This is a genomic window from Aquirufa avitistagni, assembly GCF_042715545.1.
Lineage (GTDB): Bacteria > Bacteroidota > Bacteroidia > Cytophagales > Spirosomataceae > Aquirufa > Aquirufa avitistagni.
In genome coordinates this window covers 983,106-1,040,776 of sequence record NZ_JBBKXZ010000001.1, presented here as the reverse complement: position 1 = coordinate 1,040,776, position 57,671 = coordinate 983,106, and the positions used below count along the sequence as shown (strand labels likewise).

Here is a 57,671-nt window from a genome sequence, read left to right as displayed (position 1 = left end):
AGAAACGCTTAAATTTTGATTGTATTTTCATAGTGTTAATTCCCCAAATTTATAGAAGTTCGCATTATATGAAATTACATATTTCTGTCAAATTTCAGGTTCTGTATATATATATAGACGCTTGATGGGCCAGTTTTAGACGCGACACATCGCGACTTTCAACTCCGGACTGACGACTCCGGACTTATTTCTGACGTCTAACGTCTAACGTCTAGTGTCTATAGAAAAAGCTACATACTGATTCCCCTTCTTCGTCCCCAATTTAGTCCCGCCACAAGCAATGACGATATACTGTTTTCCGCCTGCTTGATAGGTGGCAGGTGTGGCGAAGCCGGCTGCGGGGAGTTTGGTTTTCCAGAGAAGTTGGCCGGTGTGGCGGTTGTAGATTCGGAACATGCCGTCTTTGGAAGCGGCGATAGCTAATAAACCATTTTCAGTTATTAGTGGACCTCCGTAATTTTCGGTACCTGTATTCAGTATGTTTTTCGCAGCTAAGATGGGTTCATCACCAAACGGTATTTTCCACAGGTACTTACCCGTATTCATGTCGATAGCCTGTAAAGTTCCCCAAGGTGGGCTGATGGCAGGTAGTCCCTGACTATCCAAAAACTTATTGTAGCCAGTCATGCGGTAAGGCAGTTCGGGTGTTTTTCCTTCCGTTGATACCACCTCTTTAGGCGTTTCTCCCGCTAAGAAATTGACCAATTCCTCTCGGGCCGCTTTGTCAATTTGAGGAAAACCAGGCATCATTCCCTTGCCTTGTGTGATGATTTGACTCAAAAACACCTTGTTTCTGCGTTTGAATACCTCCGTTAGATTAGGATAGCCACTGGCTGGATTGCCCTGTAATTTATCTCCATGGCAAGACGCACAATATTGGGTATATGTTTTTGAGGAGGTTTGGGTCGTCTGTTTGGTGGACACCATCGTCAGCACCCAGGGCATCTCATTGCTATTAATGTAGACAATGCCTCTTTTGGGATCTGCCCCTGCACCGCCCCATTCCGCACCACCATCAAAACCCGGTAAGATCAAATTACCTTGTAGGCTAGGAGCGGCATGCCATCCGGTTTCGATTTGGCCTAATTTCTGACGTAGTTCTGATTGGTTGGCAGCATACGGATTAATGTCTTTCGCCGTTATTTCATCCGACTGCCTGGCGTAGGGTTTTGGTAAGGTAGGCATCGGTTGTGTTTCCCATGCGTGTTCACCCACGAGGGTGGAACCTTTTACCGGTCTCTCTACGATTGGGAAAAGTGGTTTTCCGGTCACGCGATCGAAGCAAAAAACATAACCTTGTTTCGTAACTTGGACAACGGCATCCACCGGTTTTCCACGATGCATCACCGTAATCAAATTGGGTGGGGCGGGTAAATCACGATCCCACATATCATGATGTGTCGTTTGAAAATGCCAAAGTCTTTTACCTGTTCGCGCATCTAAGGCCAACAGGCAATTGGCAAATAAATTACTGCCTTTCCGATTTCCTCCATAGAAATCAAATCCAGCGGATCCTGTGGGAACATACAGAATTCCTCTCTTTTCATCCACAGCCATGCCGGCCCAATTATTTGCCGCACCCGTGTACTCATTTTTATAGGCATCTTTCGGGAAAGTCTCATAGCCGTATTCACCAGGATAAGGTATCGTATGAAAGGACCAAGCGACTTTTCCCGTGTAAATATCATAGGCACGAATATCACCTGGCGCTGCATCTGCTCCTTCGGATAAGCGGAGTGGCATGACAATTAAGTTCTCAAAAACGGTCCCTGGTGTATTGGAAATAATGAATTTGTTTTGTGCCATGGCAGGCAAACCCGTATGTAAATCTACTTTTCCATGATCACCAAAGGTGTCGATGGGCTTTCCAGTTTTGGCATCTAGTGCCCAGAGATTGGGGCCAACGGTATAGAGTATACGACCTTTGGCATAACTAACGCCGCGGGAAGTACTTGCCCAGTTTTTTAGGGGATCACCAAAACGCCAGATTTCTTTGCCAGTCGCTGCATCCAAGGCAAATGCCTGCACAGACGCGGAAACCCCATATAAAACACCATCCACGATGATGGGATTCGCCTGCATTTGGCCTGAATCAGGTAAGGAATAAGTCCATGCAACTTGCAAATCTTTTACATTTTCAGGTGTGATTTGATTCAATGTGGAGTAATGATTCCGATCCGGACCACCCAAATAGGACGCCCATTGCGTATAATCAGTATCTTTTTGCGTCCAGGCGATGAAGGCAAGGCTAATTTCTAATACGAGTAATAAACGTAGTTTCATAGGCTTACTGTCCTAGGGGTGCTAAGGACTGTTATTTTAATTTTAGAAATAGATTTGTAGCTTGCTTTCAAATCTAAACCTTTGAAATTTATGAAAATTCTACTGCAGAAATGTCTTGTTCTTGCCTTTTTTCTCTCGCCCCTTTGGCTATTCGCTCAGATTTCAGTTCAGTCGATTCAGATTGAAAACCAACAAGCCCCCCAGGGAGTAGGTGTTTTGCAACCACGATTTAGTTGGCAATTAAGCTCGCCCAATCGCAACGTCACGCAAAAATCATATTCAATTCATGTGTTAGCCGGTCGGAAAACGGTGTGGAAATCAGGTAAAATAGATTCCGATCAATCGCTTTTCATACCATACGCCGGCGATGAGCTGAAATCAAATCAGGCGTATCAAGTCGCGGTTCAGGTTTGGGATAATCAAGGAAAAGCAAGTAAGGTATTGTGGTCGGAATTTAGGACGTCGCTGTTGCGCACGGCCGACTGGAAAGCGAAGTGGATCAGTTCGGGTATTGCTTCAGATTCAGTGGATGGTCGCGTGCCTATCTTGGCAAAATCATTTTTCGCCAAAAAAGAAGTTAAATCAGCACGTTTATTCATCACCGCACGCGGATTGTATGATGCATCCATCAATGGGAAGCGCGTAGGCGATGCCTATTTAAGTCCAGGCTGGACCAGTTACAACAAACATTTACAGTTTCAGGTATACGATATTTCAGCCGAGGTGAAGAAGGGTTTAAACCAATTAGACGTTTTAATGGGGTCTGGATGGTTCCGTACCCGTATTGCTTGGGAGAATAATAAGAATTTTTATGGCGCTCAAACGGCGCTATTGAGTCAGTTGGAAATTACTTATGCCGATGGGTCCACTGAATCTGTCCTATCAGATAATTCATGGAAGGCGAGTTTAAGTCATATTCTGACTTCAGAAATTTACGATGGGGAGAAGCAGGATACGCGTATTCGCCCGACAACCTGGTCGGCAGTGGTCGAAACAACCGCATCAATGGGCGTGCTGCACGCCCAAATTAACGAACCGATGCGCAAGCAAGAACAGCTGAAAGTAGCTAAGGTCTTGCGGACTAAATCCGGGAAAACGATTCTTGATTTTGGTCAAAATGTCGTGGGTTGGGTTAAACTAACTGTCAAAGGAAAGGCTGGTCAAGCGGTTAAATTATACCATGTGGAAATGCTCGATAAAACGGGCGAACCCTATTTTGCTAATTTACGCTCAGCCAAAGCGCAAGCGGAATATATACTCAATGGGGAACAGCAAGTTTTGGAACCACACTTTACGTTCTTTGGCTTTCGCTATGTTCAGGTGGAGGGAATCGACGTGCAAGCATCAGATTATCAAGCGATTGCATTGAATTCAGATATGAAGCCTTCGGGTACTTTTGAGACAAGTAATCCTTTGTTGAATCAGTTGCAATCCAATATTCGTTGGGGTCAAAAGGGTAATTTCTTAGATGTTCCTACAGATTGTCCACAGCGCGATGAGCGTTTGGGATGGACGGGAGATGCGGAGGTTTTCTCCCGTACGGCTGCCTTTAACTTTAATGTCAATCAGTTTTTTGCGAAATGGCTTAAAGATGTTGCAGCTGATCAAGCGCCTAATGGGGCGGTTCCATTTGTGATTCCAGATGTGCTAACGCGTACGACGATTGGAAAAGATAATAACCAAGCAGGTGCTGCCGGTTGGTCCGATGCCAGCATCATTATTCCGTACAATATCTATACGACCTATGGTGATAAGCAAGTATTGGAAAATCAGTATTCCAGTATGAAAGCATATTTGAATTATGTGCGTGGTGCGGCGAAGAACGATTTATGGAATACGGGTTTCCAATTTGCGGATTGGTTATCGTACCGCGTGGATGATTCCAAAGGGATGATTGGACAGAAGTCGGCCGTCACCGACAACTACCTTGTTGCCCAATGTTTCTATGCTTACAATACGCAATTGATGATTAAAACAGCGCGTATTTTAGGTAAGATGGATGATTTCAAAGAATGGGAGCGTTTATTGGAGCGCATCAAGTTGCAATTCCAAAAGGAATTTATGACAGCAAATGGTCGCTTGATTTCAGAGACGCAGACAGCTTATATTTTGGCATTGCAATTTGACATGATTCCGGCTTCGTTACGTGAGGCGGCACTGGGCCGATTGGTGGCGAATATTGAGAGCTATAAGTATCATTTGACGACTGGATTTTTAGGTACGCCATTTTTGAATCCAGTCTTAACACGCTTTGGACGTAATGATGTAGCGTATAAATTATTATTACAAGATACCTATCCATCGTGGTTATATCCGATTAAGGCGCATGGCGCAACGACGATTTGGGAGCGCTGGGATTCGATGAAACCGGATTCGACTTTTCAAGATCCGGGCATGACTTCCTTTAATCACTATGCGTATGGAGCGATTGGCGATTGGATGTACCGGACTGTCGGAGGAATTGATACCGAGGAATTTGATGGGGCTGGCTACAAGCAAATTGTGATTAAGCCAGAATTAGGTGGTGGATTGAGCTTCGCAAAAACGAGTTTAGAAACACCTTATGGAAAAGTTTCTTCGGATTGGCGATTAGATTCTGGCGAATTTACGCTTACGGTAGAGGTACCAGTCAATACGTCGGCAACTGTTGAGTTGCCCCGTGTAGGTGCTGATCAAATGACACAAGATGGCGAAATGATTCCGGGTAATCGCATCCGAATCGGATCGGGTAAATATGTATTTACAGTTAAATAAGTAAGGTATGGGTTCTCTTTTAGGATTATTTTTTCATTCATTAGGTGGTTTCGCCTCGGGCTCTTTTTACATTCCTTACCGGAAGATTCATGTGTGGTCCTGGGAGAGTGCTTGGATTGTGGGCGGTGTGTTTTCTTGGTTGATTGTACCTTTACTCGCTGCCTATGTAACGATTCCGGATTTCATGACCATTATCCAACAGGTTGATTCGGATGTATTTTTCTGGACGTTTACGTTTGGGGTGTTGTGGGGAATTGGAGGTTTAACCTTTGGATTAGCTATGCGCTATTTGGGTATGTCTTTAGGTATGTCGATTGCCTTAAGTTTATGCAGTATTTTCGGCGCTTTAGTTCCTCCGATCTATCGCGAATTTGCAGGTGTGGAAGGAGATACGATTTCGCACATTATTGGAAGCACAGGTGGTCAGGTTGTTTTGTTGGGCATTTTAGTCTGCGTTTTCGGTATTTATCTATGCGGTAAAGCGGGGATGATGAAGGAAGGGGAGTTGTCGACCGAGCAAAAGCAGGAAACAATCAAGGAATTTAGTTTAACTAAAGGTTTGATCGTGGCTACGATTTCAGGCTTGTGCAGTGCTTGTTTTAATTTCGGTATTGAGGCGGGCAAGGATATGGCCGGAGCTGCGGTTGCCAAAGGCTGTGATCCTCTGTTTCAAAACAACGTCATTTTTATCGTGGTGCTTTGGGGTGGTTTCTTGACCAACTTCGTGTATTGCATGTATTTGAATTTCTCGAACAAGACGTTTGGTGATTACCTAGATACGCGCGCACCTTTACGGATGAATTATATGTTCGCGGCCGTGGCGGGTACCACCTGGTTTTTACAGTTCTTTTTTTACGGCATGGGCGAGAGTAAATTAGGCAATGGAGCTAGTTCATGGATTTTGCACATGGCTACGATCATTATGACCTCTAATTTCTGGGGATTGTATTTCAAGGAATGGAAAGGTGTTTCCTCGAAAACATTACGCACAGTGATTGCCGGGATTGTCGTTATTTTGATTTCGGTGATTATTGTGGGGGTTGGTAATTCGATTGCCGACTAACCATGCGTGATTTGATTTATATTGATGAATTTTCCTCCACGCCCAAATATCGGCAGTTGGCCAATTCCATCATCGAAGGCATTCAAGCTGGTAAAATCAAACAGGGCGATGTACTCCCTTCCATCAATGAGTTAAGCTTTGAGCATGATATTTCGCGGATTACGGTCGAGAAGGGATATAATTATTTGAAGTCGTTGGGGATTGTGGAATCGGTTCGCGGCAAGGGTTTTTTCGTGTGCGTCGGCGGCGTCCCCCCAGATTTTCGCATCTTCTTGTTGTTCAACAAGTTATCTGTCCACAAAAAAATGATTTATGATTCATTTGTTGCCTCCATGGGACCTACGGCGGGTATCGACTTTTATATTTACAATAATGATTTCAATCTCTTTAAGCGCATTATCACCAAACGTGAATTAGACTATTCGCATATTGTCATCATTCCGCATTTTATGGAAGGGGATTCTATTGCAGTAGATTTTATCAATACGTTACCGAAGGAGAAGTTGATTTTGTTGGACAAATTGCTTCCGGGTATTCAAGGTAATTTTGGGGCGGTTTATGAAAATTTCGAACGAGATATTTATGAAACGCTGGTGGAAGCGAAAGAGGCCTTAGCTAAATATGCGTCGGTCCAACTCGTTTTTCCACAATCGAGTTATTATCCCAAAGGAATTGTTCGTGGTTTTGAGTTGTTTTGTCGGGACTTTGCCTTTGACTTTTCAGTTGCCGAGCAGGTAGAGCCGCAGGAGGGAACAGCTTACATCACAGTTATGGAAGATGATTTAATCGTTTTACTCGATCAAATTAGAGCAAAAGGTTTGACTCTAGGGAAAGAAGTAGGCTTGATTTCGTATAATGAAACGCCGATCAAGCGTTTGTTATTTGAGGGGATTTCGACCATTTCTACTGATTTTGTAAAAATGGGTGAATTGGCTGCTGAAATTGTCAAAACGAATGCGCGAACAAAGTTGGCAAATCCATTCGCTTTTATACATCGCGCATCTTTGTGATACGTAGGATTAACCAAATTTTATTTGGTGAAATTCCAATTTGACACCTGCCTTTCTTTGCAAATTCGCAAAAATAATAGCATTTTTGCACCTTAGTTTAATTGAAAGCGCTTAAAAATTTAATATATAAAAATGAGTAACTCCCCTAAAACCTTATTTGATAAAGTATGGGATTCCCATGTGATTCGGAAGATTGAAGATGGCCCAGATGTTTTCTTTATCGACCGTCATTTTATTCATGAAGTAACGAGTCCAGTTGCTTTTTTAGGCCTTGAAACTCGGGGTATTGGTGTTATGTTTCCGGAGCGCACGTTTGCGACTGCAGATCATAATACGCCTACGATTAACCAACATTTACCTGTCGAAGATGCGTTGTCGGCCAATCAATTAAAGCAATTGGCGACTAATTCAGCTAAATATGGTATTTCACATTGGGGTTTGGGTGATCCTAAAAACGGAATTGTGCACGTTGTAGGGCCTGAAAACGGAATTACGTTACCTGGTTTTACGATTGTATGTGGAGATTCACATACGTCTACGCACGGTGCGTTTGGTGCGATTGCTTTCGGTATCGGTACATCAGAAGTTGAGATGGTGCTATCATCACAATGTATTATGCAGCCTAAGCCGAAGAAGATGCGTATCAATGTGAATGGTGTGTTAGGAAAAGGAGTAACGCCTAAAGACGTTGCTTTATATATTATCGCCAAATTGTCCACCTCAGGTGCAACAGGTTACTTCGTCGAATATGCGGGTGATGTATTTGAACAGATGACCATGGAAGGTCGTATGACGGTTTGTAACTTAAGTATTGAGATGGGTGCACGTGGTGGTATGATTGCACCAGACCAAATAACATTTGATTACATCGAGGGTCGTGAATTAGCACCTAAAGGGGCTGATTGGGATACGCAATTAGCGTATTGGAAGACTTTGAAAACAGATGCAGGTGCTTCATTTGATGAAGAAATCACGTTTAATGCAGCTGATATTGAGCCTATGATTACGTATGGTACTAATCCAGGAATGGGTATGGGTATCTCGAAACATATTCCAAAAGCAACGGATGTAGAAGGTGGTGTAGCCACGTATGCGAAGTCATTGGATTATATGGGATTCTCGGAGGATGATGCGATGATCGGTAAGCAAGTAGATTACGTGTTTATTGGGTCTTGTACCAACGGCCGTATTGAAGACTTTAGAGCATTTGCGTCGATTGTCAAAGGACGTAAAAAAGCGGATCATGTGACGGCTTGGGTTGTTCCGGGTTCACATATCGTGGAAGCGCAGATTAAAGAAGAAGGTATTTTGGATATTTTAACGGAGGCGGGATTTGTGTTGCGCCAGCCGGGTTGTTCTGCGTGTTTGGCAATGAATGACGATAAGATCCCTGCAGGAAAATATGCGGTAAGTACATCGAATCGTAATTTTGAAGGCCGTCAGGGTCCTGGATCTCGTACCTTATTGGCGAGTCCATTAGTAGCTGCTGCTGCGGCAGTGACTGGGGTTGTGACAGATCCAAGACAATTTTTATAAGAATTAATAAAGAGCAATATGGCTTACGATAGTTTTAGTGTTTTGACAAGTACGGCGGTTCCCATGCCCATTGAGAATGTGGATACTGACCAAATCATCCCAGCGCGTTTCTTAAAAGCAACGGAGCGCAAGGGCTTTGGTGATAATTTATTTAGAGATTGGCGTTACGATAAAAACGATCAGCCGAAGGCAGATTTCGTATTGAATAACCCAACGTATTCAGGCAAAATTCTCGTAGGAGGGAAGAACTTCGGTTCTGGATCTTCTCGTGAACATGCGGCTTGGGCGATTTACGATTACGGTTTTCGTTGCGTAGTTTCTTCTTTCTTTGCGGATATTTTCCGTGGGAATGCGATCAACGTAGGTATTTTACCTGTCCAAGTATCTCCTGAATTTTTGCATCAAATTTTTGAAGCCATTGAAAAAGATCCTAAATCTGAGTTAGTGGTGGATTTGCCAGCGCAAACGATAACGATTTCGTCCACAGGCGCTTCGGAATCTTTTGCGATCAATGGATACAAGAAGCATAATTTATTGAATGGTTTTGATGACATCGATTATTTACAAGCGATGAAATCTGAAATTGCTGCTTTCGCAGTTAATCGCTAAGCTGATGCGACATATTGAAATCATGGATACCACGCTTCGGGATGGAGAACAAACCAGCGGCGTATCCTTTTCTGCTACCGAAAAACTAACGATTGCTCAATTGCTATTGACTGAATTAAAGGTTGATCGCATTGAGATTGCGTCTGCGCGTGTATCAGAAGGAGAATTTCAAGCAGTTAAAAAAATCACCTCTTGGGCTACCACAGCCGGTTTCTTGGATCGTGTGGAAGTTCTCACATTTGTTGACGGGGGCACGTCCGTACAATGGATGCTCGATGCTGGTGCCATAGTAATGAATTTGTTGACCAAAGGGTCGTTGAATCATTTGGAGCACCAACTGAAGAAAACGCCTGAGCAACATTTTGCTGAGATCGAAGAGACGATTCGCTTAGCTATATCAAAAGGGTTGACGGTTAATGTGTACTTGGAGGATTGGAGTAATGGCATGCGTAATTCAAAAGAATATGTCATTCGTTATTTAGATTTTCTAACGCAATTACATATCAAACGGGTGTTATTGCCTGATACCTTAGGTGTGTTAACGCCTTGGGAGACAGCTGATTATGTAAAAGAGTTAGTGGATCGTTTTCCCAATACCCATTTTGATTTTCATGCGCATAATGATTATGATTTAGGTACAGCGAATGCCTTAGAAGCTGTCCGGAATGGTGTGCATGGTTTGCATTTGACGGTTAATGGCATGGGAGAGCGCGCAGGTAATGCGCCTTTAGCTTCTGTGATTGCGGTTTTAAATGATTACCAAAAAGACATCAAAACATCCGTTTGCGAAAAATCATTATACACCGTAAGTAAGTTGGTGGAATCTTTTTCTGGTTTCCGAATCCCCGTAAACAAGCCAGTGGTTGGTGAAAACGTATTTACCCAAACAGCTGGAATCCATGCGGATGGAGACAAAAAGAACAATCTCTATTTTAATGAATTGATGCCGGAGCGTTTTGGCCGTGCGCGTAAATATGCGTTGGGTAAAACATCTGGAAAAGCAAATATTGAGAATAACTTGTCGGCCTTAGGCATTCAGTTATCCGACCAAGATTTAAAGAAAGTTACTCAGCGAATCATTGAATTGGGTGACCGGAAAGAGGTTGTTACGCAAGATGATTTGCCGTATATCATTTCGGATGTATTGGATTCTAATACAATTGAAGAACGTGTTCAGGTATTGAATTATGTGTTAACACATTCCAAAGATTTACGTCCTTCCGTGACTTTAAAGATTTCCGTAGATGGAGAGATATTTGAGGAGCATGCGCAAGGGGATGGACAATATGATGCATTTATGCATGCATTGGCTATCATTTTTGAGAAAAAGGGACAGAAGTTAGCGCAATTAACAGACTATGCTGTTCGTATTCCTCCTGGAGGAGAATCAGACGCGTTGTGCGAGACGATAATTACGTGGTCATTTAATGGGCGCGAGTTAATCACACGTGGCTTAGATAGTGACCAAACCGTGTCTGCCATTAAGGCGACACAAAAAATGTTGAATTTGATTTAATTTATATCATGGCAAAAAAACATATCCTAATTGTTCCAGGTGATGGAATTGGACAAGAAGTTACTGAAGTAGGTAAAAAAGTATTAGAGAAAATTGCGGCCAAATTTGGTCATGATTTTACGTATGATGAGGCGTTAATTGGTCACGTGGCGATTGAGGCGACAGGAGATGCGTTACCAGCGGAGACCTTGGAAAAAATGAAAGCTTCGGATGCCGTATTGTTTGGTGCGGTAGGTCATCCAAAATATGATAATGATCCATCAGCGAAGGTTCGTCCGGAGCAAGGATTGTTGAAGATGCGTAAGGAATTAGGTTTGTACGCGAATCTACGTCCAATTAAATTGTTTGATGAGTTATTATCTGCTTCAAGCATTAAGCCTGAAATCTTAAAGGGAGCTGACATTTTGTTTTTCCGTGAATTGACGGGAGATATTTATTTCGGTGAAAAAGGACGTAAGAACAATGGCGATACGGCTTATGATGTAGCAGAATATAGTCGTTACGAAGTAGAGCGTATCGGTCGCAAGGCATTTGAAGCTGCTCGCACACGGAAGAAGCATTTAGTTTCAGTGGACAAGGCAAACGTGTTGGAGTCTTCGCGTTTATGGCGTGAAGAAATTCAAAAGTTGGCCTTAGAATATCCAGACGTAACCGTTGAATATCAATTTGTGGATGCTACAGCGATGTTGTTAATCAAGGATCCAAAGCGTTTTGACGTGGTGGTTACGGCCAACTTATTCGGGGATATTTTAACGGATGAGGCGTCTCAAATTGCAGGATCCATGGGTATGTTGGCTTCCGCATCTATCGGTGATGGAACGGGTGTTTATGAGCCTATTCACGGTTCTGCGCATGATATTACCGGAAAAGGCTTAGCTAATCCAATGGCCTCTATCTTGTCGGCAGCCTTATTATTAGACATTTCGTTTGGTATGAAAGCCGAATCTGAAGCGGTGATCAGTGCAGTGGATCAAGTTTTGAAGAAAGGTTTCCGTACGGGTGATATCGCGGATGCGTCTACAGATAAATCAATGATTTTAGGAACGCATGCGATTGGAGAAGAAATCTTGAAGTTGATTTAATCTTTAAATTTTATTTCTAATTTTAAGGCTTGCGACATATTTCGCAGGCCTTATTTTTTTGTCTATGCGTATTTTATTCTTCCTGCTTGTTTCATGCAGTGTTTTTGCCCAACAAACCATTCAGGTGACCGATTTGCTAAAAATTAAAATAGTGGGGAAACCTGCCTTTTCGCCTGATGGTAAATCAGTTTTATATACGGTTACCTCGATTGAGGATGACGCAGAGAAGAAGGGCGATTTTGTCTATCAAACACATTTATACGTGGCAGATTTGGCTACTAAAACGAGCCGTCCTTTAACGGCTGGAAAGTTTAGTATTTCCAGTCCTTCTTGGAGTTCGGATGGTCGGAGTATTCTTTTTTCACGCGATATGGGTTCTAAATCACAGGCTTATGTATTGTCACTCGCTGGTGGTGAGCCTATTGCGGCCACTAATTTTTCTTCAGGGGTTCAGAACCTAGTTTGGTCTAAGGCTGACGGTGCGGTATTTTTTCAATCTTCGATTTCATTGAAGGATTTTTATACAGATACTACGTGGAATAAAGCGAAGAGTCGGCCTTCCTGGACGCTCGAAAAACCGGGAATTGCTACGGCTAATTATGTACCTCAGGCAAAGGCAAATCCGAACGGGAGTTTAGAGGAGATTCGTGCGTATTTGGCACAAAACGAAAAAGATAAAAAGGCCAAAGTCATTAATCGCCTACAGTTTCAGGAGGAGACGACTACTTCGGGAGAAATGATGTTATCGGCACTGTTTATGCAGCCGACTACCCCTGGCGCGAAACCGGTTCAAGTAAATAATCCATTGCACCGCTGGTCTGATTGGGAGCAATTGAATGCCAATGAGTTATTGGTTGTGTTGCCTGCCGATAGTTTAACGCATCCCGACAAAGTTCAGGAGAGTCAAATAGTTTCCTATGATCTTCGTACGAAAACGTATAAATCCATTTTGATTAAGCCGGGTTATCGCTATTCTAATTTAACCCTAAGTTCGAAAGGGGACCAGTTGGCCTTCTTCGAAGCCAAATCATCAGGTGTATCAAATCCTGTTTTGAAGCTGTTGAATTTTAATACAGGCTTGATTCAGACGGTTAATTTGGACAGAGTGATTACGCAAGTAAAGTGGTCGGCAGATGATGCCAAATTATTTCTTACACCGCAGGATCACGGTGCCGTTCCGATTGTAGCGTATACGATTAGCACGCAGCAATTTGAAACGTTTACTTCTATGGAAGATGGTGTATTAGGTTTTGATTTTAATGGTGTTGATTTCGTCTATGCCAAAACAGGTATTTCTAATCCATCTGAATTATATGTGCATTCGGGAGGGAAAGAGTCTTCATTGACGGAATTGAATTCGGGGTGGTTGGCTAGTAAATCCCTATCCAAGGCTGAAAAACATACGTTTACGAACTCCAAAGGTCAGGTTGTTGACTATTGGGTCATGAAGCCGATTGGCTATGTGGCCGGTAAAAAATATCCATTGGTGACTGAAATTCATGGTGGGCCAACGGCTATGTGGGGAACGGGTGAAGCGAGTATGTGGCATGAATTTCAGTATTATGCGGCACAAGGCATGGGGATTGTGTATTGCAATCCGCGTGGTAGTGGTGGGTATGGAACGCCATTTATGGCAAGTAATGTGAAAGATTGGGGAGCAGGTCCGATGGCCGATGTGATGAAGGCAACAGATTTAGCGATTAAGGAAGGCTGGGCGGATACGACGCGTTTGGCAGTGACGGGTGGATCGTATGCAGGTTATTTGGTGACTTGGATTGTGGGTCATACGAATCGATTTAAAGTGGCGGCCTCCCAGCGTGGCGTGTATGAGTTGTCCACGTTTTATGGAGAAGGAAACGCGTGGCGTTTGGTTCCCAATTATTTTGGTGGGTATCCGTGGGAAAAAGCAACACGTGCTATTTTAGATCGTGAATCGCCATTGACGTATGTGTCTAATATCAAAACACCGTTAATCATTTTCCATGGTGAAAATGACTTACGTACAGGTGTAATTCAAAGTGAAATGCTATATAAGAGCTTGAAGCAATTAGGCCGCGATGTGGAATATGTGCGTCATCCTGGTGCTTCACATGAAATCACCCGCGCGGGCAATAATCGCCAGCGGATTGATCAGATGTTACGGACGTGGGAGTTTTTTGCTAGATATATAAACTGATGCGAAGCATCAGTTTAGACGCTGGACGTTAGACGTCGGACGCTAGACGTGGAAAAAAAAAGTCGTGAAGTATCAGTTTAGACGCTGGACGATAGACGTCGGACGCTAGAAATTGAAAAAAAAGACGTGAAGTATCAGTTTAGACGCTGGACGTTAGACGTCGGACGCTGGAAATTGAAAAAAAAAGACGCGAAGTATCGCGTCTCTACTTGTTTTCAGTCCAAAGTCTATCGTCCAGCGTCTAACGTCTAATTAAAATACCTCCAATCCTCATTCCCCTTCACCTTCAGTAAAGACTGATAAATCAATTCAATCACCGCTTCCATATCGCTTTTTGCGATTGTTTCCACGGTGGTATGCATGTATTTAAGCGGTAATGAGATTAAGGCTGAAGCTACGCCTTCAGTAGCATAGGCAAACGAATCAGTATCTGTTCCTGTGGAGCGCGATACAGCTTGTCGTTGGAAATCAATGTTGTTTTCTTTCGCTACGTCAATGATGAAATCACGGACATTATTTTGAACCGCTGGACCATAGCAGATAACTGGGCCTTTTCCGCACGACATATCTCCTTGGATTTTCTTGTTGTACATCGGAGATTGCGTATCATGTGTCACATCGGTAATAAACGCCAAATCTGGCTTTAGTCTACGCACAATCATTTCTGCTCCACGGAGGCCAATTTCTTCTTGAACGGAATTGACTACATATAGCGTGAAGGGTAATTTGATCTTATTTTCTTTGATTTTTTTGGCTACTTGCGCGATCATATAACCACCGATGCGGTTGTCGAGGGCGCGGCCAACTAAATACTTGCCATTCAATTCGGTCAAACCATCTTCAAACGTCACCACGGTGCCAACGTGAATACCCATTTCTTCGACTTCTTTTTTGTTTGAGGCGCCACAGTCGATGAATATATCGTCAATCGTGGGTGCTTTATCTTTAGCCAGGTCACGCACGTGGATGGCAGGCCAGCCGAATATTCCTTTAACGACTTTGTCTTTGGTATGAATATTGGCACGCATGGATGGTGCGATTAAGGCGTCTGAACCACCATTTCTGCGTAAAAACAAATAACCGTTATCATCGATGTAATTCACAAACCAGGAAATTTCATCCGCATGGGCCTCAATGACAACTTTATAGGGTTGACCAGGATTAATAACACCCACGGCAGTACCATAGGTATCAATTATTTTCTCGTCAATATAGGGCTTGATGTAATCTAACCAAATCTGTTGGCCCGATGATTCAAAGCCAGTAGGAGAGGCATTATTCAGGTAGGTATATAAAAATTCGTTTGCTGCTTTTGGCATAAGATGTACATGTTGAATGAAGTTGCAAATTACAAAACATGTGTTAAATACTATTTTTGTTATTCGATTTTTTCAGTTCAATTTTATACTGATTTTTATTGTTTAAACGTTTTAAATCGTATTTTTGAAAACTATAATGAGCCAAAGTCATAAAAATATATATTGATGAAGAAAATAGCTGTATTTACATCGGGTGGTGATGCCCCAGGCATGAATGCATGTATTCGTGCGATTGTTCGTGGTGCTGCCTATCATGGTGTTGAAGTTTACGGTATCGTTCGTGGATACAATGGGATGATTAAGGGAGACATCATTCCGCTTAATTCACAATCAGTTAGTAATATTATTCAGCGTGGCGGAACGATCTTAAAGTCCGCGCGTTCTAAAGAATTCATGACCTCAGAAGGTCGCCAAAAAGCATACGATCAGTTAAAAGAGAAAGGTATTGAGGGACTTGTAGCCATTGGTGGTAATGGAACATTTACAGGAGCTGAGATCTTTTTTAATGAATTTAAAATTCCTACGGTAGGCGCGCCGGGTACCATTGATAATGATTTATACGGTACTGACTATACGATTGGTTTTGATACGGCTGTTAACACCGCTTTAGATGCCATTGACAAAATTAGAGATACGGCAGATTCACATGACCGTGTCTTTTTTATTGAGGTTATGGGTCGTGATTCAGGCTATATTGCCGTTCAATGTGGTATTGCAGGTGGTGCGGAAGCCTTAATGATTCCAGAAAATTTAACGCCGGTAGACGATATTGTTTCTATTCTTAATAATGGTTTCGCTAAGCAAAAATCATCTTCTATTGTCATTGTTGCCGAAGGCGACGAGGAAGGAAATGCGCAAATCGTTGCGAAGAAGATCAAAGAAAAAATGGGTAACATGATTGATATTCGTGTGACGACCCTGGGGCATATTCAACGTGGAGGAATTCCTACGGCGTATGATCGTATTCTTGCTTCTCGTTTAGGTTTAGGCGCATTAGAAGGTTTATTGCGTGGAGAGAAAAATGTTATGGCAGGGGTGATCAATAACCAATTGGTGTACACGCCATTCCATGATACGATCACGAAGAAAAAGCCAGTTTCTGAGGATTTGATTCGTATGGTAGATATTTTGTCTACTTAGGCATATCCATTCAGCGTGTAAATCACATAGCCAAACATCTCTCTAACTAATTGAGAAATCCGCGCCAGATGATTTTCAGAAGGCATCAGCCATTCAAGGACACCCATTGGGCTGTCCTTTTTTTTGTGATCTACGGGATATGCGACTGGGTGCAAACCCACCTTTTCAAAACAAGCCATGGAGCGGCGCATGTGGGCTGCAGATGTTATTAAAAGAATAGTTTCTTGCGTCTTGTTCAATATGTCCCGCGTGTAAGTAGCATTCTCATGCGTATTTCGAGCTTTTTCCTCTTTGATGATGTCAGCCGAATCTACACCCATGGCGAGCATGAATTTGGTCACCTGGGCTGTTTCTCGAATTTCATCTGTGCGTAGTCCTTTAATGCTCGTGTCTCCACCAGTAATGACGATTTTCGAAATGACTCCTGATTTGTATAATAAGATTGGTTGAAGCATCCGATCAGCTGTTTCGCCTACATTGATTCGTGTCGGATCTTCTTGAGGTGATTTAATCATTCCTCCACCAAGGACGACACCGTAGGTAAATTTTTGATTTGGGGAAAGTTTCGTTTGAGGTAATTCGTAAAGTTGGTACAGTGTATTGACAAAGAATCCATTTGTAAATAGGAGCAACATACCCAATGCCACATAAAGCAATTTGGTGTTTCTCTTCCAAATTCCGAGGACCAAACTGATTAAAATCCAACTAATTGGTAAAAGTATAAAATCGATAATTTTCGATAGCGTAAAAAACATTGTAAATTTCGTTTCGTAATAAGTTTCAATTTATTCTAATTCTATGAAATTCGTCTTATCTATCAGTCTATTTTTCCTTTCTATTGTAGGTACGCTTGCTCAAAAAGCGCCTAGTTATGAGATTAAAGGCACGATTAAAGGATTGAAAAATGTAGATGTGTATTTGGCGCATTATTTTGGTTCGAGCCAACAAGTCATTAAGGATACTGCCCGTGCGAATGAGTTAGGGCAGTTTACATTTAAAGGCAAGGAAGCATTACCGAAAGGGTTGTATTTGGTTAGCTTTTCAACCACTAAATATTTGGATTTAATCATTGGTACAGACCATTTCAGTTTCGAAACGGATACGGTCGACGTGGTGACTAATATGCAGGTGAAGGGTTCGGAGGAGAATGCGGCATTTTACACGTTCCAACAAGAGATGAATAAGCAATATCGCGCGATGCAATCTATGACGGATGCGCAACAAGTAGAGGTGACGCGTAAGCGAATCGCCGCTTATCAAAAAGAATGGATGCTTAAAAACCAATCTTTGTTTGTATCTAAGTTGATTAAAGCAACTTTCGAGCCGGAAATTCCTGCCTACAAGAACCCGGTTAAAAATGCTGTTGACAGTGCAGCACTATACAAATACCAATTCAGCTTCTACAAAAAGCATTATTTTGACAACATCGATTTAAACGATGATCGTTTTATTCGTTCTCCTTTTTTACAACGTAAGATTGAAAAGTATTTTGAGGATTTAGTCGTTCAAGAATCAGACTCGATTAGCAAAGATGCTGACGCTCTATTAGCTAAAATTAAGCAAACTGATGTAAGAAAGTACGTTATTTATAAGATTGCAAGTACCTACGAGAACCACAATATTGTGGGTACTGATGGTGCTTTTGTTCATATAGCGGAAAAATATTACATCGGCGAGCCTAAGCTCTGGGATACCACGACGGTACGCAAGATGAAAGAACGCCTAGCGGTGATTAAACCTTTAATCATCGGTAAGAAGATTCCAGAAATGGTTTTAACCGATCCATCGGGCAAGCGTTTAATGCTGTCCACGATTCCCAATAATTATACCGTGGTCTTTATTTACGATCCAGAGTGTAGTCATTGCAAGGAGGAGACGCCTAAGTTGCAGGCGCAAGAAGCTTTTTTCAAAGAAAAGAATGTGGGTGTTTTTGCCGCAAGCATCGTGCGTGATAAGGCACAATGGCAAAAGTTTATTACGGAGTTTAAAATAGAATCTTGGTATAACGGGATCGATGTGCATTTAAATCCGAAAAGTGGGGTGGAGGAGTATTACACCGACTTTAAAAATACCTTTGATGTGTATGCAACACCGGTTATTTATGTCTTAGATAAATCTAAACGTATTATAGGAAAGCGTATTCCAGCGGATAAAATTCAAGATTTTATTAATTTCTACGAACGGAAGAAATAGTTATTTCGATTTCTTTTTGACGTATTTCTTGTTGCGAATATTTTTCTTGACGCGGTATTTTTTCTTGTATTTTAAGCGTGTTTTTTGGTAGAATTTGGAACTGAATTTGGGTGTTGTTTCAAGTTCCAGGTCATGGTAGGGAATTAACATCACCTCGTTTTCAAATCCGATTACCTTGATTTTCACTTTTGCTAAGCCCACTTTTCGTAGGTTAATCTTCTTCGCAGCAGCTTCAGTTAGATCAATAATTCGGCCTCGTTTGTATGGTCCTCGATCGTTAATGCGAACAATAACAGATTTCTTATTGTAGATATTTGTTACTTCGAGTAAGGTATTAAATGGATAAATTCGATGCGCGGCTGTGTAGGTATTTCGCTTTAATAGCTCTTGATTCGCTGTTTTTTTGGCATAAAAGCTATTCGAATAAAAAGATGCAATTCCATAACTTTCTTCCCCTAGTTCCTGAGCATGGAGCGCAGGTAAGGGAATAAAGAGTAAGCAGAAGATCCATCTATAGTTGACCAAAGCAAATGGGAATAAGCGTCAAAGTTTAGATTTTATTATTGGATTTAAAAATTTTGTAAAAATAATGCCAATTATGGACTCATAAATTGACTGGAATTTTTTGAGTGAATCAGATTATATAGTAGATTTACAAATTGTCAAACCAAAATTTTAGTTTAAAGTGGAAGAAAGAGATAGAGAAGAATTGTTTTCGAAACGAATCCGAGCAGGTAAAAGAACTTATTTTTTTGATGTTAAATCAACACGCTCACAAGACTACTACATCACCATTACCGAAAGTCGTCGCCATCAAAAAGAAGATGGTTTTGTATATGAAAAACACAAGATGTTTCTATACAAAGAGGATTTCGACAAGTTTGTAGAAGGCCTTAACGAAGCTGTTAACCATGTAAAAACTGAATTGATGCCAGATGTTGATTTTGATTCGTTCAAGCGTGACGAAGATGAATTTGGTGGTACAGACCTGAAGTGGGAATAAGAATTTGAATAATTATGAAAAAAGCCTCTGAGTAATCAGGGGCTTTTTGATTTTTAGCCGTACTTTTGTGGCTTCATTTTTTAACTAGATTATGGGATTAACTTGTGGAATTGTCGGATTGCCTAATGTGGGTAAATCTACGTTGTTTAGTGCTATTTCGTCCAACAAAGCTGAAGCGGCTAATTATCCGTTTTGTACGATTGAACCAAATGTCGGTATTGTTACCGTACCAGATGAGCGTTTGAACATCTTAGCTGAATTTGTTAAACCGAATCGTATTTTACCTACGGTGATCGAGTTTACTGATATCGCTGGTTTAGTCAAGGGTGCATCTACGGGTGCAGGTCTGGGCAATAAGTTTTTAGCCAATATCCGGGAGGTAGATGCCATCATTCATGTGGTGCGTTCTTTTGAAGATGAGAACATTATTCACGTCGAGGGACGCGTAAATCCGATTTCTGATAAGGAAATCATCGACATGGAATTACAGTTGAAGGACCTCGAGTCAGTTGACAAAAAAATCCAAAAAATAGAGCGTGCAGCTAAGAATGGAGATGCCAAAGCGAAGCAAGAACTTGCTGCGGTCCAGCAATTCAAAGCGGCATTAGAAGCAGGTCGTTCGGCAAGAACGGTAGAAATGGATGCTGAATTACGTGAAACGGCGATTGGTGAATTATGTTTATTGACCGATAAGCCAGTGATTTATGTGGCGAATGTAGATGAAGATTCAGTTGCCAAAGGCGGTAATGCACACGTTGACGCTTTGCGTGCGAATGTACAAGCTGAAAATGCAGAGGTCATAGTGATCTGTGCAGCTTTGGAAGCGCAAATTGCAGAAATGGAAGAGGAGGAAGAGCGCGTGATGTTTTTAAATGAATATGGATTAACAGAGTCAGGTTTAAGCAAGCTGATTCGTAGTTCTTATGCTTTATTGAACCTAATTACCTATTTCACTGCGGGTGTTCAAGAGGTGCGTGCATGGACGATCCAAAAAGGTTGGAAAGCTCCTCAGGCAGCTGGTGTGATTCACACGGATTTTGAGCGTGGATTTATTCGTGCCGAGGTGATTAAAATGGCCGACTACCAAACATATAAAAGTGAGGCGGCTTGTAAAGAGGCTGGTAAACTTAGTGTAGAAGGGAAAGATTATATCGTGCATGACGGTGATATCATGCATTTCCGTTTTAACGTTTAACGAATAGAGTTGATCCGTTGAAAGCCTACCAGCGCATCTATGCGTGTTCCAGGCTTTCGATAGTAAACCAAAATATCGTATTGATTTTCAGTTTGAGCATAATTCCCTTCCAAGTAATCGGAAGGGTTTTTTGTTTCAAATCGGTAATTATATATTCCTTGTTTTAACATTAGATTCGCCTGATACATACCTGTCGCAGCATTATAGGTCATTTTATTCGTAGCATTCTTTTGATAATTATTAAACCCGCCCGTTACATAGACATCCTCAGGCGCTTGATTTGTCGCTTTTAAGTTAAACTGGCAAATGACATAATCCGCATATCGTGTGTCTTGGACGTTTTCATAATTGCTGATTATATAATGGCCATTTAAATCCCTTCGTTCCGTGTAGGTATACAATCCTTGTGGGACTTCTATTTGCGTTTTCACGATGGTTTCCGTTTCTCTTTCATCGATGCTAGAAACAAAATTCAATTTCTGTTGCACACTGCGTAAATCAATCAATCGATATTCATTTCCTGCGAGCACACTATTTTCCTGATTAAATGCTGGAAACCGAATGGTTCGATCCATGCCATTTATGACAGGTTTGGGCAAGTTTTTTAAGATGAAGTCAGGTTCATTGTTTTTGCGGACAAATACTCGCAAGTCATCCTCTGACTGAATCATGAGTCCATCCGGATATTTTAATTGAATTTGAAGGACATGGCTCGTGGCTCGGCTTGCATTGTTTTGGCCAAATTGCACGGTGGCACCCACTTGTAATTCATTTTCTACAATGGAGAATCGTTGCGTAAATACCGTGTCACGCTTATTGCGGTTCGCATAGACCTGTGCGATATAATTTCCTGAGATACGCACTTTGGGTAAAGGTACTCGGTAATGTAAATAGGGTACTTTCGTGCCCATAGATGACTTTGCATCGCGTAAAGGGATGTCATTGAAGTCTTGTAAGTACTCAATTTCAGAAAGCGAAGACGGAGTCCAATCTGCTTGACACGAAATAATGCGCAAAAAGTATGGGTTGGGCTTTAAGGCTAAATCGTCAAACGAAAGAAACCAAGCGTCTTGTTGGTGTATGTCAATGACCGGATGGCTTTGTATATATTGCTGGGGATCTAAATTACCCACATATACGGTCATGATATGCTCCCGTCGGATAGTAGAATTTATTTGGGCATTCACCCAAGTGGAGGACAACATAATAAAGCAAATTAAAAGCCCTCGTTTCATGTTATCCGATTAGTAATTCCCAGGAGGCCGTTGTCTCGTCTAATTTATTCTGCACTTCGTTTCGCTTTAACTCCAAATTTTTCAAATCATCAAATTTAGATGCTTGCGCTAAAGCCGCCATATCATGTTCGATGGTCTCTAATTCATTTTCCAAGGTCATGATTTGAGCTTCTAATTTCTCAATTTCCTTTTCTGTTGATTTTGATTTAGGTGTAACTTCAACGGGAGCTAGTTCTGGCTTAGGTTTTTCTTTGCTTTTCGCAACGGGTGCTTGTTCGCTGGTGCGCGTCGACATCCATGTTTCATATTCGTCAAATGAACCTGGATATTCCTTCACTTCATTATCTTCAATGTACCAGATCTTGTTGGCAATATTGGAAACAAAATAACGGTCGTGTGATACGACTACATAGGTTCCTTCATATTGTTGCAAGGCTTGAATCAAAATATTGACCGATTGCATGTCTAAGTGATTGGTCGGCTCATCCAGCAATAAAAAGTTGGCCTCCGAGATCAATACTTTGGCAAGTGCTACACGTGATTTTTCTCCTCCAGAAAGTACTTTAATCTTTTTGAATACTTCTTCTCCTGAAAATAAGAAACAGCCCAATACACTGCGCAATTCCATTTCAGTTTTGGTCGTTCCCGTTGACTTAAGTTCTTCCAATAAGGTATTTTCAACTTGTAAACTTTCAAGTTGGTGCTGAGCAAAGAATGATTCGATCACATTGTGACCCGTGCGTCTTTCCCCTTCAATTTGTTCGGTACCCGAAATGACACGCAATAGGGTAGACTTTCCTTTCCCGTTGGCACCAATCAACGCAATTTTATCTCCTCGATTAATTGTCGCCGAGGTGTTTTTAAGAATTACTTTATCTCCATACGCCTTAGAAACATGTTCTAGAAATAGGATAAAACGACCTGGTTGTGTACCAAAGTTGAATTTGAAATTCACTTTTGCTTTTTCATCGATGACATCATCAATGATATCAATGCGATCTAGCGCTTTAACACGTGATTGAACTTGTTTGGCTTTCGAAGCTTTAGCTTTAAATCGTTCAATAAACCGTTCTGTTTGACGTATTTGGGCTTGTTGGTTTTCAAAGGCTCCTTTTTGAACCTCATTTCGCAAAGCTTTTTCCTCCGTGTAGAACGAGTAATTACCTGGATATAAAGTGATTTTAGCACCGGATACCTCAGCAATATGATCGATGGTACGATCTAGGAAATAGCGATCGTGAGAGACGACGACAATGGCTCCCTCGTAATCATGAATGTATTTTTCAACCCATTCGATGGAAGGTAAATCCAAGTGGTTGGTAGGCTCATCCAGCAATAAAAGCGATGGTTTTTGCAACAATAATTTGGCAAGCATCACACGCATACGCCATCCTCCTGAGAATAGGCGCAAAGGTCTCGTTAAATCTGCGGTAGTAAAACCTAAACCTTCCAGAATTTCTTCTGTCTTCGATTGGATGGTATAGCCATCAAGTAGCTCAAATTCTTCCTGAAGTTTAGCTAATTGGTCAACATCCTTGTCTTCATAATTTGTTTCCATTTTATGAAGTACTTTGTCGATTAGCTTTTGAAGTTCCAATTGGCGTTCAAACGCCTGCATGGCAACCTCTAATATGCTATCATCCGTTTGGTAGGACAATAAATCTTGATTCAAAAAGCCAATGGTACACTCGCCAGATTTGGAGATGTTTCCGCCATCAGGTGTATATTCCCCCGAGATCAAACGCAATAGGGTAGACTTACCTGTTCCGTTTGCGCCGATAAGGCCAATTTTAGCTCTTGGTTTAATGTGAAGATTTGCACCTTCGTAAAGTGCCCGACTACCGAAATAGAAATTTAGATTGGATATTGATAACATGGGTGCAAAGATAATCGTTTATATCCAATCAAACAGCCTAGGCACTTAAACGATTTCGAGCATCTTTACCGCCTAAATAGGGACATTCAAATAGCTTATTGAAGTTTTCAAATTTTGACGGTGTTTTGTTGTAGCCCAATGCTTTCGAAAGTGACGTCGTTCGGTTATTATCTCCCATTGACCATTCGATATCTTCCATGGTCATTTGACTTGGATGTTCATAGCCACAAGCATGTGCGATATCCGCAATTTCTTTGACCAAGGTTTGATGATATTGGTAGAATCGTTCACTCTTCAGCGTGATATCAATGCCACTTTGAAGCCATTTGCTCGAAGTTGCAATACCGGTCGGGCATGTATTTGTATGGCATTTTTGTGCTTGAATACAGCCAATGGACATCATTGCTTCCCGTGCTATATTAACAGAATCAGCCCCCATGGCAAATGCCATCAAGGCTTTTTCCGGGAATCCTAGCTTTCCAGATGCAATGAAAAATATCTTGTCTGTTAGTTCATGGCGTTGAAAAATTTGATACACTTTGGCAAATGCAAACGTAAAAGGCATGGAAACGTGATCCGCAAACGCATGAGGAGCTGCACCTGTTCCTCCTTCACCACCATCAATTGTAATGAAATCGGGTCCTTGATTATGCTTTTTCATGTAGGTGGCTAATTCCTCCCATTGTTCTAATTTTCCGATGGCGGATTTAATGCCAACGGGCAAACCGGTGGCTGCTGCCATGCGTTCGATGAAATCAACCAGTTCTGGAATCGTCGTAAATTCGGAATGAAACGCAGGTGAAAAGGCATCCTTGCCGATTTCAATCCCGCGAATCTCGGCGATCTCCTTACTTACTTTGGATGCCGGTAACATACCGCCTTTGCCAGGTTTAGCTCCTTGGGAAAGTTTAAGTTCGATGGCTTTTAGTTGGGGATTCTCTTGAACCTTTTGAACCAATTTATCCATCGAAAATGAACCGTCTAATTCTCTAACACCAAAATAGGCTGTTCCGATGTTTAAAACCACATCAGCACCCATTTGATGATATGGCGATAGCGAACCTTCTCCGGTATTATGAAAACAGCCGGCAAGTTTGGCTCCAATATTGAGGGATTCAATAGCTTTAGCTGATAACGAGCCAAAACTCATCCCAGAAATATTGACTATAGAATAAGGACGGTACGGTTTGGCTCGCTTATGGTGTAGTCCGATGACTTTATTGGCAGGTACTGCCCCTGGATTCTTTCTTGAAAAATGGTCTGCAGGAGCATTATAGCCCATCATGGCATTCTTGATGAAGATGTAACCCGGGGCATTAAAATCTTGGTCTGTACCAAAACCCTGTAGGTTGTTTTCTCTTTTCGAAGAAGCATAGATCCAAGATCTTTCTTGCCGATTAAAGGGAAGTTCCTCGCGGTTATTGGCAACAATATACTGCCTTAATTCTGGGCCAATTTGCTCTAACCAATACCTTAAATGACCTACTAAGGGAAAATTGTGTGAGATGGTGTGTTTCTTCTGAATAAATACATCTCGAATAATTACTACTACTAGGATACAAACGATCCAGAACCAAATCGAATTTATGATTGTCATTTGTTGATGATTTTGCTCAAAATTGCATAATTTTTCCCAATTCTTATTTTTATCTTTGTCGTTTATTTTATCCATGCAAGCAGATTTTTTTCAGTTAAAGCAATTCGTCATTTCTGTCTTTACAGCCATTGGTTGTTCTGATGCAGATGCTGAATTAGCCGCCGATGTATTAGTGTCTGCGGATGCTCGAGGAATTGATTCTCATGGGGTAGCTCGATTAGCGGGATATGTTCGATTATTCGATCATGGCCGACTAAACACTAAACCCAACATTAAAATTCTTCATGAGTCACCTTCAACCGCTTTATTAGATGGTGATCGTGGGTTGGGATTAGTTGTCGCCCCCAAAGCGATGGAAATAGCTTGTGAAAAAGCGGCTATTGCTGGAACTGGCTGGGTTGCAGTTCAAAACTCAAATCACTTTGGGATTGCTGGGTATCATGCCATAAAGGCGGTGCCCCAACAAATGATTGGCTGGGCCATGACGCATGCAGCCCCTTTAGTCACGCCTACGTTTTCAAAAGAAAAATTATTGGGAACTAATCCAATTGCGGTAGCGATTCCTGCGAAGGAAGAACCTGCGTTTTTGGCCGACTTTGCATCCACTGCGGTGGCGTATGGCAAGTTGGAGATTTTACAGCGTAAAGGATTAGATACGCCAGATGGATGGGTTCAAGATAAAGATGGAAATCCATGCAATGATGCATTTGCCATCAAAAATGGCGGTGCACTTTTACCTTTAGGTGGTGATCGTGAACACGGCTCACATAAAGGATATGGTTTGGGTGCTGTCGTAGATATCTTATCTGGAGTATTATCCGGGGCTAATTTTGGTCCTTGGGTTCCTCCATTTGCTACGGCTGGATTTATGCAAGCGGGTGAAACCGTGGGGAATGGAACAGGTCATTTCTTAGGTGCGATGCGTGTAGATGCTTTTCGTCCTACGGATGATTTTTTACAAGATATGGATACATGGATTCGCCGCTTTAGATGTGCTGAAGCTGTGGAAGGAAAACAGGTATTAATTCCTGGTGACCCAGAAAGATTATTAGAAATAGAACGGAAACGAGATGGAATCCCCTTGTTGGAACCCGTAGTAGCAGATTTGTCGGCCTTAGCCACTCGCTTTCATTTAGACTTTAAATTAGATTAATATGGTGCCTAATAAGCGTATAAAGATTTTCATTTTGGGTTTTTCTTTGGTTACGGCCATGTTTTCCTATTATGTATGGCAAGTATTTAAGACACCCAATTTTGATGTTTCAGAAAAAAAGAGCTTTGCATTATTGATTCCGGCAGGTTCAGATTTTAAGGTGGTATTGGATACTTTGAAGAAGCATGATTTGGTGAGAGACCAACTAAGCTTTCGATTTTTAGCGAAGGTGATGGGTGTGGCTTCTCGGGTTCGTCCAGGTCGTTACCTCATTTCTAGTGAAACAGGAAATTTCGAGTTGTTGCGAAAAATGCGGAATGGGAAACAAGATGCCATTAAAGTCGTGATTAATAATTTTAGGTTGAAAGAGGATATTGCCGGGAAATTAGGGCGCCAACTGAGATTTGATTCAACCTACATCTATCGCATGCTGGATTCAAATGCATTTGTAGCTTCTTATGGTTACACCAAAGAGACTATTCCTTGTTTGTTTATTCCTGATACCTATGAGGTATTTTGGACATCGTCGTTTGAAGACTTGATGAAAAAAATGCAGCAGGCGAACAATCGGTTTTGGACGGATAAACGAATTAAGCAAGCAGCAGCATTGAATTTGACGCCAGTGCAGGCAGGAATTTTGGCTTCCATAGTCTATGGTGAAAGTAAAGAATCGAGTGAGCAAGCACGCATTGCTGGGGTATATTGGAATCGTTTCCGTACAGGAATGCCGCTGCAAGCTGACCCGACGATCGTTTTTGCGTGGAAGGATTTTACCATTAAGCGTGTCACGGGTAAGTACACTGCTATTTCTTCTCCTTATAATACGTATCGTAACATAGGTTTACCTCCGGGTCCGATATCCATTCCACCACGTGATGTCATAGACAAAGTCTTGAACTTGGAGAAACATGAATTCCTCTATTTTTGCGCGAAGGAAGATTTTTCGGGTATGCATAATTTTGCTGTCACGTACGAAGAACATCTGGTGAATGCCGCTAAATATCAATCGGCCTTAGATGGTTTAAAAATTCATTAATATGTATGCACACGCCATAAAATACCGTGTTTGTTATGCGGATACGGACCAAATGGGCTATGTATATTACGGGAATTATGCGCGTTTGTATGAAATTGCGCGAGTGGAAACCTTACGTAGTTTAGGCGTAAGCTACCGCGATTTGGAGAATAATGGAATCGGATTGCCTGTCATCGAACATTACACTAAATTTCATGCACCTGGTTTATATGATGATGAATTAACGGTTATTTGCCAAGTAGAAGAAATGCCTGCTGCGCGGATTAAATTTAGTTATCGCATTAAGAATGAGGCGGGAGAATTGATAAATGAGGGAAATACGACCCTTGTTTTTATGACGTTGGCGACCAAAAAGGTGATTAAAGCACCTGAGTTTGTGTTAAATGCCTTGCGTCCTTACTTTGAATTATGAGACAGAATTTCATCAAAGAACTTAAGTTGATTTGGCGTGAGTACGAGGAGCATTATGTGCTCGTTCGTGTGATTTCTATTTTGTATCAAAAGATTTTTCAGTTTGACATTGACGTACGTGCGGCTGCAGTTGCGTACAACTTTACATTAGCTGTATTCCCAACAATCATCTTTTTATTCAGTTTGTTGCCCTATATGCCCATTGATCATCTTGATTACAAGATGATATCTTTTATCAAGGCTACCGTGCCTAAGAATTTACAAGCTGATTTGACGGAGTTAATTACGGAGATTGTGAATAAGAAAAGGGGAGGTGTGCTCTCATTTGGTTTCATTTTCGCGCTCTATGCATCCACAAGTGGGATTATGGCCTTAATTCGTTCGTTTAATTTGACCTATAAGACGAATGACAATCGAGGTTTTCTTAAAGAGCGCGCAGTGGCTGTTGGCCTTAACTTTTTATTGACCTTTGTCTTAATCACCTCGTTTGTGGTCTTTATCATGGGTAACTTCATCGTGAAGTATCTTGCTAAAGAAGGTATTTTAGAATATAATTTCACCTTTTACCTGACGAAGGTGTTGACCTATTTGATCATTTTCTCCGTCTTCTTTTTTACGATTTCAATCATTTATTATTACGCTCCGGCTATTCATAAACGTTGGAAGTTTTTCAATGCAGGCTCGATTACAGCCTCTATTTTGACCATTTTGATTACCAATGTGTTCTCGTATTATTTGGTCAATTTTGCTACATATCATAAAATTTATGGGTCGATTGGTTCGCTGATAGCCTTAATGGTGTGGTTGTATTTTATCTCACTTATTTTGATTGTGGGTTTTGAAATTAATGCCAGTATTGATCAAGTGAAGACGGAGGAACAAGACGAGGTGGAATCTAAGGATGACTTTTTTGTAAATTATTAACGGGGATGTCAGCAGAAATCAAATGTATTTACGACAAAAACAATTCGGCTGAATTAATTGATTCAGTTGTTCAAGTCTTGCTAAAAGGCGGGGTAATCATTTATCCGACGGACACCATGTATGCGATCGGTTGTAGTATTCAATCTCAACAGGCGGTCAATCGGATTTGTGAGATTCGGCAGATTAAACCTACCAAAAACAGATTTTCATTTATTTGTGCCGATTTAAGTGCGATTTCAAACTTTGCCAAAGTCAGTGATTTTGCCTTTAAAATCCTGAAGAGGTATTTGCCTGGAGCCTACACATTTGTATTGCCAGCCAGTTCAAAGGTGCCGTCTGTATTAGTGCAGAGTAAAAAGACGGTGGGTATTCGTATCCCGGATTATACTCCTATTTTAGAAATTGTCCAACAATTGGGGCATCCCATTTTGACGAGTTCGTTGCCCACGGGCGGCTTGGATATTGAAGATTATACAGATCCTAGTTTGATTGCGGAGCAGTATGGCAACCAAGTAGATTTGATATTGGATGGTGGAATTGGTGGATTAATTCCGTCTACGGTTATTGACCTTCAAGATGATTTGATTGATATCATCCGGGAAGGAGCAGGGGATTGTGCTGATTTTAACTAATTACCATTTGATGTTAATTTCAGATGGCTTGGTATGTTTCCATCGTCTGTGAGACCATAAATATTGATCTGGGTATGCGATGATGGATTTCTCTAGTCTGCGGGCAAATCGTTCAATTATTTCCCCTTTTTCCATCTTGTCATAGGTTTCTGGGCTAGCTAGTGACTCAAAACTCATGGTATATTCTCCTCTTCCGGTACGAATAAGTTCAAGAAAAATGACTGGGTAATTATAGTCTCTGGCGAAACGTTCCATACCTGTAAAAAATGCGGTATCCTGATTTAAAAAAGTGGTCCAATACGCTGATTCTGGCTTTTGTGGTGCTTGGTCGGCAGCTAAACAAATAGCTCTTGGAATATCTTTTCGATCACGTGAAGCCACAATGGACTCTCTTTTTTCCAAAAGAGTTACGCCTTGAAAGCGACTGCGCACTTCCATGGTGAATGCATTGAAATCTTTATTGTTTAATCGTTGGTACACCACATCATACGCATTACCGGATAAACCAAGGCGATGTATCGCCCATTCCCAATTCCCTTGATGACCGGCAACTAAGACAACGGGTTGATTATTGTTTAGGTGTGACGTGATTATCTCTTCGTTGACGAAGCGCATGCGTTGCATCATTTCGTTAGGACTGATGCGAACCCCATAGAAAAACTCAACTAATTGGTCCGTTAAATACCCATAGAATTTATTTCGGAGAGTCTTTATTTCGGCATCTGATTTCGTTGGAAATGAATTTTTCAAGTTGGCCTCAATCACTTTCTTCCGATAAGCCAACACATAATTGAAAATAAAACGAACAAAGCTAGCGAGCCCATAGAGAACAGAAAGAGGTAATTTGCCAAGTAAGCGATAAAAAAACATAGCCTGTTTTCTAAGGGTTAATGAGTTTATTCTAGTAGTTTTGCAAATATCCGATTAATTTTTGGAATGCGCATTGAGATTCATTATTTACCCTCAATTGAATATATGGCATTAGTTTATGCCGCTTCTGAGGTTCAGTTTGAGGTTTTTGAAAATTTCCCAAAGCAAACATTTAGGAATCGAACGCGTATTTTAGGCGCAAATGGTATCGAAACGTTAACGGTGCCTATTCTACATGCTTCAGGAGGAAAGCAATTAACCAAAGATGTTCAGATTGATTATGGGCAAGATTGGATTCGCAGGCACAAAGGGGCAATTCAAGCAGCTTATGGAAATGCACCGTTCTACGAACATTTCGAACCATTTATTCAGCAGATATTTGCAAAAAAAACAAAATATTTAGTAGATTTAAATATCCATTATTTTATGTTTTTAACTAAGGTATTGGGAAAGACGATACCTCATTCCTTGACAGATACGTTTGCACTAGATGTAGTTGATTCTAAGTGGAATCAGATACAAGCGAAAGAAAGTTGGGAAGAGCGATCTAATTATAAGGTTACACCATACCGTCAATGTTTTGGGGATCATTTTGAACCAAATTTGTCGGTATTGGATTTAGTGATGAATCATGGGAATGAATCTTATGATATTTTAATGCAAAGTTTGAACAAATAGCGGCTTTAACGTGTTTTCGCTCAAAATTAATTAGGGATTTATGGAGGCCAAATTTTCGAATAAAGTAAAAGAAGTCATTGCCTTAGCACGTGAAGAAGCGTTGCGTTTGGGTCACGATTATATCGGAACAGAGCATTTGATGCTTGGGATGATTCGTGATGGAGAGGGTCCCGGTGTAGATTTATTGCACAAATCAGGCGTGTCATTGGATCAATTACGTCAAAGTATTGAGCATTCGACCGCATCGACCAGTCGGTCCACTTTTGATAAGCAAAACATGTTGAATATTCCGTTGACTAAGCAAGCCGAAAAGGTTTTGCGGTTAACGTATTTAGAAGCGAAGTATTTTAAGACCAATACAGTCGAGACAGATCATTTGTTGATGGCTATTTTGCGTGACGAAGATAATGTAGCGACGCAGATTTTGGAAAAATATCAAGTTTATTATGATTTGATTAAGGAAATGGTTGAGTTTCAATCAGACGGAAGTCAAGGTCATGGGCCAAAAGCGAGTTCGGATACAGACGATAATGATGATGATTCGCGTTTATATTCGGGCGGAAATCAGGGACCTTCAGGTTCTTCTGGAAACGCTACATCTGCAGCAAAAGGCACCGAGAAAAGCAAAACGCCTGTATTAGATAATTTCGGTCGTGATTTGACCAAGATTGCCGAAAATGGTAAGTTGGATGCGATCGTTGGCCGTGAAAAAGAAATCGAGCGTGTCGCACAAATTTTATCACGTCGTAAGAAAAACAACCCGATTTTAATTGGTGAGCCAGGTGTAGGTAAGACGGCAATTGCGGAAGGTTTGGCTTTACGTATTATTCAAAAGAAGGTTTCTCGCGTGTTATTTGGTAAGCGCGTGGTCACCTTGGATATCGCTTCGTTGGTCGCTGGTACTAAATACCGGGGTCAATTTGAGGAGCGTATGAAGGCTGTCATGAACGAATTGGAAAAGTCGACAGACGTGATTTTGTTTATCGACGAATTACATACGATAGTGGGTGCTGGTGGTGCTTCTGGTTCATTAGATGCTTCTAATATGTTTAAACCAGCTTTAGCGCGTGGTGATATACAAGTTATTGGAGCTACAACGCTAGATGAGTATCGTCAATACATTGAGAAGGATGGTGCTTTAGCACGTCGTTTTCAAACGGTGATGGTCGATGCCACGAGCATCGATGAGACGATTGAAATTCTACATAATATCAAGGATAAGTATGAGGAGCATCATCATGTGATTTATACACCTGAGTCGATTATTTCAGCTGTTAAATTATCTGATCGCTATATTTCAGATCGTTTCTTGCCTGATAAGGCGATTGATGTGATGGATGAGGTGGGTGCACGCGTGCACATAGCTAACATTCAAGTTCCGGCTGATATAGTGGCTTTAGAAAATCAAATTGAGATTGTTAAGAAAGAAAAAAATCAAGTCGTTAAGTCTCAAAAATATGAGGAAGCTGCGCAATTGCGTGATCGAGAGAAGAAATTAATCGATCAATTAGAGCAAGCCAAGCAGATTTGGGAGGAGGAATCTAAGAAGCAAAAGTTTACGGTTAACGAGGAGAATGTCGCTGAGGTGATTGCACAAATGACTGGTATTCCTGTTAATCGTGTGGCTGCCAAAGAAGGTGAGAAATTACTTCAAATGGAGGCTGAATTGACAAAGCATGTGATTGGTCAGGGTGATGCGGTTAAGAAGTTAGTGAAAGCAATCCAACGGACACGTGTAGGATTAAAGGATCCAAAAAAGCCAATCGGTTCATTCATTTTCCTAGGACCTACAGGTGTTGGTAAAACGGAAATGGCTAAGGTTTTAGCGACTTATTTATTCGACAAAGAGGATTCACTTGTACGTATTGATATGAGTGAGTACATGGAGAAATTCAGTGTTTCTCGTTTAGTGGGAGCGCCTCCGGGATATGTTGGGTATGAAGAAGGTGGTCAGTTGACAGAGAAAATTCGTCGTAAGCCGTATTCAGTAGTCTTATTAGATGAAATTGAAAAGGCGCATCCGGATGTATTCAATTTACTATTGCAAGTGTTGGATGATGGTATTTTGACGGATGGTTTAGGCCGACGAGTTGATTTCCGCAACACGATTATCATTATGACATCGAATATTGGTGCACGTGATTTGAAGGATTTTGGCTCTGGCATTGGATTCTCTACTAAATCTCGTGTAGATAATATGGAGGAAGCGGCACGTGCTACGATCCAAAATGCACTGAAGAAGGCTTTTGCTCCAGAGTTCATTAATCGTTTAGATGATATCATTATTTTCAATTCATTAGAGCGTACGGATTTACATCAAATTATCGATTTGTTATTGGTGAAACTATTCACACGTTTAACGAATCTAGGTTTTGCGGTTACTCTGACGGATGCGGCGAAAGACTTTATTGCGGACAAAGGTTATGATCCACAATATGGTGCAAGACCATTAAATCGTGCGATTCAAAAATATTTGGAGGATCCATTAGCGGAAGAAATATTAAAAGGCGAATTAGCTGCAGATGAAGTGATCGAAGCGGATTATGTCAAAGATGAAGAAGTAATACAATTGAAACGAATCAAAAAATAATGAGTAGCATGCAATTAGTGAAAGACAAAGTAGTTTTAGTTACAGGAGCATCCCGAGGAATAGGTCGTGCGATTGCACTTCAATTTGCTCAATCTGGGGCGCATGTGGCATTTACGTATTTGTCTTCCGTGGAGAAAGGCGAATCGCTTGTTAAAGAGCTGGAGTCTTTTGGAATTAAAGCCAAAGGGTATCGTTCAGATGCCTCTATGTTTGACGCAGCGGAGGAATTAGCTGATGCTGTTGTTAACGATTTTGGTCAAATTGATATTCTGATCAACAATGCAGGAATAACCCGTGATGGTTTATTAATGCGCATGAGTGAAGAGCAATGGGATGAAGTCATTCGAGTGAATTTAAAGTCGGTGTTTAATCTAACCAAAGCGGTTAGCAAGCCGATGATGAAGGCAAGATCAGGCTCTATTATCAACATGACTTCGGTAGTTGGCGTCAAAGGAAATGCAGGTCAAGCAAATTATGCAGCATCTAAAGCAGGAATTATAGGTTTCACCAAATCTGTGGCTTTGGAATTGGGTTCGCGTAACATTCGTTGTAATGCGATTGCACCTGGTTTTATTGAAACGGAGATGACAGAGGAATTAAACGAGGCTGCCATCGAAGAGTGGAAGAAGGCAATTCCATTAAAGCGTGGAGGAGATGCGAAAGAGGTCGCTGATGTGTGTCTATTTTTAGGTTCTGATTTATCAACTTATGTTACGGGTCAAACGATTCATGTGAATGGAGGTTTGTATACCTAGGATTTATTGACTTATCTGTAGCCTCAATTTCTTCCTGAGATTGAGGCTTTTTTTCTGATTTTATGCGGTATTTTTTTCTATTTCTTGTGCTTTTAGTTGTGGGCTGCAAATCCATTCCACAGCCAAAAGGAGTAGCTGCACAGTTTAAATCCCAATTGTCAGAGCCTGCATTTTCTACGATTCGTGTCAAAACGTTTATAAGTTACGATAGTTTGTTTGGACGTTTTTTGCGCGTGGGCCAACGCGTTATTTCGGCCAACGAGTCAAGCTCTTTAGGTTTTCCTTATTCGGGCACTTTGGAGCAATCGGTTCGATATAGACTTATTGGTGCAAATCAATTGCAAGTTGTTTTTCCGATGAAATGGGAAGCTAAACCGCAAATTGCTGGGATCTCAGCGGGCGTACTCTCTGCCAAATCCATCGCTGCTATCAGTCTACATGTGCAAGGAAAATCTTTTGGTAACTACCAAATTGATGAGGTACAATTGAATAATCAATGGACAGAAAAGCCTAGTGTTAAGGTATTGGGGTTTCCAGTTCAAGTTGGCGGTGTAGTGGACCAATTATTGATCCCTAAATATCCCGTACTAGCTTCGGAACTAAAGAGCCAATTGAATCAATGGATTCTTCCAGATAAAATGAATAGCATTTTTGGATCGGGGTTTTTGTTGCCCAAAGGCCTAAATATGAGTTCCATTGCCGTGGATTTACATGATTTGCAATTCGCGCAGCTTGGTTTACAAGGAGATTTATTGATTCAAACTCGTTTACAAGTAGGTTCAAATTTGGCGGCTCGGTCGATAAAACCTATCATAAAACCTTTAAATGCTGTTGATAATTCGGTTGCCTTTGGTGTATATATGACGTTAGATGAAATTCGGGGCATGTTGGCAAGCCAACTAAAAACTAATATTTCTCAAGTAGATTTAAGAATTAATCCTCAAAATCAGGAGTTTGAATGTGAGGTGGTGGATCGGAATGCTTTACGGATGCGTATTCATTTTGTACCTGTTTTAATGGAAGACAATTCGATTGGAATTCAAGTAAATTCGATGGAATTAGGCTCGTTGGGATTGATGAAATCATTATTCTCCAAAAGTATTAAACGTAAAATTACGAATGGTATACATGCTCAGCGGATGCGTAGTGACCAGTTGGTTAGTCGGCTGCCCACCGACTTCCAAGGTGTTCAAGGAACTAATATTCGCGTTCGTTTAGAGTCGATTCATTATTCTCAGGATACTGTTCTGGTATTGGGTAGGATATCGGGAGATTGGACGCTCCGTAAATAGTTGTACTTTTGCATCGAGAAAATAAATCATCTTATCGCTTTTTTAAAGAGGAAAGTCCGAACAACATAGAGCAGTGTGCTTCCTAACAGGAAGGGGAATTCTAGGATTCTACAGCAAGTGCCACAGAAAATTACCGCCCTTCGGGGTAAGGGTGAAAAGGTGGGGTAAGAGCCCACCGCTAGTTTGGTGACAAATTAGGCATAGGTAAACCTCACGCGTTGCAAGATCAAATAGGCTGACTGTCGCAAGACAAAAGGGTTGCTCGTCCGATGTCAGTGGGTAGATTGCTAGAGTGTTTTAGTGATGAAACACCAAGATAAATGATAAGAGGGTAGGGAAACCTACTTACAGAATTCGGCTTATCGATTTATTTTCTCATTTTCTTTGTTTGTATTGTTGGCAGAAAATCGTATTTTTGCAGACATTTTTATAAACCCGAGGGACGAGATCCCTCACAAACCCATGTATAATGGCTGTTAAAATTAGATTAGCGCGTCGTGGACGCAAGAAGTTAGCAATGTTTGATGTAGTCGTTTCTGATGCGCGTGCGCCTCGTGACGGTAAGTTTGTAGAGAAACTTGGAACATACAATCCTAACACAAATCCAGCAACAATCGTATTGAACGAGAAACAATCGATTCAATGGGTCATGAATGGTGCACAACCAACAGATACGGTTCGTGCGATTCTTTCTTTGAAAGGTATTTTATACGCAAAGCACTTACAAGTAGGTGTGATTAAAGGTGCGTTAACTCAAGAGCAAGCAGATGCTAAATTTGAGGCTTGGAAAGTAGAAAAAGCGAAGCAAATCGAAGCGAATGCAACGAAAATTGCTCAATCGAAAGCTAAATCAAAAGCATCTCGTTTAGAAGCAGAAACTAAAGTTTCGAATGCGCGTGCTGAGTCTATTTTAGCTAAGAATAAAGTAGCTGATGAGGCTTTGGTAGCTAGCGTAGTAGAAGCAATCAATGCTACTGATGAAGAAGAAGTTGAAGTTGACGAGGCTCCAGTAGCAGAAGCAGCAGTGGAAGAAGCTCCAGTGGTAGAAGCAGCAGTTGAAGAGGCTCCAGTAGCAGAAGCAGCAGTTGAAGAAGCTCCAGCAGCTGAAGAAGCTCCAGCAGCAGAAGCAGCAGCTGAGGAAGCTCCAGCAGCAGAAGAAGCAGCTGAGGAAGCTCCAGCAGCAGAATAATTTTTTTAATTGTAAAGAATCATACAAATTTGATCTTCAAGTTTGTATGATTTTTTTTTGTACCTATGGCAAAGACCGAATATTTTGAATTAGGAACCATTTCGAAACCACATGGTTTGAAGGGTGCCGTACATGTATTTTTGGATGTAGATGATCCATACGAATATGAGGAATTGGATGCTGTGTTTGTTCAGCGTGGCAATGAGATGGTACCTTATTTTATAGATGATTTACAGATTCGCGATAATTTGAATTTAATGTCGCTAGAAGGTATTGATTCAGTTGATTTGGCGCGCGAGCTGGTTGGCTTAAAATTATTTTTGCCCATCGCTATGCTCCCTAAACTACGAGATGATCAGTTTTATTATCATGAAATCATTGATTACCAAGTAGAAGATGAAGTTTTAGGTACTTTAGGTACAGTAAAAGAAGTATATTCGACTGGTGCGCAAGATGTGGTGATTATGATTTACAAAGGCCATGAGGTATTGATCCCTTTATTGGATGAAATTATTCCTAAGGTGGATAAGCAAGCTAAAGTCGTACATAGTCGATTGCCTGATGGATTATTAGATGTTTATTTGAATGAATCCTATGATGCGGATTGATATCATTTCGGTAGTGCCTAATTTAATGTCGAGTTTCTTCGAACATTCCATTTGTAAGCGTGCTGCAAATGCCGGATTAGTTGAGGTAGTTCTTCATGATTTGCATGACTTTTCCGAAAAGAAGCATAAGCAAGTAGATGATTATCCATTTGGGGGTGGGGCAGGTATGGTGATTGCCATTGAGCCATTAACCAAATGCTTGGACACCTTAATGGCTGAGCGCACGTATGATGAAGTCATTTTCTTTAGCCCAGACGGGCTTGTGTTTAAACAAGGATTAGCGAATCAGTTGAGTCTGTGTACCAACATGATATTTATTTGTGGGCATTACAAAGGGATTGATGAGCGTGTACGTGAGAAATATGTGACCAAAGAAATATCCATTGGCGATTATGTGCTTTCTGGTGGTGAATTAGCTGCGGCTGTATGTGCAGATGCGATTATTCGTTTAATTCCAGGAGCCATCGGCGATGAGATGTCGGCCTTAACGGATTCTTTTCAAGATGGATTATTAGCTCCTCCTGTATATACCCGACCAGCTTCTTTTCAAGGCATGGATGTCCCTGAAATTTTACGCTCAGGAAATGATAAATTGATTGAGGCGTGGAGACATGAACAAGCGGTCCAACGGACCATGCAGCGAAGACCAGATTTATTAACGGATTAATATGCAGCCCACGAATACACTTAGTCCAAAAGTGCTGATATCCTTAGGGTTATTGTATTTGATTTGGGGGTCAACTTTTCTTAGTGTCCGTATTTTATTGGAGTTTCTACCTCCGATGGTGATTACATTTTCGCGTAATCTGACAGCTGGATTTTTATTATTAGCATGGTCTTTAGCCGGTGGTCATTGGAAGAAAATGACGAAACAGCACTGGAAAGTACATCTACAAGCAGGATTTTTATTGATTACGTTGGGAAATGGCTTTATGGCTTTAGCTGGTTCAATTGTCCCTTCAGGTTTTTCATCTGTGTTCATGGCCCTGGGTCCCATGTTATTAGTTATCTTTTTCTGGATATCAGGTCGTAAACCCAATGCACGTAAAATCATTGGAACCGTTGGTGGATTAGTGGGTATTTTATTGCTCATGTCTCAAAAGTCATTGGCTATCGCTGGAAAAGAATCTGAATTTATGTTGGGTATTGGATTTTTATCTGTGGCTGTTTTAGGATGGAATTACGGTGTTTTTCGTATTCAGTTTACGCAGGCAAATGTGTATCATTTTACACAAGTTTGTGCGATTCAAATGATTACAGGTGGTTTGATTGTATTGGTCGTAAGTACATTACATGGAGATTTAAGCACCTTTTCCGTGACTGAGTTGCCTGTAAAGGCCTTTGGTGTTTTCTTTTATTTGGCCTTGATTGGCTCTATGCTTGGTTTTTCCTTATTCGGTTTTTTATCTAAAGCTTGTGATGCGACTCTAGTAGCGACCTATACCTACGTTAATCCATTAATCGCTTTGATTTTAGGATACCTTATTTTGCAGGAACCGCTACATCCGATTTTAATTTTTGCAAGTATTTGTATACTATTGGCAGTTGTTTTAATAACAACGGATAAATCTAAACCTTAAGCTTATGAAATGTGTCATTCTAACGCTGTTCGCCATGACTTCTTCTTTATTTGTTAATGCCCAAGGAGATACTAATTTGTATGCAGGAAAAATTCCTAATTATAAAGAAGCGCCGAATTTAGTTTCTTCCGCGGTAACTGATGGCATTACACGTATTTCCAATGTATCCATACCTACCTATACCTTGTTTTTAGCACCAAATTCAGGTAAGACCCCTACAGCTTTTGTTGTTATTTGTCCAGGAGGAGGATATCGTATCTTGGCTTCTTCGCATGAAGGAACGGATATAGCTAAGAAGTTGAATGACATGGGTGTATCCGCGATGGTTTTGTATTATCGTTTACCAAATGACGTAAATCAAGTGAATAAGGAGTTGGCTCCTCTGCAGGATGCCCAACAAGCAATTAGGACGGTTCGTAATAATGCCAAAGCTTGGAATGTTGATCCAACGAAAGTAGGCATTATGGGTTTTTCAGCCGGAGGTCATTTAGCTGCGACTACGGCTACTCATTTTGAGACAGATTACATTGGGGTAAACGATGGGGTGAATTTGCGTCCTGACTTTCAATTGTTGATATATCCTGTTGTTACATTCAGAGACTATTCGCATGCAGGCTCTCGTCAGAGTTTAGTTGGCAATAACCCTTCCGAAGCTCAAATTCACATGTTTTCCAACGAGGAGCAGGTTACGGCCAAAACACCTCCCGCATTTTTAGTGCATGCGGCTGATGATAAAGCGGTACCAGTTAAAAATTCGTTGGCCTATATAGAGAAACTTACCTCACATGGTGTATTGGTGGATTACGTACAATACGCCAAAGGAGGTCATGGGTTTGGTTTAACGAACAAAACGACTCCGGATCGTTGGTTTGATGATTTAGCTAATTGGTTTACAGCGAATCAACTGCGTTGATTTTTACGCATAAAGTAGTAAAAAGGAATTCCAGACAGCACGATTATTAATCCAATCGTAGATGGCACCGGTTTCATATAGAGTAAATTTCCAGCGATCAGTACGAGGATGAGTAAATAAATGCCCAATAATAGTTTATCTGACATTTTCAAAGCCTCACCCATGATGCGCTGTTTAAATACTGCGAGCACCGTTAAGAAGTAGAATAGTAAAATCGCGAAAACGGTGAAGTCCAGTAAACTTCCATAAGATCCTGAAAAGCATAATAAGATAGCCCAAATACCTTGAATCCAAAGAGAATAGGCTGGAGCTCCATTGGAATTTGTTTCTGCTGCTTTGGCAAAAAACAATTTATCCTTAGCCATCGCTTCAAATAATCTGCCTCCAGCTAGAATGATTCCATTATTGCATCCGAAAGTGGATATCATGATTAAAATGGCCATAAATAGTGCGCCAACATCCCCTAGTACGGTCTGTAATGCAGCGGAACCTAAGCGGTCTTGACTAGCAAACATAATTCCACGTGCGTAGGTTGTGCTTCCATTTGGATCCCCCTGTAGCGGCATGATTCCTAAGTAGGCGAGATTGGTCAACATATACAATAAACAAACCAAAGCAGATCCATATACGAGTCCTTTGGCGATTGTTTTTTGCGGATGTTCAAAATCCTGACTCGCAAAAGTGACATTATTCCAGGCAGAAGATGAAAATAGGGGACCGATCATAGCTGCGCCGAAAAGTGTTAGCATCGCTGATGTAGATACATCTTCGAAGACTTTACTTGTTTCGTTGTAAGTTTTTCCCGTTTGAAAGAAATTGCTGAAGTGGATCCAGTCATTGGAAATGCCAACGTATAGTCCGATGAGTACGATGGCAATGATAGCGCCAATTTTAGTTATAGTGAATATATTTTGAATGAACGAAGCGAATGAAATTCCTTTTAGGTTGGCCAGTGTAAGTACGGCAATCAATAAAGCGGCAAGAATTTGCTGTGGGGTAATATAGTTTCCGATTAGCGGAATATCGGTAATTGTATCTGGAAATATAAAGCCAGTGTATCTGGCGAATGCAACAGCTACGGCAGCAATGGTCCCTGTTTGTATGACGAGAAATGTGGTCCAGCCGAATAGAAAACCGGTTAATGGATTATATGCTTCTTTCAAATAGATGTATTGTCCACCCGTTGCAGGGAACTTGGTAGATAGTTTACCGTAGGCATAGGCACCCGTTACGGTTAGAAAACTTGTTAGAATCCAGGTGCCTATCCACCAGATGGGAGAGACGAGTTGGCGCCCAACCTCCGAACTAACCAAAAATATACCTGAACCAATCATGGATCCCATCACCAATAGTGAGGCATCTGTTACATTTAATTTGTTTTTCATTTAGCTATTTTTCCTGAACTACAATTAATACAATTGTTAGAACTATATACATTTTTCAAAGTTGCACTTATTTTTTTCAATATTTTGACGTCCAATTGACTAATTCAAAATTGTAAACGTTTCCGTAAACGTTTACGGAAAAAAATTAAATAAAATCTTTGATATTTAATAAATAGCTTGGCTATATTAGAAAGCAAGCCTACAGAAGATGTGTACCACGAAGTAGGTTTTAATTAAATAGTCCAAATTAGTTTTTTATGTTAAAGAAGCATTCTGCCATTGATGAAGTACAAGTTTGGGATCAGTTTCGTTCGGGTGATCAATCTGCTTTTTCTACGCTGTATCAGCATTTTGTGCAGCCCTTGTATGCGTATTCCTTAGGAGTAACGAATGATAAAGAATTAATTAAAGATTGCCTACATGATTTATTTGTCGAATTGTGGCGCAATCACGCTACGATTGGTCCCACAACGAGTGTTAAGTTTTATTTGATGGCTTCAATTAAACGTAAGTTGGTGCGTCACATGGAAACTAATTTAAAGCACATGAATCATCATATCAATTACACCAAGGATTTTACGGAAGATGAGGTGTCACAAGAAAGCTTGTTGATTCGTTATGAAGAGGAGATAGTTGCCAACAAGCAATTAAAGGATTGTATGAATTTATTAAGTAAGCGCCAGCGAGAAGCTATTTCACTACGTTTCTTTCACAATATGGATACGGATCAAATTTCTAGTTCTATGCGTATTAATCCACAATCAGTTTACAATTTGATTTTTGGGGGATTACGTGTGATGAAGGATGGTTTACAGGTTAAAGCATTGGCGTAGTATAAATGGTATATATTTTATAATTTTTTAAGTATAAATAGGATGTGCACTGCTTTATAGGGTAAAATAAAACCTTATCATTTAGTACATGTCTACGTTTAACCACAGAAGATTATTTATTCGGGCCAGGCTAAACAACAGATTGCTAGTTAGTTATGTGCGTAAATTGTATAAGAATAACCCTAAAACATTGACCCAAAATGAATGCGAAGCGTTGTGGGCTCAAATTAACTTTACTTTGCAAACCTTAAACTAAATTTTTTTACCATGAGAAAACAATTACTTTCCAAGGTTCTTTTTAGCATTGTTTTTGTGCTAATGGGAATTCAAATGCTTGCTCAGGATCGAATGGTCACTGGACGAGTAACAGCATCTGATGACGGTTCAGGGATACCTGGAGTTAGTATTGCTGTCAAGGGTACTTCTAAAGGTACTTCCTCTGATGCAGATGGAAATTACAAGATTTCTATCAGCGGAAATGCCGTTTTAAGTTTCACCTCTATTGGATTTATTTCACAGGATATAACTGTGGGTAATAAATCTCAGGTTAATGTGGTACTTGCTACGGATACAAAAGCCTTAACAGAGGTAGTTGTTGTAGGTTACGGTACGCAAAAGAAGAGTCAGATGACGGGTGCTATTTCTTCCGTAGGTTCGAAAGAGATTCAGGAATTGCCTATCACAAACGCACGTCAAGCCCTACAAGGTAGAGCAGCGGGTGTGGACGTAGTTCAGCCAGGTTCTAAACCAGGTGCGGGTCCTCAAATTCGTATTCGTGGTAGACGTTCATTTAATGCATCAAATGATCCATTATATGTTGTTGACGGTATTCCTTTATCAAGTGGTATCGATGATATCAACCCGAATGATATCGTTTCTATGGAAGTATTGAAAGATGCTTCTGCTACCGCTATTTATGGTTCACGGGGTGCGAATGGTGTTGTTATCATAACAACCAAGCGTGGAAAGGCGGGAGCTACAGTTGTTTCGGTAGATTCATATTATGGTGTTAACCAAGAGTTAGGTACGATTGGTGTGATGAATGGTGCTCAGTTTGCTGAATATAAGCGTGAGTCACGTCGTGCAGTAGGACAATATCCTTTAGGAGCAGCTACTGCGGCTGATGATGCAAAAATCTTTGAACCGCGTGAATTAGCAAGCATTGCTTCAGGTCGTTCGACGGATTATGTAGGTGGTATGTTACGCCCTGGTGCTATTCAAAGCCATCAAGTAGGTGTTTCTGGAGGTAGTGAGAAAACAACATTTAATATTTCTGCCAACTTTTTCCAAGATATTGGTGTAGTTAAATCACAAGATTTCTCTCGTTACACGTTCCGTGTTAACTTAGATCATAAGATTAACGATAAGATTAAAATAGGTTTATCTACTTTAATTGTTAATTCAGTGCGTAACGGTGAGAACTTGAATCTTTTGGCGGGTGCCATGCAGGAGAATCCATTAGGAGAGCCATATGATGCGAATGGAAATTTAGTATTCTTGCCAACGAACGATGGTCTTCGTACAAATCCATTCTCTGAATTAGTAGCAGGTGTCAATGTGGATGATAATAAGCGCTACAGAACTTTCAATAGTTTATATGGTGAGTGGGATATTGCCAAAGGGTTGAAATACCGTGTGAACTTTGGTCCAGATTTAACTGTAGGTAGAGCAGGTCGTTTTATTGGTGCATTTACCAATAACAACCGTGGTGGAAATGCCTCAGGTAGCATTAATGAGCAATTCTTGTTTAACTGGACTTTAGAGAATATCGTTACCTATAACAAGAAGTTTAAAGATGCGCATAATTTGAATTTGACTGGTTTACAATCAATTCAGCGCGATCGTGATGAGCGTACGACTATTTCAGTAAATGGTATACCAGCTGAATCTGCTTCATACCATCGTTTAGGTGATGCAAACCAGATAACGGGTGCAAATACAGATTTGATTGAGTGGACTTTACTATCTTATATGGGTCGTGTGAATTATGACTACAAAGAGAAGTATTTATTTACAGCAACGGTGCGTATGGATGGATCATCACGTTTCGGAGCGAATACAAAATTCGGTGTTTTCCCTTCATTTGCCTTAGGATGGAACTTGTCTGAAGAACCATTTATTAAGAATATTGCTGCAATCGATCAAATGAAGTTACGTGCTTCTTGGGGTGCGATTGGTAATCAAGCGATTACGCCATACCAAACGCAAGCTTTGTTAGGCCGTACGGCATATGCATGGGATAACACAGCTGCATTTGGATATCGTCCAAATTCTATTGGTAACCCAGATTTACGTTGGGAAACTTCAACTACATCCAATGCTGGTTTAGACTTTAGTTTCTTCCGTGGAAAGATTTCAGGATCAGCTGAATACTATGTAACTAATACAACGAATTTGTTGGCTCCACAACCTCTTCCTACTTCAATTGGTTTTGGTGGATTTACGACAAACGTAGGTGAGACGCAAAACACAGGTATCGAATTAACCATAAATACGGTTAATGTTGACCGTGGTGGTTTCCAGTGGACATCTGATTTTATCTTTAACCGTAATAGAGAATCAATCGTTTCGTTAGCAAATGGCAAAGTAGACGATATTGGAGCAGGACGTTTCATTGGCCAACCGTTAAGTGTATTCTTTGATTACAAAAAAATAGGTATTTGGCAAACAAATGAGGCAGATGCAGCGAAGGCATTTGGAGATCGTGTAGGTCAAATTAAAGTGGAAGATTTCAACGGAGACGGTAAGATTAACGCAGATGATCGTCAGATTTTAGGATCAGCTGTTCCTGCCTTCACTGCAGGTTTAACAAACCGTTTTACGTACAAGGGCTTTGATCTTTCTTTCTTTGTTTTTGCGCGTGTGGGTCAGTTGATTCGTAGCCGTTTCCACGATAACGTTAACCAGTTAGCAGGACGTTACAACAACTTAAACTTGAATTATTGGACACCAAACAACCCAACGAATGAGTTCCCTCAACCGGTTGTAACGCAAGAGTTCCCTAAGTATGGTAGTGCTTTAACCTACTTCGAGGGTTCATTCTTTAAGATTCGTAACATTAACATCGGTTATAATTTACCTGAGAATGTAGCTAAGAAGTTGAAGATGCAAAGTGTTCGTATTTTCGCAAGTATTCAGCAACCATTGATTTTAGCTGAATATCGTCAGAAGTACAAAGGTATCGATCCAGAAACATTTGTTGACGGTGAGCAGGGCGTTGGTGGTGGTGAGGTTAACACAAACGTATCGCCTGCAACTAGTGTGACGACGTTTGGATTGAACCTTAAATTTTAATTAACTTATTTAAATAAGAGAGATATGAAAAACTTTAAAATTTTTAGAAAATTAAGTTTTTTAGCAAATATTGGTTTGATTGGAGTAGTTGCTTTGAGTACTCAATCATGTAATGATTTGCTAACAGAGAATGTTATTTCGCGTATTGGTAATGATTATATCAATACGGCGAAAGGTTTGAATGACGCTACTAGTGCAGCCTATTCAACAATGCGTTCTTGGTATGGAACGGAACGTGGAATGAATCTAACCATCTTTGGAACAGATTCTTATCAGAATGGTGCAGATGGTAGCTGGAAGTTTATGAATACGTATACTACTGACTTTGATACGCGTAATGGTCAAGTAGCAGAGGTATGGAATGATTTCTATCAAGGAATCAATACGTGTAATGCGATTATTGAACGTGCTCCAAAAGTTACTGGTTTAGCAGAGTCAATAAAGAAACAACGTATAGCTGAAGCTAAATTTATTCGTGCGCATCATTATTTTATTTTAACTCAATTATTTGGTGGTGTTGACTTGCGTTTAACAGAAACATTAGCGCCAACAAAAGTGGTAAAGCGTAGTACAGTAGCTGCACAATATGCTCAAATCATCAAAGATTTAACAGAAGCTTTACCTGATTTAGAGAATAAAGCGCGTTCATCTGATTACGGTCGCATCACGCGCGCTGGAGCAGAGCATTTATTGGGTCGCGTTTATTTGACAAAAGCTACTTCTTCAGCTAAAGCTGGTGATGATTACGCCAAAGCAATTGCTAGTTTGAAAAATGTTATTTCAAATTATGGCATTACTTTATTGCCTGATTTCGCAAATGTACACAGACAAGGTAATGAAGCAAATAGCGAAGTTATTTGGTCTATTCAGTATACGCGTGATCCATTAACGAATGCAGGTGGTAATAATGCGCACGTATTTTTTGGTATGGAGTATGACGTTTTACCTGGTATGCAGCGTGATACAGAAAATGGTCGTCCATTTAAGCGCTACATGCCTACAAAATATACGTTGGATGTTTTGTTCAAGGATAGAGTGAATGATAGCCGTTACAAGAAGACATTTAAAGATACTTATTTGTCAAACAAGCCTGGAACGTACAATACGAGTTTTGATTTGACCAAGAAATCTGTCACGTTTGCTTTGGGAGACACGGCTATTTTCTTGCCAGGTTTTGAAATGTCTGAAGCTGAGCGTGCAAAAAAGAAGTATCAAGTTTTAGTTCCTTCTCGTTATGATGAGCGTATTTTCTTAGCTATCAATAAGCATTTTGATGGTGGACGTGTTGACCGTACACAATTTGAGGGTGGACGTGATTTTATCGCTTTCCGTTTGGCTGATACATATTTGATGTTGGCTGAGGCTCAATATTTCTCAGGTGCTACTGCAGATGCAGCCGCTACATACAATGTTATCCGTCGTCGTGCTGCTTGGCCAGGCAAAGAGTCAGCGATGTTAATTTCTGCAAGTGATTTGAATGTGAATTTTGTCATGGATGAGCGTGAGCGTGAATTATTAGGTGAGCAATCACGTTGGTTCGATTTAGCTCGTTGGGGTAACTTAGTGGAGCGTGTTAAATTACACAACCCACAGGCAGCACCATTCATCAAAGCACATCACGTATTGAGACCTATTCCTCAATTACAGATTGATAGAGCAGAAGGAACATCTTCTGGTTTTCCTCAGAACCCAGGATACTAGTATTTAATTGATTTCCTTATTTTTGTAATAATTCCGGAGAAAATATTCTCCGGAATTTTACTTTAAACCCCTAGCTATGAAAAATTTAGTTATTCTTTGTTCCCTGTTTATTTCTTTTTCATCATTCTCGCAAGATCGCGTTACGTTTGATAAGAAAACGGATAAAGTAGATGTCTTGGTTGGCGGCAAGTATTTTACTTCCTATTATTTCCCCGGTGAGTCCATACTCAAAAAAGCTGTTCTATTTCCGATACTCTCTGCGCAAGGAAGTACGATTACCCGTGGATATCCCATGGCTCCACGTGCTGGAGAACGCGTAGATCATCCACATCACGTAGGTATGTGGCTGAATTATGAGGATGTGAATGGATATGATTATTGGAACAACTCAACCAATATTATTTCTTCGTTGCAATCGCATAAAATGGGTACGATCAAGCACGAAAAGATTGTATCTACGAAACCAGGTAAATCAGGTGAATTAGTGGTTACAGCAGCATGGGTAGATGATGATGGAACAGGAAAGCGCGTGTTAGACGAAACGACTACCTATGTCTTTTCAGGATCTAAAGATATTCGTGTGATTGATCGGATTACAACGCTTACAGCCGTAAGTGACATGGTTACCTTTAAAGATGTGAAAGATGGTATGTTTGCGATTCGTGTAGCGCGTCAGCTCGAAATACCATCTAATAAACCGGATGTATTTACCGATGCGCATGGTGTGGAGACGAAAGTACCTGTCATGGATAATACGGGTGTCAGTGGGAATTATGTAAGTAGTGAAGGTATTCAAGGCGAAGCTGTTTGGAGCACACGGGCTAAATGGATGAATTTGACGGGTGAATTGGATAAGCATACTGTTAATGTGGCTATTTTAGATCATCCTGCGAATGTGAGTTATCCTTCCTATTGGCATGCGCGTGGGTATGGTCTATTTGCCGTTAATCCACTAGGTGTTAAAGTTTTCTCGAATGGTAAGTCAGAATTAAATTATAGCCTAAAGAAAGGGGAGAAGTTGACATTTCGCTATCGTACGCTAATTGCGGATCGTAGTTTAAGTAAAGTTGAATTAGATGAGGCTCAAGCTAAATTTGCCCAGGAGGTAAAATAATTCGTATTTCAGGAAATATAATGTATTTTTGCAGTGCATTGGGGCCTTTATAGGCCCTATTTTCTTTAATTTATGAAGTTACAATTCTTAGGCGCTGCCAAACAAGTGACAGGATCCATGTCATTGCTTGAGTTAGCAGATGGGTATAAAATATTAATTGATTGCGGTACGGATATGGAGCGGGAGATTGATTATGAATCTCCGATTGAAAATACATCCTTTTTCCCTTTTGATGCATCGCTGATTAATTTAGTCGTTTTGACGCATGCACATATTGATCATTCGGGAAACATTCCCATGTTATATCGAGAAGGTTACGAAGGTCAAGTATTATGTACGCCACCTACTGCTGAACTAGCCGAATTACTTTTGATGGATTCAGCCAATCTACATTTACGCCGACTGCGTTCCGCGCAAGGCGAAAGTAGAAAGAAGCACAAGCAAATGGATCGTTTGTTGCGTAGGGGCGACCTCTACCTTCAAAAAGATGTTGAAGATTCTCTCGACAATTTCGTCACGCTACAATTCAACAAGCGCTTTGTCATCAAACCTGGTCTTGAAATTACGTTTATTCCAGCTGGACACTTACTTGGTGCCGCTCACGTGTATTTTTCAATTACGGAGGAGGGTGAAACAAAAACGTTAGGATTTAGTGGTGACATAGGCCGATTTGATTATCCCTTGCACGTAGACCCACATCCTTTGCCTGCTTGTGATTATCTAGTTTGCGAAAGTACTTATGGAAATCGTGTTCATGAGGATAAGACTTCGCCGATGGACGCTTTGGCAAAAATCATCAAGGAGACATGTATTGATAAACCAGGACGTTTAATTATTCCTGCTTTCTCTGTAGGTCGGACGCAAGCTGTTTTATATACGCTCAATCGCTTAATTGAAGAGCAGAATTTTCCTGCTATCCGTGTGTTTACGGATAGTCCCATGGGTCGTAGTTCTACACGGATTTACAGTAAGAATCTTTCCTACCTAAATCCAGAAGCGCGCGCGTTTCACAAGGAATACGATGATATTTTTGATGTAGAGAATTTAGTCTTCCTTCAAACAGAAAAAGAGACGCGGGCAATTAAGAATTACCATGAACCGTGCATCATTATTTCTTCTTCTGGAATGATTTCAGGTGGCCGTGTTGAACAGCATATTGCCGACAATATTGGTAATTCATATTGTACCATTTTGTTGATTGGTTACTCGGCAGAAGGTACGCTTGGAAAACAGCTGTTAGAAGGTACAGATGTTATTCGTGTGAAGGATCGTGAATACCGCGTAAATGCCCAAATTAGGAAAATAGATGTGTTTTCTGGCCATGCTGACCAAACTGGGCTATTGCGGTTTATTAAAGATCAGAATCCTACATCGCTTAAAAAGATATTTTTATCTCATGGTGAAGAAGAAAGTATGTTGGAATTTAAGGATAAGATTCACGAACTTGGATTCAAGGAAGTTATTTTACCTTCGAAGCACGATACTTTCGACCTATAATTTTTTATTTTTGTATTGAATTTAAAATCCTCTTATGAGAACTTTATTAGAATTTGAAAAGCCAATTGCGGAATTAGAAGATAAGTTGATTGAAATGCGCAAATTAGCTCTGGAGAATAATGTGGATGTAACAAGTGCTGTTGCCTCGCTAACTGATAAAATATTAGAATTGAAAAAGGAAACCTTCGCAAATTTGACGCGTTGGCAACGTGTTCAACTATCGCGTCACCCAGATCGTCCCTACACATTTGATTATATTGAGAAGATGTGTACTGAGTTTATCGAGATTCATGGTGATCGTTCTGTGGCAGATGACAAAGCAATGGTAGGCGGATTTGGAAATATTGATGATGAGTTATCGGTGATGTTTATAGGCCAACAAAAAGGTCGGAATACCAAGCAGCGTCAATTGCGTAATTTCGGAATGCCGAATCCAGAAGGATATCGCAAGGCGCTTCGCCTAATGAAGATGGCGGAGAAATTCAATAAACCAATCGTTTGTTTAATCGATACTCCAGGTGCTTTTCCTGGTTTGGAAGCTGAAGAACGAGGTCAAGGAGAAGCCATCGCACGTAATATTCGGGATATGTTTATGTTAAAGGTTCCCGTGATTTGTATTATAATTGGCGAAGGAGCTTCCGGTGGTGCTTTGGGCATCGCTGTAGGTGATCGTGTCTTAATGATGGAAAATACGTGGTATTCTGTTATTTCACCTGAATCTTGTTCATCTATTTTATGGAGAAGCTGGAATTATAAAGAGCAAGCAGCTGAAGCTTTAAAACTTACTGCTGACGATATGTTAGGAAATGGTTTGATTGATGGCATTATTCCTGAACCATTAGGTGGTGCGCATTTAGATATGGATGCGGCTGTTGGCCTAGTTAAAGCAGTCATCAAAAAGGAATTAGCCATTTTAAACAAAATGGATCCACAAGAACGCATCATGTCGCGAATTGAGAAATTCGGTAAGATGGGCGTTGTCGTAGAATAAGTTTATGGAAGCTGGCGTCGCAGTAGTTTTCGATTTAGGTAATGTATTGTTGCCCATACGGTTGGATTTAACGTATGCTGCATTTGCCAACTACACTTCTTATTATTCACCAGAAGAAATTCATTACATCACTGAGCAGGAAGCTTTATGGGTTCCTTATGAATCAGGTCTTGAATCATGTGATCAATTTAGAGATCGTTTAAGATCTCGTTTTCAGATGGAATGTACCGACGAAGAATTTGATCATGCTTTTTCTGCCTTACTTTTGGATTTTCCTGCAGACGTAGTCGAATTGATTCATGAGCTTAAGTCTAGCTTTCCAATTTATTTACTGAGTAACACGAGTAAAATTCATTCCAATCGATTCTTAACAAACGACTCCTTGTTTAATTTGTTTGATCAGGTGCATCTTTCTTACGAGATGGGTGTTTCGAAGCCGGATCAAGTGATATACCAACAAGTTGTTAATTCCAACCAATTACAGAACCAACGGGTGGTGTTTTTTGATGATAATCAAGCCAATGTGCGATCTGCACGAGATTTTGGTTGGGATGCTGTATTAATTAATCCATCAACTTCATTCACACAAATAAGAAATCATTTACATCAATATGTTAATTAAATCTTCATTATTCGATTTAGCTTTTCGCTTATCTGGTTGGAAATTAGTGGGCGATGTACCCACGCATCTTCCGAAGAGTTTGATTATTGTTTGTCCGCATGCGACTTGGAAAGATTTCCCTATTGGACTTGGAGCGCGCTCGATGATGAATATGCCCATTAATTTCTGGGGCAAAAAGGAATTGTTTGATGGTCCTTTTGGTGGAATGTTTAGTTGGCTAGGGGGGTATCCCGTTGACCGAGCGAAAAACAATAATTTAGTTGGCGCCATTGTCGACATTTACCATTCAAAAGAATCATTTCATGCCGTATTAGCCCCGGAAGGAACGCGAAAAGATGTAGCTGCTCTGAAAACTGGTTTTTATTACATTGCGGTTCAAGCGAATGTACCCATTATCATGATTGGTTTTGACTATGTAAATAAGGAGATACGGATTCGAGAACCATTTACTCCAACGGGAGATTTTGAAAAAGATAAGTTAGTTATTGCTGAATATTATCAGTCAGTACCTGGAGTTCAAAAAACTTGGATTGCGAATTATTTAGTTGATCGCGTGTAGTTAACTATTTTTTCGGCCGTTTTTTGGGAGGCACCACTGGTCCCTATAATTTGTTCCAAATCGGTATAAGAGCTTAATTGAGCTTTTCTAATTGGATCTTCTTCGTTTAAAAGGGGTAGTAATTTTTCCGTGATATGTTCACTTGAAAATGCTGTTTGAATCAACTCAGGAACTGCTTTACGGCCTAGAATTATATTGACTAAGGAGATGAATTTAATCTTGACTAGTAGTTTGGCCAACGAATAAAATAACCAATCGGTTTTATACACTACGACTTGCGGAATACGTAACAAGGCTGTTTCTAATGTAGCGGTTCCTGATGTTACTACGGCCGCTTTAGCTTGTGATACGACTTGATAGGTATTATCTACGATGTAATTTATTCCCGATTGTTTGATTAATTCACTCCATTCACTCACACCTGCTACCACAAAATTCACCTGTGGATTTGCCTGAACAAGTTGTTCAAAGACGGGCATAGCCGCTTTAATTTCTTGTTTTCTACTTCCTGGTAATAGCGCTATGTAGGGTGAATTTAATTTTAAAGGTTCCTTTTTGCTCTCTTTAAAGGCATTTACAGCATCTTGTAGTGGATTACCCACATAATGGGTAGCAATGCCATAATCTGTAAACATCTTTTCTTCAAATGGGAAGATAACGTATAATTGGTCAACCCATTTTCGAATATCCTCAATGCGCCCTTTATTCCATGCCCATACTTTGGGGGCGATATAGAATTGTGTCAGAAATCCTTTTAATTTGGCTATTCGGGCAGCTTTTAGATTAAAGCCACCATAATCGATGAATATGATGGTGTCTGGTTGGAAGTCTTCAATCTGATGTCCAAACTTACTGAATAAACCTTTGAGTCGACTTAAGTTTTGTATTACACCTAATAGACCCATGATGGCTAATTCCGTGTGATGAATAAGAATTTCAGCACCTTCTTTTTGCATGAGGTCACCACCCCAGCCCATAATTTTAGCTTCTGGGTCTAATAGGAGAATTTCACGGATTAAATTAGATCCATGCAAATCACCTGATTTCTCCCCAGCTAAAATAAAATACTTCATTTAGTCCTCACCGTAGTATTCGACGGAATTTTTGTTGGTTTCAATAAGATGCAATTTGTGCAATTCGGCAGTTTGGGAAACGGCTTTAATAGCCGGAGCTAATATTTTCCAAAATTCCATGATGAGCACTTCACAACTTGCTAATTTACCCTCCATGAAATCAACATCTAGATTCAAATTTTTATGATCTACTTTGTCGATGATCTCTTTCTTGATGATGTCGCCAAGTTGTTTTAAATCAAAGACAAATCCGGTATCTACATTGGGTTTGCCTTTTACGGTTACAATTAACTCAAAATTATGTCCATGCCAGTTGTTATTTGCACAAAGACCAAAGACTTCTTGATTTTTTTCCTCGCTCCAGGCAGGGTTGAATAGGCGGTGAGCGGCGTTGAAATGTTCCTTACGGATTACGTATACCATTGTTTTCAGTTTGTGTGACGGATGTCTGGGAAAACATTAGCAGACAATCCAATTATTCCACAAAGGTACAAAAGCTATTTAGAATATGCTTAAATTTGTTTTTTAATACGTTTATATGATCATTGTCACTGGTGCCGCAGGATTTATAGGAAGTTGTTTAATCGCTCGATTAAATGAACTTAATTTTAATTACATTATTGCGGTGGATGATTTTTCCTTTCCAGCCAAGAATAAGAATCTTGAAGGCAAAAAGATTAAAGAACGTGTCGAGCGAACTGAGTTGGCCACCTGGCTGGATCAGCATTACCGTGAAGTAGAGTTTTTCTTTCATATAGGTGCTCGTACCGATACTACGGAGTTTGATAAATCAATTTTTGATGAATTGAATGTCAATTACTCAAAAATGGTTTGGCAAAAGTGTATTGATTATCAGATTCCTTTGGTCTATGCTTCTTCGGCTGCCACGTATGGTTTAGGTGAGTTAGGCTATGATGATAATGAATCACAAATTCCTAATTTAAAGCCCCTAAATCCGTATGGAGATTCAAAGAATGACTTTGATATTTGGGCACTACAGCAGGAAGAAAAGCCTTTCTTCTGGGCGGGACTGAAGTTTTTCAATGTATATGGTCCGAATGAATATCATAAAGGACGCATGGCTTCTGTTATTTGGCATGCATTTAATCAGATTTCAGAAAAGGGTAGTTTACGTTTGTTCAAATCTCATAAACCGGAATATGCCGATGGAGAGCAAATGCGGGATTTTATCTACGTGAAGGATTTGATTTCTGTCTGTGTCTTTTTAATGGAACACCGGAAGAATTCTGGCATTTATAATCTAGGTACAGGTATTGCGCGTTCATTTAATGCATTAGGTACATCTACATTTGTGGCCATGAATAAGCCGGTTCAAATAAATTACATCGATACGCCAGTGGACATTCGTGATACGTACCAATATTTTACGGAGGCCAATATGTCTAAATTAAGATCGATTGGATACGAGGATCCATTCTTTACTTTAGAAGCAGGTGTGAAAGATTACGTACAGAATTATCTTATTCCTGGGAAGTATTGGTAATTTTCTTTAGGCTTTCTTCGATAAATCCTTGTCCGTAGGCCAATAATTGTATGTTGGCAGCCACCAATCCTAAAAGACTTACGAAAAGGCTTTTTGTTTGCTTTAGCGCATCGATAAAAATGGCCAACCAGTAAATGGATAATCCTATGAATAATAGGTTACCTATGGGTGGTACAAGTATATTTAAAATAATCGTATTCCAAAAATAGATAAAGTAACAAGCAGGGAAGAAGTGTACCCATTTAAGTTCACTTGGATAAAACCGACTGATATTAATTCGTGCGCGACCAAAAAAATGTATTTGCTTGTAAAATTGCTTGAAGCTTGTTCTTCTTTTGTGGTAGATGAATGCTTCTGGGATTAAGCCGGATTTGAATCCTAATGATATACAGCGAATGCTGAATTCAATGTCTTCTCCCATGCGGGTAATAACAAAACCCTTCGTAGCCTCCCAAACCTTTCTGGAGATACCCATATTAAAGCTGCGTGGGTGAAATTGACCACCTACGTTTTTAGCTTTCCCTCGAATTCCACCTGTGGTGAATAAACTAGTCATGGCAAAGCTGATGGCTTTTTGCGTAGCTGTAAAACTTTTATGGTCTTTGTCAGGACCGCCAAAGAGATCTAATTGTTGATGCTCTATTCCTTTTTTTACTTCTGCTAAATAGCTAGGTTCAATTAATGCATCTGAATCTAGAATGACGAAAAAATCACCTTTAGCGCGTTCAAAAGCATAATTACGGGCAAAACCTTGGCCGCCGTTTTCTTTGAAGAAATAGTTGATTGGAAAAGATTTGGCATACTTTTCAGCAATGAGGTCAGCTTTGTCAACACTTCCATCTTCAATGATGAGTACTTCATAGTTTGTGTAGGTTTGTTGGGACACACAAGCCAATAGCTCATCAAGTTCCTGTGGACGATTGTAAACGGGTATGATGATGCTGAATAACATAGTTAAGCAAACATCTGTTGGAGTGTTTCTTCACTAGCCTGTAAAATTTTAGCCAGCTCTTCCTCCCGAATTGCATCTGAAATAAACCAAGATTCGTATTGCGATGGAGGAAGGTATATTCCTCTTTCAAGCATGCCATGGAAGTATTTACCGTATAATGTTGCATCCGAGGTTTTGGCATCTGCAAAATTATTGACTGCTTGATTTGTAAAAAACAAGGTGAACATGGAGCCAATTTGGTTGATGGTATAGGATAATCCTAAGGCATCTAATTGGGACCGAATGCCCATTTTTAATTTCAAACCTTGTTCTGCAAGTCTGGTATAGACTTCTAAATTCTCTGTAATCAGATTTAACATCGCTAAACCTGCGGTTGTGGCTAATGGATTTCCACTTAATGTTCCTGCTTGATACACGGGACCAGCGGGTGCAATCATATCCATAATAGCTGCTTTACCACCATAAGCGCCCACAGGTAAACCACCACCAATTATTTTACCTAATGTAGTTAAGTCAGGTTGAATATGGCATATTCCTTGATATCCACTAGGGGATAGGCGGAAACCTGTCATTACCTCATCGAATATTAATAAAGCTCCATATTGATCACAGAGCTGACGAACGCCAGCTAAATAACCTTCTTTTGGAATGACTAGGCCCATATTACCTACAACTGGCTCAATAATTACCGCTGCAACTTGGTTTATATTTGCTTCAAATAAATGCTGCAAAGACTCTAAGTCGTTATAAACTGCCGTAAGCGTGTCCTTTGCTGTAGATACAGTAACTCCTGGGCTATCTGGTGTTCCTAATGTGGCCACGCCACTACCGGCTGCAATTAGAAATGAATCACCATGACCATGGTAACAACCTTCAAACTTGATGATTTTATCACATTTGGTGTACGCACGTGCTAGGCGAATAGCTGCCATAGTTGCCTCCGTGCCTGAATTCACTAAACGAACTTTTTCAATGGATGGAACCATCGAACAAATTTTTTCAGCGATTAGTACTTCTTTGTAGGTAGGTGCACCGAATGAGAATCCATCGTTTAATGCTTCCTTTACTGCATTTTCAATGACTGGATGTGCTTGGCCAAAAAGCATAGGTCCCCAAGAACCAATTAAATCAATATAGGATTTGCCATCTACGTCATGTAAATAGGCCCCTTTTGCCGATTTCATGAAAACGGGAGTGCCGCCAACTGATTTGAATGCGCGTACGGGTGAGTTAACTCCACCAGGAATTAATGTTTTTGCTTTTTCAAAATAGCTAGAACTCAGTGAACCCATTATTTCTTTTTTGTTTTCTTTTGTGTGGCTGTTGCTTTTTGTTGTTCTTCCATCGTCTTCAATTGCGTTTGAAGATATTGAGAGAAACGTGATTTTTTAGCGCCACCTCCTGCAGCAATTTTGATGCGATTAGCATCTAATAAAGCTTTGATCTTATCTTCATTAACAAAGTAGCGAATCGCTAATTGTTGGCCTATCGTAACCAAATTGGATACAAAATAATAGAAACTTAAACCTGCAGAGAACGAGTTCATCACAAACATAAAGATCACAGGTGTAATGTAGGCCATCATTTTCATGTTGATCGGTTGGCCCGGTTGATCTGGCGTAATCTGATTATTATAATAACCATAAGCTAATTGAGACGCCGTCATTAATAAACAGAATAAACTGACGTGAGTACCATAAAACGGTATCGCAAAAGGGAGGGTTAAAATCGAATCAAATGTAGATAAGTCATTTGCCCACAGAAATGATTCCTGACGAAGATTTATCAAATTTGGGAAGAGCATAAATACAGCCATCAAAACAGGCATCGTCGCTAAAACAGGAACACATCCACTTAATGGATTGACACCTACTTCACCGTAAAGCTTCATGGTTTCTTGTTGTACTCTTGCTGGATCATCGCCAATT

50 protein-coding genes and 1 other RNA gene (2 of these 51 cut by a window edge) are annotated in these 57,671 nt (G+C 40.5%); 36 read left to right on the top strand and 15 right to left on the bottom strand.

Features of this window, described 5'->3' with window-relative positions; translation table 11 throughout:
• Positions 1-31, bottom strand: partial view of an NRAMP family divalent metal transporter gene (locus tag U0R10_RS04525; RefSeq protein ID WP_377982758.1) — the 5' portion only. The gene continues 1,223 nt to the left of window position 1, outside the view; the window shows 31 of its 1,254 coding nt (coding positions 1-31); it begins with the start codon at positions 29-31; its stop codon lies off the left edge, out of view.
• 173 nt (positions 32-204) lie between these two features.
• The gene (locus U0R10_RS04520) at positions 205-2,283 is read right to left on the bottom strand and encodes an outer membrane protein assembly factor BamB family protein (protein ID WP_377982757.1); all 2,079 of its coding nucleotides are present in this window, start codon (positions 2,281-2,283) and stop codon (positions 205-207) included.
• A gap of 90 nt (positions 2,284-2,373) precedes the next feature.
• Between U0R10_RS04520 and U0R10_RS04515 the strand changes: the two genes are divergently transcribed.
• The 8 genes from U0R10_RS04515 (at position 2,374) to U0R10_RS04480 (ending at position 14,029) form a co-directional block, all read left to right on the top strand.
• The gene (locus U0R10_RS04515; protein WP_377982756.1) at positions 2,374-5,037 is read left to right on the top strand and encodes a family 78 glycoside hydrolase catalytic domain; all 2,664 of its coding nucleotides are present in this window, start codon (positions 2,374-2,376) and stop codon (positions 5,035-5,037) included.
• A gap of 7 nt (positions 5,038-5,044) precedes the next feature.
• Positions 5,045-6,100, top strand: a complete 1,056-nt coding sequence (gene rhaT / locus U0R10_RS04510; protein WP_377982755.1) for an L-rhamnose/proton symporter RhaT — start codon at positions 5,045-5,047, stop codon at positions 6,098-6,100.
• A 2-nt stretch (positions 6,101-6,102) separates the two neighbouring features.
• Positions 6,103-7,110, top strand: coding sequence for a GntR family transcriptional regulator (locus U0R10_RS04505; protein WP_377982754.1), 1,008 nt, complete (start codon positions 6,103-6,105; stop codon positions 7,108-7,110).
• A 132-nt stretch (positions 7,111-7,242) separates the two neighbouring features.
• Positions 7,243-8,646: a 3-isopropylmalate dehydratase large subunit gene (gene leuC / locus U0R10_RS04500; RefSeq protein ID WP_377982753.1), complete on the top strand. Its 1,404-nt coding sequence runs from the start codon at positions 7,243-7,245 to the stop codon at positions 8,644-8,646.
• An 18-nt stretch (positions 8,647-8,664) separates the two neighbouring features.
• Positions 8,665-9,255: a 3-isopropylmalate dehydratase small subunit gene (gene leuD, locus U0R10_RS04495; RefSeq protein ID WP_377982752.1), complete on the top strand. Its 591-nt coding sequence runs from the start codon at positions 8,665-8,667 to the stop codon at positions 9,253-9,255.
• A gap of 4 nt (positions 9,256-9,259) precedes the next feature.
• On the top strand, positions 9,260-10,771 hold the full coding sequence (locus tag U0R10_RS04490) for an alpha-isopropylmalate synthase regulatory domain-containing protein (protein ID WP_377982751.1): 1,512 nt from the start codon (positions 9,260-9,262) through the stop codon (positions 10,769-10,771).
• Between the two features lie 8 nt (positions 10,772-10,779).
• Positions 10,780-11,853 carry a 3-isopropylmalate dehydrogenase gene (gene leuB / locus U0R10_RS04485; protein ID WP_377982750.1) on the top strand — a complete coding sequence of 358 codons (1,074 nt, stop codon included), beginning with the start codon at positions 10,780-10,782 and terminating at the stop codon, positions 11,851-11,853.
• 64 nt (positions 11,854-11,917) lie between these two features.
• Entirely contained in the window at positions 11,918-14,029 is a 2,112-nt protein-coding gene (locus U0R10_RS04480) for a S9 family peptidase (RefSeq protein WP_377982749.1), read from the top strand.
• A 248-nt stretch (positions 14,030-14,277) separates the two neighbouring features.
• Here U0R10_RS04480 and U0R10_RS04475 read toward each other — a convergent pair whose 3' ends face one another.
• The gene (locus U0R10_RS04475) at positions 14,278-15,348 is read right to left on the bottom strand and encodes a M42 family metallopeptidase (protein WP_377982748.1); all 1,071 of its coding nucleotides are present in this window, start codon (positions 15,346-15,348) and stop codon (positions 14,278-14,280) included.
• A gap of 165 nt (positions 15,349-15,513) precedes the next feature.
• On the opposite strand from U0R10_RS04475, the gene pfkA reads away from it, so the two are divergent.
• On the top strand, positions 15,514-16,488 hold the full coding sequence (gene pfkA, locus U0R10_RS04470) for a 6-phosphofructokinase (protein WP_377982747.1): 975 nt from the start codon (positions 15,514-15,516) through the stop codon (positions 16,486-16,488).
• On the opposite strand, the gene U0R10_RS04465 is transcribed toward pfkA, so the two are convergent.
• On the bottom strand, positions 16,485-17,243 hold the full coding sequence (locus tag U0R10_RS04465) for a YdcF family protein (RefSeq protein WP_377982746.1): 759 nt from the start codon (positions 17,241-17,243) through the stop codon (positions 16,485-16,487). The genes pfkA and U0R10_RS04465 overlap by 4 nt on opposite strands.
• Before the next feature lie 43 nt (positions 17,244-17,286).
• Here U0R10_RS04465 and U0R10_RS04460 point away from each other — a divergent pair, with 43 nt between their 5' ends.
• Positions 17,287-18,681 (top strand): DUF4369 domain-containing protein, encoded by a 1,395-nt coding sequence (locus U0R10_RS04460; RefSeq protein WP_377982745.1) that lies wholly within the window; start codon positions 17,287-17,289, stop codon positions 18,679-18,681.
• On the opposite strand, the gene U0R10_RS04455 is transcribed toward U0R10_RS04460, so the two are convergent.
• Positions 18,682-19,206 carry a septal ring lytic transglycosylase RlpA family protein gene (locus tag U0R10_RS04455; protein WP_377982744.1) on the bottom strand — a complete coding sequence of 175 codons (525 nt, stop codon included), beginning with the start codon at positions 19,204-19,206 and terminating at the stop codon, positions 18,682-18,684. It abuts the gene before it with no gap.
• A 160-nt stretch (positions 19,207-19,366) separates the two neighbouring features.
• Between U0R10_RS04455 and U0R10_RS04450 the strand changes: the two genes are divergently transcribed.
• On the top strand, positions 19,367-19,684 hold the full coding sequence (locus U0R10_RS04450) for a DUF3276 family protein (protein WP_377982743.1): 318 nt from the start codon (positions 19,367-19,369) through the stop codon (positions 19,682-19,684).
• Positions 19,685-19,775: 91 nt separating this feature from the next.
• Positions 19,776-20,879, top strand: coding sequence for a redox-regulated ATPase YchF (ychF, locus tag U0R10_RS04445; protein WP_377982742.1), 1,104 nt, complete (start codon positions 19,776-19,778; stop codon positions 20,877-20,879).
• On the opposite strand, the gene U0R10_RS04440 is transcribed toward ychF, so the two are convergent.
• The 3 genes from U0R10_RS04440 to U0R10_RS04430 are packed head-to-tail and all read right to left on the bottom strand — an operon-like array spanning position 20,876 to position 25,587.
• Complete coding sequence (locus tag U0R10_RS04440) at positions 20,876-22,114, bottom strand: type IX secretion system plug protein (RefSeq protein WP_377982741.1); 1,239 nt, start codon at positions 22,112-22,114, stop codon at positions 20,876-20,878. The genes ychF and U0R10_RS04440 overlap by 4 nt on opposite strands.
• 1 nt (position 22,115) lies before the next feature.
• Positions 22,116-23,990, bottom strand: coding sequence for an ABC-F family ATP-binding cassette domain-containing protein (locus U0R10_RS04435; protein ID WP_377982740.1), 1,875 nt, complete (start codon positions 23,988-23,990; stop codon positions 22,116-22,118).
• Between the two features lie 37 nt (positions 23,991-24,027).
• Entirely contained in the window at positions 24,028-25,587 is a 1,560-nt protein-coding gene (locus U0R10_RS04430; protein WP_377982739.1) for an FMN-binding glutamate synthase family protein, read from the bottom strand.
• A gap of 73 nt (positions 25,588-25,660) precedes the next feature.
• On the opposite strand from U0R10_RS04430, the gene U0R10_RS04425 reads away from it, so the two are divergent.
• Genes U0R10_RS04425 through U0R10_RS04405 form a run of 5 tightly spaced genes read left to right on the top strand, consistent with a single transcriptional unit; the run spans position 25,661 to position 29,743 of the window.
• Positions 25,661-26,740 (top strand): Ldh family oxidoreductase, encoded by a 1,080-nt coding sequence (locus U0R10_RS04425; protein WP_377982738.1) that lies wholly within the window; start codon positions 25,661-25,663, stop codon positions 26,738-26,740.
• Position 26,741: 1 nt separating this feature from the next.
• On the top strand, positions 26,742-27,776 hold the full coding sequence (mltG, locus tag U0R10_RS04420) for an endolytic transglycosylase MltG (RefSeq protein WP_377982737.1): 1,035 nt from the start codon (positions 26,742-26,744) through the stop codon (positions 27,774-27,776).
• Between the two features lies 1 nt (position 27,777).
• Positions 27,778-28,188 (top strand): acyl-CoA thioesterase, encoded by a 411-nt coding sequence (locus tag U0R10_RS04415; protein ID WP_377982736.1) that lies wholly within the window; start codon positions 27,778-27,780, stop codon positions 28,186-28,188.
• Positions 28,185-29,111 (top strand): YihY/virulence factor BrkB family protein, encoded by a 927-nt coding sequence (locus U0R10_RS04410; RefSeq protein WP_377982735.1) that lies wholly within the window; start codon positions 28,185-28,187, stop codon positions 29,109-29,111. The genes U0R10_RS04415 and U0R10_RS04410 overlap by 4 nt, the downstream gene beginning before the upstream one ends.
• Positions 29,112-29,116: 5 nt before the next feature.
• Complete coding sequence (locus U0R10_RS04405; protein WP_377982734.1) at positions 29,117-29,743, top strand: L-threonylcarbamoyladenylate synthase; 627 nt, start codon at positions 29,117-29,119, stop codon at positions 29,741-29,743.
• Here the strand turns inward: U0R10_RS04405 and U0R10_RS04400 are convergent, their stop codons facing one another.
• Positions 29,744-30,613 (bottom strand): lysophospholipid acyltransferase family protein, encoded by an 870-nt coding sequence (locus U0R10_RS04400; protein ID WP_377982733.1) that lies wholly within the window; start codon positions 30,611-30,613, stop codon positions 29,744-29,746.
• A 66-nt stretch (positions 30,614-30,679) separates the two neighbouring features.
• Here U0R10_RS04400 and U0R10_RS04395 point away from each other — a divergent pair, with 66 nt between their 5' ends.
• From U0R10_RS04395 to U0R10_RS04350, 10 genes are all read left to right on the top strand, one after another.
• Complete coding sequence (locus U0R10_RS04395) at positions 30,680-31,291, top strand: WbqC family protein (protein ID WP_377982732.1); 612 nt, start codon at positions 30,680-30,682, stop codon at positions 31,289-31,291.
• Positions 31,292-31,331: 40 nt separating this feature from the next.
• A complete protein-coding gene (locus U0R10_RS04390; RefSeq protein WP_377982731.1) occupies positions 31,332-33,881 on the top strand; it encodes an ATP-dependent Clp protease ATP-binding subunit in 2,550 nt (849 codons plus the stop codon).
• 8 nt (positions 33,882-33,889) lie between these two features.
• Complete coding sequence (gene fabG, locus U0R10_RS04385; RefSeq protein WP_377983012.1) at positions 33,890-34,636, top strand: 3-oxoacyl-[acyl-carrier-protein] reductase; 747 nt, start codon at positions 33,890-33,892, stop codon at positions 34,634-34,636.
• 62 nt (positions 34,637-34,698) lie between these two features.
• Positions 34,699-35,928 (top strand): hypothetical protein, encoded by a 1,230-nt coding sequence (locus U0R10_RS04380; RefSeq protein WP_377982730.1) that lies wholly within the window; start codon positions 34,699-34,701, stop codon positions 35,926-35,928.
• Between the two features lie 18 nt (positions 35,929-35,946).
• Positions 35,947-36,306: RNase P RNA component class A (gene rnpB, locus U0R10_RS04375), an RNA gene on the top strand.
• 91 nt (positions 36,307-36,397) lie between these two features.
• Positions 36,398-37,117: a 30S ribosomal protein S16 gene (locus U0R10_RS04370; RefSeq protein WP_377982729.1), complete on the top strand. Its 720-nt coding sequence runs from the start codon at positions 36,398-36,400 to the stop codon at positions 37,115-37,117.
• A gap of 65 nt (positions 37,118-37,182) precedes the next feature.
• Complete coding sequence (rimM, locus tag U0R10_RS04365) at positions 37,183-37,725, top strand: ribosome maturation factor RimM (RefSeq protein ID WP_377982728.1); 543 nt, start codon at positions 37,183-37,185, stop codon at positions 37,723-37,725.
• Positions 37,715-38,392, top strand: a complete 678-nt coding sequence (gene trmD, locus U0R10_RS04360) for a tRNA (guanosine(37)-N1)-methyltransferase TrmD (protein WP_377983011.1) — start codon at positions 37,715-37,717, stop codon at positions 38,390-38,392. Before rimM ends, trmD begins: the two co-directional genes overlap by 11 nt.
• A 1-nt stretch (position 38,393) precedes the next feature.
• Positions 38,394-39,305, top strand: coding sequence for an EamA family transporter (locus U0R10_RS04355; protein WP_377982727.1), 912 nt, complete (start codon positions 38,394-38,396; stop codon positions 39,303-39,305).
• Positions 39,306-39,309: 4 nt separating this feature from the next.
• On the top strand, positions 39,310-40,218 hold the full coding sequence (locus tag U0R10_RS04350; RefSeq protein WP_377982726.1) for an alpha/beta hydrolase: 909 nt from the start codon (positions 39,310-39,312) through the stop codon (positions 40,216-40,218).
• Here the strand turns inward: U0R10_RS04350 and U0R10_RS04345 are convergent.
• Positions 40,206-41,603 carry an APC family permease gene (locus U0R10_RS04345; RefSeq protein WP_377982725.1) on the bottom strand — a complete coding sequence of 466 codons (1,398 nt, stop codon included), beginning with the start codon at positions 41,601-41,603 and terminating at the stop codon, positions 40,206-40,208. The genes U0R10_RS04350 and U0R10_RS04345 overlap by 13 nt on opposite strands.
• A gap of 257 nt (positions 41,604-41,860) precedes the next feature.
• Between U0R10_RS04345 and U0R10_RS04340 the strand changes: the two genes are divergently transcribed.
• The 8 genes from U0R10_RS04340 to U0R10_RS04305 all read left to right on the top strand — a co-directional run bounded on the left by U0R10_RS04340 (position 41,861) and on the right by U0R10_RS04305 (position 52,214).
• Positions 41,861-42,436 (top strand): RNA polymerase sigma factor, encoded by a 576-nt coding sequence (locus tag U0R10_RS04340; RefSeq protein ID WP_377982724.1) that lies wholly within the window; start codon positions 41,861-41,863, stop codon positions 42,434-42,436.
• Positions 42,437-42,703: 267 nt separating this feature from the next.
• Complete coding sequence (locus U0R10_RS04335) at positions 42,704-45,730, top strand: SusC/RagA family TonB-linked outer membrane protein (RefSeq protein WP_377982723.1); 3,027 nt, start codon at positions 42,704-42,706, stop codon at positions 45,728-45,730.
• A gap of 24 nt (positions 45,731-45,754) precedes the next feature.
• Positions 45,755-47,431, top strand: a complete 1,677-nt coding sequence (locus U0R10_RS04330; protein WP_377982722.1) for a RagB/SusD family nutrient uptake outer membrane protein — start codon at positions 45,755-45,757, stop codon at positions 47,429-47,431.
• A 76-nt stretch (positions 47,432-47,507) separates the two neighbouring features.
• The gene (locus U0R10_RS04325; RefSeq protein WP_377982721.1) at positions 47,508-48,545 is read left to right on the top strand and encodes a DUF6807 domain-containing protein; all 1,038 of its coding nucleotides are present in this window, start codon (positions 47,508-47,510) and stop codon (positions 48,543-48,545) included.
• Positions 48,546-48,617: 72 nt separating this feature from the next.
• Positions 48,618-50,042: an MBL fold metallo-hydrolase RNA specificity domain-containing protein gene (locus tag U0R10_RS04320; protein WP_377982720.1), complete on the top strand. Its 1,425-nt coding sequence runs from the start codon at positions 48,618-48,620 to the stop codon at positions 50,040-50,042.
• Positions 50,043-50,076: 34 nt separating this feature from the next.
• The gene (locus tag U0R10_RS04315) at positions 50,077-51,033 is read left to right on the top strand and encodes an acetyl-CoA carboxylase carboxyltransferase subunit alpha (protein WP_377982719.1); all 957 of its coding nucleotides are present in this window, start codon (positions 50,077-50,079) and stop codon (positions 51,031-51,033) included.
• Between the two features lie 4 nt (positions 51,034-51,037).
• Positions 51,038-51,655, top strand: coding sequence for an HAD family hydrolase (locus tag U0R10_RS04310; RefSeq protein ID WP_377982718.1), 618 nt, complete (start codon positions 51,038-51,040; stop codon positions 51,653-51,655).
• On the top strand, positions 51,645-52,214 hold the full coding sequence (locus U0R10_RS04305; protein WP_377982717.1) for a 1-acyl-sn-glycerol-3-phosphate acyltransferase: 570 nt from the start codon (positions 51,645-51,647) through the stop codon (positions 52,212-52,214). Before U0R10_RS04310 ends, U0R10_RS04305 begins: the two co-directional genes overlap by 11 nt.
• On the opposite strand, the gene lpxB is transcribed toward U0R10_RS04305, so the two are convergent.
• Positions 52,193-53,287, bottom strand: coding sequence for a lipid-A-disaccharide synthase (gene lpxB, locus U0R10_RS04300; protein ID WP_377982716.1), 1,095 nt, complete (start codon positions 53,285-53,287; stop codon positions 52,193-52,195). The two genes, U0R10_RS04305 and lpxB, sit on opposite strands and share 22 nt — an antisense overlap.
• A complete protein-coding gene (locus U0R10_RS04295) occupies positions 53,288-53,710 on the bottom strand; it encodes a 6-pyruvoyl trahydropterin synthase family protein (protein WP_377982715.1) in 423 nt (140 codons plus the stop codon).
• Positions 53,711-53,825: 115 nt separating this feature from the next.
• On the opposite strand from U0R10_RS04295, the gene rfaD reads away from it, so the two are divergent.
• Positions 53,826-54,791: an ADP-glyceromanno-heptose 6-epimerase gene (gene rfaD / locus U0R10_RS04290; RefSeq protein ID WP_377982714.1), complete on the top strand. Its 966-nt coding sequence runs from the start codon at positions 53,826-53,828 to the stop codon at positions 54,789-54,791.
• Here rfaD and U0R10_RS04285 read toward each other — a convergent pair.
• The 3 genes in view from U0R10_RS04285 to yidC are tightly spaced (at most 2 nt apart) and all read right to left on the bottom strand, a layout consistent with a single transcriptional unit that may run on beyond the window.
• Entirely contained in the window at positions 54,769-55,743 is a 975-nt protein-coding gene (locus tag U0R10_RS04285) for a glycosyltransferase family 2 protein (RefSeq protein WP_377982713.1), read from the bottom strand. The two genes, rfaD and U0R10_RS04285, sit on opposite strands and share 23 nt — an antisense overlap.
• Positions 55,744-55,745: 2 nt before the next feature.
• Positions 55,746-57,035, bottom strand: coding sequence for a glutamate-1-semialdehyde 2,1-aminomutase (hemL, locus tag U0R10_RS04280; RefSeq protein WP_377982712.1), 1,290 nt, complete (start codon positions 57,033-57,035; stop codon positions 55,746-55,748).
• Positions 57,035-57,671, bottom strand: the final stretch of a protein-coding gene (gene yidC, locus U0R10_RS04275) for a membrane protein insertase YidC (RefSeq protein ID WP_377982711.1). Its footprint extends 1,178 nt past the window's final position; 637 of the gene's 1,815 nt are visible here — the last part of the coding sequence; the start codon falls outside the window, past its right edge; its stop codon occupies positions 57,035-57,037. Before yidC ends, hemL begins: the two co-directional genes overlap by 1 nt.

Bases quoted from the DNA above. Each gene is read 5' to 3' on its own strand.
- U0R10_RS04520 (WP_377982757.1), bottom strand. From the start codon at position 2,283: ATGAAACTACGTTTATTACTCGTATTAGAAATTAGCCTTGCCTTCATC.
- U0R10_RS04515 (WP_377982756.1), top strand. From the start codon at position 2,374: ATGAAAATTCTACTGCAGAAATGTCTTGTTCTTGCCTTTTTTCTCTCG.
- rhaT (WP_377982755.1), top strand. From the start codon at position 5,045: ATGGGTTCTCTTTTAGGATTATTTTTTCATTCATTAGGTGGTTTCGCC.
- U0R10_RS04505 (WP_377982754.1), top strand. From the start codon at position 6,103: ATGCGTGATTTGATTTATATTGATGAATTTTCCTCCACGCCCAAATAT.
- leuC (WP_377982753.1), top strand. From the start codon at position 7,243: ATGAGTAACTCCCCTAAAACCTTATTTGATAAAGTATGGGATTCCCAT.
- leuD (WP_377982752.1), top strand. From the start codon at position 8,665: ATGGCTTACGATAGTTTTAGTGTTTTGACAAGTACGGCGGTTCCCATG.
- U0R10_RS04490 (WP_377982751.1), top strand. From the start codon at position 9,260: ATGCGACATATTGAAATCATGGATACCACGCTTCGGGATGGAGAACAA.
- leuB (WP_377982750.1), top strand. From the start codon at position 10,780: ATGGCAAAAAAACATATCCTAATTGTTCCAGGTGATGGAATTGGACAA.
- U0R10_RS04480 (WP_377982749.1), top strand. From the start codon at position 11,918: ATGCGTATTTTATTCTTCCTGCTTGTTTCATGCAGTGTTTTTGCCCAA.
- U0R10_RS04475 (WP_377982748.1), bottom strand. From the start codon at position 15,348: ATGCCAAAAGCAGCAAACGAATTTTTATATACCTACCTGAATAATGCC.
- pfkA (WP_377982747.1), top strand. From the start codon at position 15,514: ATGAAGAAAATAGCTGTATTTACATCGGGTGGTGATGCCCCAGGCATG.
- U0R10_RS04465 (WP_377982746.1), bottom strand. From the start codon at position 17,243: ATGTTTTTTACGCTATCGAAAATTATCGATTTTATACTTTTACCAATT.
- U0R10_RS04460 (WP_377982745.1), top strand. From the start codon at position 17,287: ATGAAATTCGTCTTATCTATCAGTCTATTTTTCCTTTCTATTGTAGGT.
- ychF (WP_377982742.1), top strand. From the start codon at position 19,776: ATGGGATTAACTTGTGGAATTGTCGGATTGCCTAATGTGGGTAAATCT.
- U0R10_RS04440 (WP_377982741.1), bottom strand. From the start codon at position 22,114: ATGAAACGAGGGCTTTTAATTTGCTTTATTATGTTGTCCTCCACTTGG.
- U0R10_RS04435 (WP_377982740.1), bottom strand. From the start codon at position 23,990: ATGTTATCAATATCCAATCTAAATTTCTATTTCGGTAGTCGGGCACTT.
- U0R10_RS04430 (WP_377982739.1), bottom strand. From the start codon at position 25,587: ATGACAATCATAAATTCGATTTGGTTCTGGATCGTTTGTATCCTAGTA.
- U0R10_RS04425 (WP_377982738.1), top strand. From the start codon at position 25,661: ATGCAAGCAGATTTTTTTCAGTTAAAGCAATTCGTCATTTCTGTCTTT.
- mltG (WP_377982737.1), top strand. From the start codon at position 26,742: ATGGTGCCTAATAAGCGTATAAAGATTTTCATTTTGGGTTTTTCTTTG.
- U0R10_RS04415 (WP_377982736.1), top strand. From the start codon at position 27,778: ATGTATGCACACGCCATAAAATACCGTGTTTGTTATGCGGATACGGAC.
- U0R10_RS04410 (WP_377982735.1), top strand. From the start codon at position 28,185: ATGAGACAGAATTTCATCAAAGAACTTAAGTTGATTTGGCGTGAGTAC.
- U0R10_RS04405 (WP_377982734.1), top strand. From the start codon at position 29,117: ATGTCAGCAGAAATCAAATGTATTTACGACAAAAACAATTCGGCTGAA.
- U0R10_RS04400 (WP_377982733.1), bottom strand. From the start codon at position 30,613: ATGTTTTTTTATCGCTTACTTGGCAAATTACCTCTTTCTGTTCTCTAT.
- U0R10_RS04395 (WP_377982732.1), top strand. From the start codon at position 30,680: ATGCGCATTGAGATTCATTATTTACCCTCAATTGAATATATGGCATTA.
- U0R10_RS04390 (WP_377982731.1), top strand. From the start codon at position 31,332: ATGGAGGCCAAATTTTCGAATAAAGTAAAAGAAGTCATTGCCTTAGCA.
- fabG (WP_377983012.1), top strand. From the start codon at position 33,890: ATGCAATTAGTGAAAGACAAAGTAGTTTTAGTTACAGGAGCATCCCGA.
- U0R10_RS04380 (WP_377982730.1), top strand. From the start codon at position 34,699: ATGCGGTATTTTTTTCTATTTCTTGTGCTTTTAGTTGTGGGCTGCAAA.
- U0R10_RS04370 (WP_377982729.1), top strand. From the start codon at position 36,398: ATGGCTGTTAAAATTAGATTAGCGCGTCGTGGACGCAAGAAGTTAGCA.
- rimM (WP_377982728.1), top strand. From the start codon at position 37,183: ATGGCAAAGACCGAATATTTTGAATTAGGAACCATTTCGAAACCACAT.
- trmD (WP_377983011.1), top strand. From the start codon at position 37,715: ATGCGGATTGATATCATTTCGGTAGTGCCTAATTTAATGTCGAGTTTC.
- U0R10_RS04355 (WP_377982727.1), top strand. From the start codon at position 38,394: ATGCAGCCCACGAATACACTTAGTCCAAAAGTGCTGATATCCTTAGGG.
- U0R10_RS04350 (WP_377982726.1), top strand. From the start codon at position 39,310: ATGAAATGTGTCATTCTAACGCTGTTCGCCATGACTTCTTCTTTATTT.
- U0R10_RS04345 (WP_377982725.1), bottom strand. From the start codon at position 41,603: ATGAAAAACAAATTAAATGTAACAGATGCCTCACTATTGGTGATGGGA.
- U0R10_RS04340 (WP_377982724.1), top strand. From the start codon at position 41,861: ATGTTAAAGAAGCATTCTGCCATTGATGAAGTACAAGTTTGGGATCAG.
- U0R10_RS04335 (WP_377982723.1), top strand. From the start codon at position 42,704: ATGAGAAAACAATTACTTTCCAAGGTTCTTTTTAGCATTGTTTTTGTG.
- U0R10_RS04330 (WP_377982722.1), top strand. From the start codon at position 45,755: ATGAAAAACTTTAAAATTTTTAGAAAATTAAGTTTTTTAGCAAATATT.
- U0R10_RS04325 (WP_377982721.1), top strand. From the start codon at position 47,508: ATGAAAAATTTAGTTATTCTTTGTTCCCTGTTTATTTCTTTTTCATCA.
- U0R10_RS04320 (WP_377982720.1), top strand. From the start codon at position 48,618: ATGAAGTTACAATTCTTAGGCGCTGCCAAACAAGTGACAGGATCCATG.
- U0R10_RS04315 (WP_377982719.1), top strand. From the start codon at position 50,077: ATGAGAACTTTATTAGAATTTGAAAAGCCAATTGCGGAATTAGAAGAT.
- U0R10_RS04310 (WP_377982718.1), top strand. From the start codon at position 51,038: ATGGAAGCTGGCGTCGCAGTAGTTTTCGATTTAGGTAATGTATTGTTG.
- U0R10_RS04305 (WP_377982717.1), top strand. From the start codon at position 51,645: ATGTTAATTAAATCTTCATTATTCGATTTAGCTTTTCGCTTATCTGGT.
- lpxB (WP_377982716.1), bottom strand. From the start codon at position 53,287: ATGAAGTATTTTATTTTAGCTGGGGAGAAATCAGGTGATTTGCATGGA.
- U0R10_RS04295 (WP_377982715.1), bottom strand. From the start codon at position 53,710: ATGGTATACGTAATCCGTAAGGAACATTTCAACGCCGCTCACCGCCTA.
- rfaD (WP_377982714.1), top strand. From the start codon at position 53,826: ATGATCATTGTCACTGGTGCCGCAGGATTTATAGGAAGTTGTTTAATC.
- U0R10_RS04285 (WP_377982713.1), bottom strand. From the start codon at position 55,743: ATGTTATTCAGCATCATCATACCCGTTTACAATCGTCCACAGGAACTT.
- hemL (WP_377982712.1), bottom strand. From the start codon at position 57,035: ATGGGTTCACTGAGTTCTAGCTATTTTGAAAAAGCAAAAACATTAATT.